Here is a 55,311-nt window from a genome sequence, read left to right on the forward strand (position 1 = left end):
AGGCGATGGTCAGGTCGGCATCGAAACCCGCGCTGGTCCTCAACGGTGAAGGACTTGGCGAGCATGTCGAATTTGCGGGTGCGCTGCTCGCCGCCGGTGTTGAGGTCGTTTTCCGTAGTATCGAGGAAATCGCCATCTACACCGGCCCCGCGGGAGTCCATATCCGCGAGACGGTGAGCGGGCGGGATCTGGCCGACTTCGGTCTGGTGCAAGTCCTTGCCTATCACCGTCCCACCGCGACTCTCTTGAACGCGCTCGCGGACTACCTCGCGACTAAAGGTGTCCATGCCGTCAACGTCGCAGGTATCGGCGCCCCCACCAAACTGTTCAAGTACGTGCGGTTGGCCAACCGTGGGCTGTCCATACCATCCACGGCCTATCTGCCACTGCGATTGCTCCCAGATGCTTATCATGATCTGGCCGCGCGGCTTGACCTGCCATTCGTGTTGAAAACAGTCACGGGCGGCAGACGTGGCCGGACCAGCCTCGTTGGTAGCCAAGCAGCGTTCACCGAAAAACTCCGAGATGCCGACCAGGCGCGCGGGCTCCTCGCCCAGGAACTCGTGCCACCTGATGGTGCATTTTTCTTACTCGTTTTGGGGGGTTACGTATCTTTTGCTCTGCAGCGTCGCAGCATCGGTGGCGGCCATCTGCTAGAGAAATCGGGCTGGGAGGATGCCACTCTCGTCGACCCGTATGGGTTGGATCCGGAGGCGCAGCAGGCCGCTGTTCAGGCTGCGACAGCGTTGGGCTACGACATCGCCGGTGTCCATCTCGTTCGGCATTGGACGACCGGGCAATGGTGTGTCCTGGATGTGAGCCCGAATCCGCCGATCGGGAGCGGCGGGTACACAGCCGGCAAGGTCAGGGCCTATTCGGCATACTTGAAAAGTCGACTCACCGATCCTCCCCCGGATACCAGTGGCTTGTCGGATCCGGACGTTACTGGGCTGCGCGCCCAGCCGTAGTGCGAGAGGTCATGCAGCCTGGCCGCGTAGGTGGCGGTCCCGGGCGGGCTGTCGCCGTGCGGTCGACTGAAATCGACGTCCAGGTGCGAGTCGTACGGCTCGGGCACAAGGTGGAGCTCGTGGCTGGAGTACTCGCCGAAGTGGCGCACGGCCTGGATGCCCGCTCGCTGTGCGACATGGAGATGGAGGAGGTGCGCGGGCAACGAGACGTAGCACTCGCAGCCAGCCGTCAAGCTGAGACCGCCGTGCAGGCACTGCGCAGAACAGCCGGCTGATCGCCACAGATGCTCCGGATCCAACCGTCGCAGCCGCTTCATGGACGTCCTCGTGCTGCCCTGGACGCTTGGCCGAGGAATGCTCGAACGGGGCCTGACAGTTCGTCTGGCCTGCTGAGGGTGACGACATTCAGCCCGGTTGGAGTGGCGTGCAAGGGGCGGTAGGTGATGTCAGGTAGCGCGATGTATTGGGTGGGCGTCGGAACGACGGCCACGCCCGCCCCGGCGGCGGCGAGGGCAAGTACGGCGAGTGAACCGCTTACCAGGTGGATGCCTGACTTGTGCTCGCGGGGGGTGATCTGAAGCCGGGCGAGCAAGGTCTCGTCGCCTTCGTCGGCGGCGACCACGATGAGTTTCTCGTCCGTCAGGTCGGCTGCTGTCACCGTCGCGGCGTCGGCCAGTGGGTGGTCGCGCCGCACGGCGATCGACAGGGACGATTTCGCGCGGCGGGTCACGACGAGGTCGTCGGCATCGTTGAGGTCGAAGTCGGCGCTGTATCCGATATCGATCGTGCCTTCCCGTACGCCGTGGATCTGCGCGGTGGGTGGCAGTTCGGTCAGGGTGAGCTCCACATGGGGATGTGCCTGGTGGAAGCGGCGCAGGTCTGCGGGCAGGACACCTTCCAGCACCGCGACGCCGGAGAAGGCGATCCGGACCTCCCCGATCTCGCCGTTGACCGATTGCCGGGCGACGCTGAGCGCTCGGTCGGCCTGGGCCAGAGTGCGACGCGCCTCGGCCAGCAGCAGCTCTCCCGCCTCGGTGAGTTCGACGCGACGGCTCGTCCGGGCGAACACAGGGCCCCCCACCTCGCGCTCAAGGCTTTGCACCTGTGCGCTCAACGTGGATTGGGTCACGTGGAGCCGGGCCGCCGCACGCCCGAAGTGGCGCTCCTCCGCGACCGCCACGAAATACCGCAGGTGACGCAGCTCCATAAGACCTCTTTAATCGCCCACAGCGATGAGTGCATCGTATCAATCAATTGGACCGATCAATGCTCGGAACGAAGACTTAGGTGTATGACCTCAACGCTGCAAGATCGCCAGGACATCGCCGACCTCATGACCGGGTGGATCCGCCGCGACCTCGGGGACTGGGACGGCCTGCGTAAGCTGTTCCATCCGGACGGGAGGATCGAGGTGACCTGGTTCGAGGGGCTGGCCGGTGATTTCATCCACGCGTCCGCGCGGATGGGCACATCCGACTTCCGCACCAAGCACCTCATCACCGCCCCCGCGGTGGCCTTCTCCTCCGACGGCACGCGTGCGGTCAGCGAGACCAACGCGGTCATCATCGGTGAGAACGTCCGGCTCGGGCTCGGCGTAAGCGGCCACAACCGCTTCATCGACCGGATCGAGCGACGCGACGGAGCGTGGCGCATTCTGGACCGCAAGAGCGTGTACGACTTCGCTTTCTTCACCTTCCCCGCAGGACTCGTGAAGGTCGACAAGGAGGCGCTCGCTGTATATCCGCGCGAGTATGGGGCGCTGGCCTATCTCCTCGACGCAAGCGGGTTCCCCGTCCGGCGTATGTTTGCGACCAAGGGCAGCGAACTGGAACGCACCATCAAGCAGTCGGCCTACGACTGGCTCCATGGCAAGGACAAGGCATGAGGACCACGGTTGCGGGCGTCACGGTCTTCGACGGCCAGAAAGCCCTCGACGGGCCGTTCGACGTTTCTTTCGACGAGTCCGGCATCACGGGCCTCAGCCCGGCAGGCACGGCGCCCTCGACCGAGGTGACCGTCGATGGCGCCGGCGCGACCCTGCTGCCCGGGCTGATCGATGCGCACGTGCACTTCCGCGACCCGTCCGAGTTGTCGGCGCTCGCCCGGTACGGTGTGACCACGGCACTGGACATGGGTTCCTGGCCCGCTCGGTTCACTGCTGCTCTGCGCACGGCCGGATGCGGCGCTGACATCCGCAGCGCGGGGACTCCGCTGATCGGCCCCGCAGGCCCGCACGCGCGCATCCCCGGCTTCCCCGCCGAGGACCGGATCGCGACTCCAGAGCAGGCCCGCCGACGGGTCGCCGCGCGCATCGCTGAGGGCGTGGACTACGTCAAACTGGTCCTCGAACGGCAAGGAGGCGGTGGTCCCGACCTCAAGACGGCCGAGGCCGCAGTGGACGCGGCGCACGCGGCCGGGCTCAAAGTGGTCGCGCACGCTAGCCACACCGGTGCCATTGCCCTGGCCGTGCAGGCCGGGGTCGACATCCTCACCCATGCTCCGCTCGACGCCGGTCTTGCCGAACAGCAGGTGCGGGCCATCGCCGAGCAGGGCTGTATCCTGGTACCGACCCTGACCATGATGCGGGGCACCGCGCGCCACCATGACGACCCGGAACAGGCGTACGCCCACGCGCGCACCATGGTGTGGGCCCTGCACCGTGCAGGCGGCACGATCGTCGCCGGAACCGACGCCAACACCCAGCCAGGGGTCCCCGCCGCGGTACCGCACGGCAGCAGCCTGCACACCGAACTCGCCCTCCTCGTCGAAGCTGGCCTCACCCCCCGCGAAGCGCTCCGGTCGGCGACCAGCGCAGCCGCCACCGCGTTCGGCCTCGCCGACCGCGGCTCGATCCGGCCAGGACTACGCGCCGACCTGCTCCTCGTCACCGGCGACCCGGTGGCCGCAACCGACGCAACACGCAGCATCCGGGCCGTCTGGACGGCCGGCCGAGCCGTCGACGCGGTCGCACACGACACCCCGGCACTTCCCTGAACGCTACAGCTTCCGCCCCGCGGGCACGGCTTGACCGGCCGGCCCAGGGGCTTCGACCGGTTCACAGCGGACCCTGGCACCTCAAGCGGATCGGAACAGAGGAACGTCGGGACGTGTGCTGGTGCTCCCTGCCGCCGAGCAGCGGAACACCCCCACGACACCGGCACCAATCCGTCGCCCCATCGGCTCACAGATCTTGTACGTGCCGACCTGCGCGTCTGGCCACATTCGGCGCGCAGAAGCGTTCGTCCGCATCCAGAAACGGCTCGTCTGGCTCAGTCCAGTACGAGGAGAAACCCTACTAGGGTCCGTCTTCAAAGATCATCTGGTGGTGGATCATGGTGGGGTGATACGTCGTCATGAATTCACCGATCAGGAGTGGGAGTTCCTCGCTCCGCTGATACCGCGGGCTGTGACGGGCCGGCCGAGGGTGTCGGACCGGCAGGTCATCAACGAATGGTCTACAAGATCCGGACCGGGATTTCCTGGCGTGACCTGCCGGAACGCTACGGCCCATGGCAGACCCTCTACACCCGCTTCCGTCGCTACGCCCTGGACGGTGTGTTCACGCGGGCTCTTCAGCAGATCCAAGCCGGTGCGGACGTGGTCGGCGACATCGACTGGCTCGTCCAGATCGACTCCACCATCGTCCGCGCCCACCAACACGCAGCCGCCACCGGCCGAAAAGGGGGCACCATCGGCCGGACGAACCGGACGATCACGCCCTCGGCCGGTCCCGAGGTGGACTGACCACCACAATCCATCTCGCCTGCGACGGCAAGGGACGCCCGCTCGCAGTCCTGGTGACACCGGGACAGCGCCACGACAGCATCTGCGAGCGCCCTCTTCTGGAGCGCATCCGCGTCCCTCGCACCGGCCCAGGCCGACCCCGATGCAGGCCTGACCAGGTCATCGCCGACAAGGCCTACAGCTCCCGGGGCTTCCGCGCCTACCTGCGCAGACGCGGCATCGGGCACACCATCCGGGAGAAGACCGACCAGCAGCGACACAGGCACAACCGCGGACGTCGTGGCGGGCGGCCACCGGCGTTCGACCGGCAGATCTACCGTCAACGCAACATCGTCGAGCGCTGCTTCAACCGGCTCAAGGGCTTCCGTGGAATCGCTACCCGATACGAGAAGACCGCCGCCTCCTATGAAGCGGCGGTCACACTCGCCTCATTCCTGCTCTGGGCAAGATCCGCTCGAAGACGGACCCTAGTACTCCAGTCGCGCTTCTCCATTTCCCTGGTCAGCACGCCTGTTTCGAGTCTAGTGAACTGACGCTGCATCAGGACGATGGTGGTTCGTGACTCACCCGATCGAGGTGCGTGCGGCGCTGGTAGTGGCAGTGGCGGGCGACGGCTTGATGGCGGCCCTTCAGGCACGCTTGTCTGCCGCTGTTCGTAGGGCGCGTAGCAAATGGTTGTGATCGGGATCGGCTTGGGCGGGATACAGGAAGCGGCGGCGCAGGAAGGCGTAGGACAGCTCGTTGCGTGGGTCGACGAGCGCCTGTTGGCCTCCTGCGCCGCTGTGTCCGAACGAGCTTGCAGCCAATGAGGGGTAGGTCTCGGAATAGGTGTGAAAGCCGACAGCCCAGGCTTTTTGGGATCGCAGCACTAGATCGAAGCCGTTGCTTTGGACTTGGGCGAATGCGGAGGCGGTGTCGGCGCTGAGGAGCGGTTGGTGACAGTCCACGGGGCTGGCCAGTGCGGAGTAGAGCTTGGCTAGGCCTCGGGCTGTGCCTACGCCTCCGAAAGAGGCTGTTCCTTTGGATCGGACGGCGGCGAGGTTGGGGAGTTCCCACACCTCGCGGTTACCAGGAGCGTGACGGTTGAACGCTACGCCGCTGAGGCTGTCCGGGGCGGCTGCTGTTGCGGCCAAACCGGCGAGTCGTTCGGGCGTATGGATCATCGGTTGCGCCGGAAGGTACCGGTGCTCCTGGTCTGCCGGCAGTCCCAGGTAGAGGTCGAGCCCGAGCGGGTCGCGGAGTTGCTCGTTGAAGAGCGTTTGCACGCTCGTTCCGGTGGCCCGTCGTACGACTTCGCCACTGAGGGCGGCTATCACCAGGGCGTGGTAACCGGAGGAGGTGCCGGGCCGCCAGAACGGGCGTTGCGCCGCGAGCCGCTCGGCGACGACCTGGTCGTCCGCGATGTCGTCCATGGTGAAGCCGTTGGTCGCGCCTACCAGCCCAGCCTGGTGCGAGACCAGCTCGCGCAGCGAGATGTCCTGCTTGTCCTTGACGGCAAACTCGGGCCAGTACCGACTGACCGGTGCGTCGAGGTCGAGGACGGCCTGCTGCACCAGCAGCGCCAGGACGATGTGGGTGATGCCCTTGCTCGCGGAGTAGATGCCCAGAAGGGAATCCGCCACGGTCTCGCTGCCTGTCCACAGGTCCACCACGGGCTGTCCGCGGTGGTACGCGGCCACCTGGGCGCACAGGTCGCCGCCCTCGCGGGTCACGATCGCGCGGAACTCTTCACGCACGGGCTCGAACCCGTCGGCGACGCTGCCGTGCACGGCAATCTCGGACATATCCCCTCCTTTGCATGCGGTAGACGCCTCATTGGGAGACGCAGGCTCCACGCTACCTTCTTTAGTGGCCACTGGCCACAAAAGTCGACGCGGTGCGCTGCACGGCGGGCGGCGCCCTCAGCCGACCCGAGGCCCGGTACCGTCAAGGCCATGAAGGAAGTCGCCGACACGCCCCGCCGGCCGGGCCGACCGGCACAGATCAGCCGCGAGCAGATCGTGGAAGCCGTGGCCACGTTCGATAACATCGACACGATCACGATGCGCCAGCTGGCGGAACGGCTGGAAGTTCGCCACGGCGCGCTCTACCGCTGGGTGAAAAGTCGCGACGAACTGTTCGATCTCATCAGCGAAGTGGTCGTCGACCGAGTGCTAAGCGCAGTCGAGCTTGACTCGTCAGGCTGGCGCGCACAGCTTCGGCAGCTGGCGCTGCTGATCCGTGAGCACTTCCTGGCCTTGCCCGGCTACGCCTCGCACCTTTCACGGCCGCACGTGCACAACACGCACTCGGTGGACCGGCTTCGCCGCGCATGCATCGATGTGTTCATCAAAGGCGGCATTTCGCATCAGCACGCAGAGCAAAGCTGGCTCATCTTCATCACGTCCATGATCAGCTGGCTCGCGGTCGAGGAGCAGCCGGTGACGATCGGCCATGTCACGCCACGTTTCGACCTCTTCCTGGGCGTCCTCCTGCGGGGGTTGCCGACACAGGACAGCGACGTGGCGGCCTAGCCGCAATGCCGTGACTCTGTTGGTGATCTTGGCAGGGTGGTGACGGTCGTTGCTGTTGAGCTGCACCCCGTTTCGTGGAGTCCCTGAAGCCAGGCTTATGAATCCTGGTCCGAAGGAGAACCACGAGCTGTGCCAGCACCACGTAAGTAGCCGGACGAGTTCCGCGATCGGGCCGTCCGCGAGGTCCGCACCACCGGCCGCCCGGTCGCGCATGTCGCCCGGGACCTCGGCATCCACAAAGAAGCCCTGCGGCAGTGGGTGTGCCAGGCCGAGGCCGACACCGGCGAACGCGACGACCGGCTGACCACCGGCGAACGCGACGAGCTGAGGCAACTCCGCAAAGAAAACGCAGAGCAAGTGATCGACCACCTGCGCGAGCGCGGTCTCGGGGTCGATCCCGTCTGCCGGGTGCTGGACCTGTCGCCGTCGACGTACTTCGCCCGCAAGAAGCGTCCGAAGCCCGCCCGCCGGCTCCGCGACGAGCAGCTCATGCCTCTGATCGAGGAGATCCACGCGGAGTCCGGGGCCACCTATGGGGCCCGGCCGATCACCCGCGCGCTGCGGCGCAAGGGCATCGACGTGGCCCGGTGCACCATCGAGCGGCCGATGCGCGAGCTGGGCATTGAGGGCGTCATCCGCGGTCAGCGGCGCCGCACCACGATGCCCGAGCCGTCGGCGCCCCGCCCGCCGGACCTGGTCGACCGCAATTTCACCGCCTCGCGCCCGGACCAGTTGTGGGTGGCGGACATGACGTATGTCCGCACATGGTCGGGCTGGGCGTACGTGGCGTTCGTCCTGGACGTGTACTCGCGGATGATCGTCGGCTGGCAGGTCGCGGATCACATGCGGACCGAACTCCCGCTGGACGTCTTGGAGATGGTCCTGTGGAGACGGAGGATCAAGAAGGACTCCGGGCTGATTCACCACAGCGACCGCGGATCGCGAGGTGGATTCAACTGGTCGTCGCAACACCCTGATCTCGGAGGTATGTGGCGTGGCCACGGCGGACTGGAGTTTGAGGACCAGCGATGTTCCGGAGGGGCGGCGTCGGCAGTGGCGCGCTGACCGTGCGTTGCGGCCGGCGATGCGTTCGCCGGGGCGGGCTGATCCGTCTCGGGTCGTGCAGTGCCAGTTCTGGCGACTGATCGCCACGGGGGTCACGACGGCCGAGGCGTCGCTGGCGGTCGGCGTGTCGTGGCCGGTGGGCGCGAGGTGGTTTCGTCACGCTGGCGGCATGCCTCCGATCTCGTTGGCCGAACCCTTGGGCCGGTACCTCACGTTCGAGGAGCGCGAGGAGATCGCGATTCTCAGGGCGATGAGCAAGGGTGTGCGCGAGATCGCCCACGCCCTGGAGCGCGACCCCGGGACAATCTCTCGAGAACTGCGCCGCAACACCGCCACGCGCGGCGGCAAGCCGGAGTACCGCGCGACGGTCGCCCAGTGGAAGGCTCAGCAGGCGGCCTAGCGCCCGAAGAGCGCGAAGCTTCTGGGCAACGACCGGTTGCGTGAGTACGTTCAGGAGAGGTTGGCGGGGAACGTTCACCGGCCTGACGGGACGGTCGCCGCAGGACCGCGGACGCCTCCGTGGAAAGGGCTGAACAAGCCGCACCGGCAAGACAGGCGGTGGGCGACAGCATGGAGCCCGGAACAGATCTCGCATCGGTTGAAGGCCGATTTCCCCGAGGATGAGTCCATGCGCATCAGCCACGAGGCGATCTACCAGTCGCTGTTCATCAAGGGCCGTGGTGCGCTCAAGCGTGAGCTGGTCGCCTGCCTGCGCACCGGGCGGGCGCTTCGAGAGACTCGGTCGAGGTCACGGAAGAAGCCGCAAGGGCATGTCACCGCGGATGTCGTCCTCAGTGAACGTCCTGCAGAGGCCGCAGACCGCGCGGTCCTGGGGCATTGGGAAGGCGGAGCTGTAGGCCTTGTCGGCGATGACCTGGTCAGGTCTGCAGCGGGGTCGGCCTGGGCCGGTGCGAGGGACGCGGATGCGCTCCAGAAGAGGGCGCGCGCAGATGCTGTCGTGGCGCTGTCCCGGTGTCACCAGGACTGCGAGCGGGCGCCCCTTGCCGTCGCAGGCGAGATGGATTGTGGTGGTCAGTCCACCTCGGGACCGGCCAAGGGCGTGATCGTCCGGTTCGTCCGGCCGATGGTGCCCCCTTTTCGGCCGGTGGCGGCTGCGTGTTGGTGGGCGCGGACGATGGTGGAGTCGATCTGGACGAGCCAGTCGATGTCGCCGACCGCGTCCGCACCGGCTTGGATCTGCTGAAGAGCCCGCGTGAACACGCCGTCCAGGGCGTAACGGCGGAAGCGGGTGTAGAGGGTCTGCCATGGGCCGTAGCGTTCCGGCAGGTCACGCCAGGAAATCCCGGTCCGGATCTTGTAGACCATTCGTTGATGACCTGCCGGTCCGACACCCTCGGCCGGCCCGTCACAGCCCGCGGTATCAGCGGAGCGAGGAACTCCCACTCCTGATCGGTGAATTCATGACGACGTATCACCCCACCATGATCCACCACCCAATGATCTTTGAAGACGGACCCTAGTACACCCTGACCGGCGGCAATCGCAACGACGTCACCCAGCTGATCCCTCCTCTCCAGGCCGTGCCGCCGGTGCGGGGCAAACGCGGCCGACCCCGGCGCCGCCCGGACGTGGTTCTGCGCGACCGCGGCTACGACCACGACAAGCACCGCCGCCTGGTCTGGGACCTCCGTGCGCGCAGGTGAACTGACCTTTCCAGGGCCCCTTTTGAGGCAGCGGAGGTACTGGTGGCGGATTGGTCGGAGCGCCGACGCCGTGCTGGTGGGCCCGGATGGAGGTGGAGTCGACGTTGATGTTCCAGTCGATATCACCGGCTGCGTCCGTGATCGCCTGGGCGTGCTGGAGCAGCCGCTCCCAGGTGCCGTCGGCAGACCACCGGCTGTGGCGTTTGTGAATGGTCTGCCACGGGCCGAAGCGAGCGGGCAGCTGACGCCACTGACAGCCGGTACTCAACCGGTGGATGATTCCGTTGATCACCTGTCGGTGGTCCCGCCAGCGGCCGCAGCTGTTGTTGCTCTTGGGCAGCAGAGGCTCCAGCACTGCCCACTCGTCATCGGTGAGATCCCCCTGCTGAGCACGCCACTGCCTCCTCTTTCAGGCGGCGTTCGTGTCCGCGAGTTGGTCGGCGATGCTGCGGGGCTCTCGGCCCAGGAGCTCGGCGAGCAGCGGATCGACGCCCGCGAAGCGGCCCTGTCGGGCGGCCTGGAAGGTGGTGAGCGTCATCCGCGCCATCGCCTCCGGAGTACCGGCGGCGACCTGGTCCGCGATCCATGCCGCGTCGTCCAGCGTCACGCGCGTGACCTCACGGCCACTGGCCTTCGATGCCATCGCGGCGACGTCGTCGAACGTGACGGCCTGGCGGGCGGTGAGCGTGACCGGGCCGTCGAAGGTGCGGTCGCCGACCAGGATGACTGCTGCCGCTTCGGCGGCATCGGCGCGGTCGGTCCAGGAGACCGGACCGTCGGCCGGGGCGGTGATGGTGCCGGTCTGCCGCCAGGGACCGAGGAGCCAGGCGAGGCTGTGGGCGTAGAAGCCGTTGCGCAACGCGGTCCAGGCGACGCCTGAGTCGGCCAGAAGCTGTTCGGTGGCGGCGTGGTCGCGGGCCGGGTGGAAGGGGCTGTCGGCGCCGGCGCCCTGATGGCTGGTGTAGAGGATGCGCCCGGCACCGGCGGCGACGGCGGCCTCGATGCCGACGCGGTGCAGCGCGACGGCGTCGGCGTGCGGGTCGTTGGAGGAGACGAGCAGGACCTGCTCGGCACCCTCGAAGGAGTGCCGCAGCGCGGCCGGGTCTTCGTAGGAGCCTTGCCGTACCCGCACGCCGCGGTCGGCGAAGTGCTGTGCCTTGGCGACATCGCGGACGCTGACGCCGATCTGCTCAGGGGGCAGGCGCTTGAGAAGGTGTTCGACGGTGGCGCCGTTGAGGGCGCCGGTGGCTCCGGTGACGATGATCATAAGGGTCTTCCTTTCCTTTCCGCGGTGCGCTGAGGCAGGCAGGGTGGTGTCAGGAGCTGCGCAGGAGCGGCAGGAGGATGTCGTCGACGAGGTGCTCGATGAACGCCTCGTCGCACGGCTCGCCCGCGACCACGATGCGGTGGACGATCACGGCCGGGGCGACCTCGGCAAAGAGTTCAGCCGCCCGAGGCGTCAGCTGGTCTCCGTCCCGGACCGCCTTCCGCAGGAGTGCGTCGGTCATCGCGGCCTCGTCGCGACGCAGAATGCGGCGCATCTCCTCCGCCAGGCGCGCGTCGCTGCGCATCCCGGCGAACAGTGCCCCCAGCAGGCCGATCTCCTGCTCGGCGATCTGCCGCCCCAGCCAGGTGACCAGCCTGAGGAGCTCTCCTCGCAGGTCACCCGCGGCAGGCTCGGGAGGTGTGGCGTGCGAGCGATGCTCGACCGCGGCCGCGACCAGTGCTGCCTTATCGCGGTAGCGACGGTAGATCGTCGTCTTTGCAGCCCCAGAACGGTTCGCAACCGCCTCCATGGACAGCTGCTCGTAGCCCACCTCGGTCAGCAGCGCCAGAGTGGCATCAAGAATGGCCATGTCACGACTGGTATCGCGCGGCCGTCCAGTGACGGGCGGCCGAACCGTGCCGCCACTGCCCGAGCCACTCGATGCGCTGACCACGTCTACACCTACTTTCGATACGCTACGGTTGCGTATCGAAAGTAACCCAGAATACAGAGCTCTGGCAACTCGGGCTCGGTAAAGGCTGTCCCGCAATGATCAACTAGCTCAACATGGCTGGCACCGAGGTTGCCCACCTTGGGCGGGTCTATCCGGCGAGCGCGAGGTTGTGCAGGCGGGCTATGCCAAGAATGGCCTGATGAACGCCGTCGCCCTTCAACCGGCAGTCTCGGAGGATCTTTCAGCTCTTCATGCGGGCGAAGGCGTGCTCGACGCGGGCACGACCCTTGCGGTGTGAGCGATTGTGCTCCTCTTTCCAGACTGAGAGTTCAACCTGGCCTGGTTCACAGCGGTGCGGGATCACCAGGCCAGTGCCGCGGTAGCCACCGTCAGCAATCACCAAGGTGTTGCCGACGAGAGCCTTCGCTCTGGACAACTCCCATGCTCTGCAGTCGTTGCGGTTGCCGGGCAGAGGCCGGCCAACCGCGACGATCATCGTACCGACTCCGGCGGTGGCACCCATGACTTCGTGGCCTGGCTCTCGGCCCGCGGCCGGTGGCTGTCGTACTCGGTCGGCATAACCATCACCGACGCCATCCACCAGGCCGTCCTGAAGGTCCCCGCGTCCGCGTGGACACCGGCCGTCGAGCCGGACGGCGAGGTCCGCGACGGTGCCTGGGTGGCCGAACTCGACGCCGGCAGCGACTGCCTGAAGGGCTGGCCCAAGGGGATACGGCTGATCGTCCGCAAGGAACGCCCGTACCCCGGAGCCCAGTTGCGCTTCACCGACGCCGACGAGCTGCGTTTGACCTGCTTCGCCACCAACACCACCGGCCAGAAGATCGCCCGGCTGGAGCTGCGACACCGCCAGCGGGCCCGCGCCGAGGACCGCATCCGCGCCGCCCGCTCAACCGGCCTGCGGGAAGTCATGCCGGACCCGAAGGCCGGAGGCCCCATTGCGGAGCCACGAAAAAGGTAACGGGGGGCTGTTGCTGGTCGCCCGGTTCACCCTGCGTTGCGGCAGCGGGCATGCCGGCGAGGGCGAGACGATTTGAGCGGAGATCGGCCTGATCGAGAAGGGCTGAGGGCTCAGGCCTGCTGCGCGAGCCAGGGGCGGACCTGGCGGCGGGCCTCGTGCAGGCGGGACTTGAAGGTGCCGAGGGGTATCCCGGCGCGCTCCGCGGCTTCCGCGTACTCCAGCTGGCAGATGTCCCGGTAGACCAACGGCTCGACCAGCTGCGGGTGTTCGCGCTCCAGCCGCTCCAGGGCCTCCAGCAAGTCGATCCGGGAACCGGCGATCACGCTCGTGGTGCGGGGGTCGACGGACCGGTCGGCGTCGAGAGGAGCCGGCTGCTCGGCGGCCCGTCGCTTGAGCTCCCGGTATTTCTGGCGGCAGCAGTTGGCAACGACCGTGTGCAGCCAGGTGCTGAAGCGGCTGCGTCCCTCGAAGGTGGCGATCTTCCGGGACAGCTGCAGCAGGACGTCCTGGGCGGCCTCCTCGGCGTCCTCGCGGCAGGGCAGGAAGCGGCCGCAGCGCCTGAGGATCTCGGGCCGGAGCGTCTGGAGCAGTTCCTCCAGTGCCGCCGGGTCTCCCGTGGCGGCCAGACGGGCGAGGCCCTCGGCGGGTATGACCAGGTGCTCGGCTCGGGATTGATCCACGTCCAGGCATGATAGTCGTATGCACTCTGTGGAGCGGATCGGGCGCTACCGCCTCGAACGACGTCTGGGCACGGGCGCGTTCGGCACGGTCTGGCTCGCCCACGACGACGTGCTGCGAGCGCCCGTGGCGGTCAAGGTCCTCGCCGACAACTGGGCCCACCGCCTCGATGTGCGCGAGCGCTTCCTGGAGGAGGCGCGCATGCTGCGCCGGGCCGGCTCCGAGCGGGTGGTGCAGGTCTACGACATCGGTGAACTGCCCGACGAGCGGCCGTACTTCGTCATGGAGTACGCCGACGGCGGTACCCTCGCCGACCTGGTCGCCGACGGTCGGCTGCCGGTCCCCGAGGCGCTGCGGCTGACGGCGCTGGCCGCCCGGGGCGCGGCGGCACTGCACGAGGCGGGGATCGTGCACCGGGACATCAAGCCGACAAACGTACTGCTGTCCGGTAGGGGTCCGCGGGTGCTGCTCGCCGACCTGGGGCTTGCCAAGAGCCTGGCGCAGGCGTCCGGACTGACCCTGGCCGCGGGCTCGGCCGGCTACCGTCCGCCGGAGCAGGCCGAAGCCGGTGCGGGGATCGACGAACGGGCCGACGTGTACAGCCTGGGAGCGGTCGGCTACCACCTGGTCACCGGCACGGTGCCCGGCGAGCCCGGCAAGGTCCTACCGGCCGACCGGCTGCGCCCGGACCTGGACCCGGCGGTCCGGCGCGCCCTGATGCGGGCGCTGGAGCCGGACCGGGAACGGCGCTGGCCCACCGCGCGGGCCTTCGCCCAGGAGCTGGAAGGGCTCACCCCGACGGGTCGACGGCCCCGGCGGCCCCGCCGGGCCCTCGCCGTCACCGGGGTGGCGGTGGCCACGGCCCTCGGGGTGATTGCGGCGCTCGTCCACCGCTCCGCGCCGGCGTCCGCCGTGCGGGTCGCCGACACCGGCGGGCGGGTCACGGCCGAGGTCCCCGCCTCCTGGGACCGCCAGCTGCGCGACTCGGGCTGGGATCCGCGGGCGCTCGGCCTGCCCGGCGGACACGAGCCGGGGTTCGCCGTCGCGGACGACCTGGCGCGGTGGCCGGACCTCGCGACAGTGGTGAACGGCGCCTTCGTCGGGCTGAGCGAGCACGGGGACCTTACGGCGGCGGTCAACGCCCTCAGCCACCCCGGCTGCCACTACGACGGCGGCCACCTCTACACCGGCACGGCGTGGCGCGGCAGGGTCCGCGTCTGGAGCGACTGCTCCGGCGGGCCGGGGACAGTCACGGAGGCCGCACTGGCACCGGCCGACGGTGCCGGGCAGCCCCGGGTGTACGTCCAGATCCGTACCCACGGCAAAGCCTCCGCCGCCGACCGCGTGCTGGCCTCCGTGCGTGTGGCGGGCCCGCAGGGCGCACCCTGAACACGCGAACTTTTTCGTCCGGGCGTGCATCGGACATGTATGACGGGGCACAGAGCGCCGTACGCACACGCTGTGGCGTGTGCGGGCAAACTTCGGGAGCGTTGAGGAACATGACGAACAAGTCCCTTTCCGTCCACCGGGCGGCCCTGGTGGCGGGCGCGGCCCTGCTGCTGGGCACGCTGACGGCCTGCGGCAGTGGCGGTGACAGCGGTGCGAGCTCTGCGCAGACGCTGAGCGGCACGGCCGCGCCGGCCACCGGCGGCGCCACCACCGGCTCGGCGATCGCGTCCGTCACCGCCTCGGCCTCCGCGCCGGGCACCACGGCCGGCAAAACTACTCTCACCGTGGGCGAGCCTTCGTCGGCCGCCTCCAAGAGCCGCTGTCACACCTCCGAGCTGCGGGCGAGCGTCGGCCGCAACGACCCCGGTGCCGGGCAGGAGAACTTCCCGATCGTGCTGACCAACACGTCCTCGCGCACCTGCACGGTGCACGGCTATCCCGGTGTCGCCTTCCTCGACGCGTCGGGCAAGCAGCTCGGACCGGACCCGGTGCGCGGGTGGGGGACACCCAAGACCGTGACCCTGGCGCCCGGCAGGAGCGCCTGGGCCGGGATGACTTTCTCCAACCCCGGCGTCAGCGGCGCGCACGCCGCCACCCCCGCGACGCTGCTGGTGACACCGCCGGATGAGCGGGACCCGTTGAAGGTGACGTGGACAGGCGGTCCGGTGCCGGTCTCCGGTAACGCGTCCACCGTACGGCTGATGGTGTTCGCCCCCGGAACGGGCTCCTGAACAGCGGGGGCCTGAGGCGCCCCTTACCGGGGCTTCGGCACCCGCTACTTGGCGGGGGGCGGATGGGACGTCACAACCGTGCAGAGGAGGGCTGGCGCTGTCCCCGAGACAGGTGGGCGGAAGCCGTGCCGCCCACCGCGCAGGCTTCGCTGGCCATCGGCAAGCACACTGTCCTTGAGGGATGCGCGACCTGGGAGGCTGCCGAAGCAGCCGCGGCCGAGTTCCTTTCCCCTCTGTTGGGGAGCGAGTCCATCGGCACCTGGGATCCTGGGCAGCGCCGATGGCGGACGGGCTGAACTTCCTCAGGTTCAGGATGTCCGCTCCCCGCTGCCCTGCAGCTGGCTGACGTGCCGCCGCTCCTCACAAGCACATCAGCCTCTTTACCGGTGTCGATCTGGTCCAGCATCAGTGCAGACAACAGCTCCTTCGGCGATAGCCGTGCCGCACCGGCTTCGTCCGCGGAGCGGCTGACTGCCGCTGCCTGTACCTGCCGTACGTGTGTGGACCGGGCACTGCTGCGCGGGTCGCCAGCCGCCTCATCGCATAAGCGGCCGCCGGTGAGGTGCCGAAGAAGGCGGGGCGGGGTTGTCAGTCGGCGGTTGGGGGCCGGTTGTCGAGAACGATGGTGACCTCGCCGTTCTGAGCATGCTTGGTGGTGCTGGCGGCGGTGACGGCCTGGTGGGTACGGGAGTGGATGGCGTGGGCGAGGGCCCAGGCGGCCAGGTCGTCGTCGGCGGGCTGGTTGAGGATGTGCTGGGTGGTCACCAGTACGGCGAGCAGGGAGCGGCCGGAGAGGTGGGTGTCGATCTGTCCGTCGGCGGTGTCGCTGATCTTGTCCGGCAGCCGGAAGTGGGCATGCGCGAGGGACTTTTCCACCAGGAAGGCCCAGGTGTCCTTGTGGCAGATCAGCCGGGCGGAGGAGACGGCTGCCGCTGCCAGCAGCCCGCGCCGGTATTCGGTCTGCTGCTCATTGATGACCGTGGGCTCGCTGCTCGCCGTGCCGGGTTCGGCAGGTACTGAGGGCGGCGCCGCGGCCGGGGCGGGGCCGGGCGCGGTGGGTTCGGTGCCGTCTTCTCGGGCAGGGGGCGCGGACGGCAAGGCACCCGCACTGTCCGCCACTTCGCCGTGAACGGCGGGAGCGTGCGAAGCACTGGCGAGTTCATCTGGTGCTCGCTCCGCGGCCTGCCCGTTCGCCGCGACCTGGTCCGCCGGCTCGGGCGGATCGCGATAGACGTGTCTGGCTCCGGTGGGCGGGGTGTCGTCGGCGACGTACGGGGCGTGCTGATCGGGCACGGGGATCTCGTCCTTCCGCTCGCCATCGAGGCCTGCCCCGGTCTCAAGGGCTGGGGCAGGCCTGGCTCCGATGGCTTCCTCGGCCGGTTGCACGGTGCCGGGGATGTGGGGCAGGCCCAGGGTGTGGGCCCAGGCCTGGGCGATCTCGCGGCGCAGGTCGTCGACAGCGGAGCGGACCTGGCCGAGGTCGCTGAGCATCCGTTCCTGGCGTCGGCGCAGTTCGCGGTTTTCCTCCCGTACGCCGGTGGTGCTGTAGGTGACGTGTTCCAGGACCTTGCTGTGGCGGCTCTCCTGGACCTGGTGCAGCGCCGTGATCCCGGTATGGCGATCGGCGAGCATCCGGCGGACCTCGCCGAGCTCACCGATGATCTTCTCGATGTCCCGTCGTGCCACGCGCCCTCCCTTCGCATTGACCGGGACATCCCTTTCCGCATGCTCGCGGACTGATGCTGCATTTTTCGGCCGTTTCGCGTATGCCGGACGGATCTGCCCGGGCGTGGGCCCGCCACTGACTGAGTTCCGTAAGTCGGCTTACGAAGCCCAGTGCTGTTTCGTCTGGCATGGCCGCGGCACGTGTTCTGGAATCGCTTCTTCAGAGGCCGCGGCCGGTTTGGCAGGCATGATGGCGCCCGCGCGGCGGCATGCGGGCACTACGCCGTGCGCTTCTACCGCAGAGGTGGGCCGGCGGTCAGTGCCGCCGAGCGCAAAGGGCCCCGGCAGGGCGGACACACACCCGTCATCCGGGTGCGGGGGCGCTCCCAGTGCCGCTTCTCCATCGCCGCCCTGGCCTGCTACAAGAAGGGCGAACGCTTGCGCCTGATCTACCGGCCCAAACGGCACGTCGACCACAGGCAGGGAGGCAGACGCAGCTTCATCTGGCCCGACTACCGCGACCTGCTCATCGTCGCCCACCAGCAACTCGGCGCACCGATCGTCCTCGTGTGGGACAATTGTGAGACTCATGGAGCGCCGTGCGGGGTCGGGTCTGACCCGGGGGACAACTGGCCCAGGCTGCCTTGTTGAGGATCTGTCGGCCCTGGTCCCGGGCGGTGCTTGCTGCCGTTCGGACCGGTGGATGTGTCCCGATAGGGCCGTCACAGGCCTGACCGCCCACCGGCCCGACGTTGGCTACAGCCCCATGCCGATCAAGGAGCCGCGTGACCATCACCAGCATGCCCCAGCCGACTCTGCCCCCACAGCCGGAAGATCCGCCGAGCGAGGACGTGATCCTGGGGGTGGACACCCACAAAGACGTGCATGCCGCCGCGGTGATCACGGTGCTCGGGGCGATGCTGGCCCACCAAGAATTCCCGGCGACCGCCGTCGGATACCGCCAACTCCTGGCCTGGGCCCGCTCTTTCGGCCGCTTGCGCCGGGCGGGTGTGGAATGCACCGGGATCCTACGGAGCGGCCCTGGCGCGTTACCTGAAGCGGGAGAACATCCAGGTAGTCGAGGTCAACCAGCCAGACCGCGCCATCCGCCGCAAGCGCGGCAAGACCGACGCCGTCGACGCGGAGGCCGCCGCTCGTGCGGTGCTGTCCGGGCGCGCTGACGTCATACCCAAACCCGGCGAGGGCCCAGCTGCCGATATGCGTGTGCCCCGGTTGGCGAAGGAGTCGGCCGTCAAAGGCCCGCACTCAGGCGAAGAACTAGCTCAAGGCCGTACTCCTCGGCGTCGATCCCGAGCTGCGCGAGGCCCTGTCCAACCTCAGCAACACAGTCCTGATCGCCACGTGCGCCGACCTTCCCGACGGCGACGATGCAGCCGTGTTCACGCTCCGCCTGCTGGCCCGGCGCATCCAGCAACTGACAGCCGAGGTCAAGGAGCTCGCCCGCCGGACCACCAAGGCCGTCCGTTGCTGGCATCCGCAGCTCCTCGACATCATCGGCCTCGGGTCAGACAGCGCCGCTGCCCTGCTGATCGCCGCCGGCGACAACCCGGAACGGCTGGCCAGCGAGGCATCATTCGCCGCTCTGTGCGGCGTCAGCCCCGTCGAGCAGTCCTCCGGAAAGACCCAGCGTCGCAGGCTGAACCGCGGAGGAAACCGGCAGGCCAACGCCGCCCTCTACCGCATCGTCATAACCCGCCTGCGCCGTGATGTCCGGACACGTCTCTACCTCGAACGTCGCACGAAACAGGGCATGTCGAAACGCGAGATCATCCGCTGTCTGAAACGCTTCGTCGCCCGCGAGATCTACGGTCAACTCCAGCCGCTGGCACCCCTAGACGAGTAGTTCCGATTGCGGGGTTCACGAACGGAGGGAGGGTGTCCAACATCGGGTTGTGACGACCGATTTACTGGCCCTAACAAAGCCTCTGGACATGGCGGTGGGTGATCAGGCAGACGGCGAGTCCGAGGAAGGCTTCGTGGATGTCGTCGCGTCGTTCCCAGCGGATGCGCAGGCGGCGGAAGCCGTGCAGCCAGGAGATGGTGCGCTCGACGACCCAGCGGAAGGTGCCCAGGCCGGTGCCATGCGGCTGGCCGCGTTCGGCGATCGCGGGCCGGATGCCGCGCTGCCGCAGGAGCCGGCGGTACTTGTCGTGGTCGTAGCCGCGGTCGGCGAAGAGCATGTCGGGCCGTCTGCGCGGCCGGCCGACGACGCCCGCCACTGCCGGGATCTTGTCCAGCAGCGGCAGCAGTTGGGTGACGTCGTTGCGGTTTCCGCCGGTCAGCGACACCGCGAGCGGGATGCCCTGGCCGTCGGTGATGATGTGGTGCTTGCTGCCCGGGCGTGCGCGGTCGACCGGACTGGGTCCGCTTTTGGGCCCCTGCGTGCGGCCCGGACGTGGGAGGAGTCGATCACCGCCCGGGACCAGTCCAGCTGGTTCTTCGAGCGCAGCTTGTTCAGCAGCAGCTGGTGCAGCTGGTCCCAGACGCCGGCCTCGTTCCACGCGGCCAGGCGTCGCCAGCAGGTCATTCCCGAGCCGAAGCCCAACTCCTGGGGCAGGTACTCCCACTGAATGCCGGTGTGCAGGACGAACAAGATGCCGCACAGAGCCTGCCGGTCGGGCACTCTCGGCCGCCCCTCGACCTGCTTCGGCGGCGGCTCGGGCAACAACGGCTCGATCAGCGACCACAGTTCGTCCGACACGATCCACGGCCGCGACTGACGCTTCCCCATGTCCTCATCAACGAGCGATCAAGCCGACAGTCACATGATCAACCGCTTTTGTTAGAGCCAGTTAGACACCCTCTTGACGGCACTGTACGTGCATGTCGATGACCGTTTGAAGACCCCGCGGTGGCGTGGACGTCCTCCGCGGCTGACCGATGCCGAACTGGTGACCCTGGCGGTGGCCCAGGCCGTGCTGGGCTTCCACTGCGAGGCCCGATGGGTGCGCTTCGCTCACGCGCACCTGCACCGCATGTTCCCGTACCTGCCCCAGCGCCCGGCCTACAACAAGCGGCTGCGAGCCGCATTGCCCCTGGTCAAACGGGCCATCCGGTCGCTGGTCGCAGACACCGACCTGTGGCTGGACGATGTGTGGATCGTGGACTCCACTCCCGTCGAGTGCGCCCGCTCCCGCGAGACCGTCAAACGCTCCGGCCTAGCCGGCTGGGCCGGCTACGGCTACTGCCGCTCCCACTCACGCTTCTACTGGGGTCTGAAGCTGCATCTGGTGTGCACCCCGGCCGGCCTGCCCGTCACGTGGGCCCTGGCCGACCCCAAGGTCGACGAACGGCAGGTCCTGGCCGCGCTGATCGACGACGAACCGCATCTGGCAGCTGCCCGGCCGGGGCTGCTGATCCTGGCGGACAAGGGCTACATCGCCGCCGAACTCGACCGCTTCCTCGCCGCCCGCGGCATCAGCCTGCTCCGGCCGTTCTACCGCAACCGCGGCACCCCACAGCCCGCAGAAGCCCTGCTCAAGACGGTCCGCCAGCTGATCGAGTCGGTCAACGACACCCTCAAGGGCCAACTCGACCTCGAACAGCACGGCGGACGCACCATCGAGGGCGTCGGCGTCCGGGTGGCCCAGCGGATCCTGGCGATGACCTGCGCAATCTGGCACAACCGCGCCATCGGCGCACCCGTCACCAGGTCACTCATCGCCTACGACCACGGAGCCACATCGGAACTACTCGTCTAGCTGTGTCGCCTCCTGCCACTTGACGCAACATAGGGGCATCCTGAACGTGCACAGAGACCGCCGGCTGCGGGAGTTCATCGCCACCCACGACTGGGTTACCTGCTACTTCCTGCCGTCTTACGCACCGGATCTCAACCCCGTCGAGGGCATCTGGTCACTGCTGCGACGCAACAGCCAGGCCAACACCGCAATCAGCGACCCCGACCACCTCATCAGCGCGCTTCGGCACGGTCTCCGTCAGATCCAGTACCGCAGCAATCTCGTCGATGGATGTCTCGCCGAAACCGGCCTCATCTTGACGACACCACGGCAACAACGTCAGTAGACAAGGCGGCCGTCGGCCACTCGAGTGGCGGCCTGCTTGAGCCTACTTAGCAGCGGCACAGCCTCGACGTGGATCACCCCAGGGAGACCACCTAGCTGCTCAGTGACATAGCTGAAGAGCTCAACGCTATCGCGGCAGGTTACTGCGGCCACGATGTTCGCAGAGCCCGTGATCGCAGCGACCCAACTGGTCTGCCGATGCGAGGAGAGCGCCTCACAGACCGTGACAATGAGGTTCGGTGAGACTTGGAGGAGCAGCGTGGCGGAAACTCGATAGCCGAATGCTTCCAACATCACGTCCACGTCCACGGTGACCGCACCACTATCCAGGAGCGCCTGGAGACGGCCTCTGACGCGGGACAGCGGCCAGTTGAGGGTACGGGACAGCGCAGACGCAGTGGATCTGCCGTCCCGGCGCAGTTCCTCCAAAAGTGCGCGGTCTTCGAGGAGCACCGGACTGCACGTCTCCTCCCGTCGGCGAGGATCGCGCCCCTCAAGGAGATGTCGCTTCGCGTCCTCGCTCAGCGGCTCCTCGAAACCAGACCACTCAGCAGGGCCGCCAGAGTACGAGTGCAGCACCAGGTGAGCGGTGAACGAGAGCACTTCTGCCGTGTGTGAGATCCGGGGCAGCACTCCCGTGCCGCAGGCTGCATCGTGGGGCAGGGTCGTGGTGCACATCAGCTCCGCACCGCCGGAGTGCAGTGCAACCCAGGAAACGTCGTCCCGCGCAGCAAGCACATCGCCCAGGTGGGCAGCGGCAGCAGGGCGGCACTGCAGTCGCAGCAGCCAGAGCCCCCGTCTGGAAGAAGCAGCTGCTTCAGTAACCAGGACGCGGAGCACACCTGCCCCGCGCATGGCGCGGTAGCGGCGTGTCGCAGTCTGCTCCGATACCCCCACTACCTCCGCGATGCGTCGCATCGGGGCCCGCCCGTCGAGCATCAGGCATTGGAGGATTTGTTGATCCACGGCGTCCATGAGTGCAGTTTAGTTCTCTCGGCCCGATCTCATGGAAGTAACTATCCAATATTGGCTGATCCTTAGAGCTTTTGGGGTCGCGTGGCGAGCATTCAAGTCATGAGCGTTTTGAACCACCAGATCGTCTGGGCACGCGACGCTGAGACCTCGGCCCGCTTTCTGGCCGACATGCTGGGTTTCGAGCCCCCGGTGAAACTGGGCCATTTTGTGATGGTGCAGGTTAGTCCTGACATCACTTTCGACTTCATGACCACCGACCGTGACATCACGGCTCAGCACTACGCCTTCCTGGTCAGCGAGGAAGAGTTTGACGTGATCATCGGCCGGGTGCGGGAGTGCGCCCTAGAGTACTGGGCGGACCCCAAGCATCAGGACGCGAGCAACATCAACCGCCTCGATGACGGACGCGGCGTCTACTTCAACGACCCCAGCGGTCATGAGCTGGAGATCATCACACGCCCCTATGGCAGTGGCGGGCTCGACGCCGAGCACGTCAACCCGCTGCTCATGGAGGAGCTCGCGGCGAGCGGGAAGCTTCCGGACCTTTCATGACCGCATTGACCGACCGTTCCCTCGTTCAGGTTTTGATAGCGAGCACTCGGCCGAACCGCGCAGGCGAACCCACCGCACGTTGGGTCGCCGAACAGGCTGCCACGGGCGGTGTCTTCGACATCGAAGTTGTCGACCTGGCCAAGGTCAACCTACCGATGCTCGCCGAACCAGGGCACCCAAGCGAGCGAAATTATCAGCTGCCGTCCACGCGCGCGTTCAGCGAGGTCATAGACCGCGCGCGGCGGCATAGGTTTTCGTGATGCCGGAGTACAACCACAGCTACAACGCCGCCTTGAAGAACGCCCTGGACCACCTGTTCTGGGAAGGGCGCGGCAAGCCGGTCATATTGGTCAGCTATGGCGGCGTGGCCGCCGGCGCTCGAGCCGCGGCGGCACTGGAACCGGTGCTGATCTCGCTCCAACTGCATGTGGTCGGCTTCGTCCCGATCCCGCTCACCGACCAACTCCCCCCTTCACGACGACAGGCGGTCGCTCCGTCCTACCGAACCGATCGAGCACAGCCTCACCAATGCCCTGGACGCTCTGCGCCGAGCCATACAGCAGAGAACGGTCTGACCGAGCGCCAGATCACCCCAGCAGTCTTCGAAAGAGAACTACCATGCCGAAATTCACCGAGCTGGACCTTCATGTCGCACTCGCTGACCAGCTTGAGGAGGGGGGCGGACCAGTCATCCTCGTCAACCTCTTGTGCGTCGCCCCCGAAGACGTCGACCAACTGCTGCTGGCTTGGTCCACCGACGCGGCTGCCCTGAAGAATCAACCGGGCTTCATCTCCACCCAGCTGTACCGCGGTATCGCTGGCAGCAGCGCCTTCCTCAATTACGCTGTCTGGGAGTCAACAGACCACTATCGGGCAGCCCGACTTGACGACAGCGCTCGCGCAGCCGCTCGCGAGCTCTACCCGGCCAGCCTCGTCGCCACCCCGCATCTGTTTCGAAAGCAGGCTGTGCCGGGAATCTGCGTGGCCTGACAATTTGATGCGTGGTAGCGGTGTAATACGCGCCTGGCTTGCTGGCGGCAACCTGGGAAGGGAGGCGAATCCCGAGATAGCGTCCCGAACCGGGCTGCCGTGCCAGATCGAGATCGCTCGGGCAAGCCGGCGTTGGCGGCTATCGGGCCTTCCCCCGGTGTTTGCCCTCCTGCTGACGCACCAACTCCCGTAAGAGGCCGTTGAGCTGGGCGAAGATGCCGTCGGATTGCCACTTGGCGAAGTAGCCGTAGACCGTGTTCCAGTTCGGGAAGTCGTGCGGCAATAGCGCCACTGCACCCCGGTGCGGTCCACGTACAGGATCGCGTTCATGATTTCGCGCAGGTCATGCTCGGGCGGCCGACCGAAGTCCAGGGCCCGACGCCGGCGTTCGAAGCGCCACGCGGACAGCACCGGCCCGATCGGGCATCGGACAGATCACTCGGATACGCACGTCGGTCGGCCATGTCCTGGACGTACCGCCGGCCGGGGGCGTGCGCCCAGGCGGGCATCCTGCCTGGTGGAAGCACGGAACAGATCCGGGCATCCTGGAATGAGACAGGCGTAAGCCGACCTGGGCCCCAGACTTCACACCATCGGCCTCAGGAAGCAAGACCACCATCGCCGTGCCGGCCGGTGGTTGGCACGAGCGTGAACGTCTTGTGCCTCTTCGACCGGCAGGTTCAGCTCGCAGACGGTGGTCGAGCCACTGGCGCCGCTGCCGTCCGCGGTGGTCGTCCGGCGGCCGGGGCTCGGGGCCGGGCGGCACGGCGGAGCGCCGTGTCCGTCAGCCGCGGTCGGCGCCGATCATTTCGGCGGCGCGCTCGCCCACGACCATGGACGGGGCCATTGTGTTGGCGATCGTGACGTGGGGGAGGACCGAGGCGTCGGCGACCCGCAGACCGTCGATGCCGTGGACCTTGAGCCGGCTGTCCACGACGGCGAGGCTGTCGCGTCCCATCCTGGCCGTGCCGCACTGGTGCCAGAAGGTCTCGACGGAGTCCCGCACGAACTCCTCGCAGACGGACCTTGAGGACGTTGCGGGAGACACCTCCCGCTCGGCGAACGGACGCAGCGCCGCGGAGTTGCCGATCTCCCGGGCCATGGCGACGGCGGCCAGGGCGGACCGCAGGTCTTCGGGGTCGGCGAGGAAGTTCGTCTCGATGCGTGGCCGGTCCAGCGGATCGGTGCTTGCAAGCTGGACGCGACCGCGGCTGCCACCGCGCGTGCGCATGGCCGGCATCAGAGTGAAACTCCTCGCCGGTGGCGGGAACTGGGCGGCGCTCTCGGCGGATACGGAGGCGGTGGGGGAGAGGTACATGACGAATTCCGGTGCTCCCGGCCGTGTGTCGTCGGTCCACATGCAGACCGCTTGACTGCGTGTGGGTGCGGGCATCGGCACGTCTTTGGCCTCCCAGACGCAGCCGAGGCGCATGTGGTCGTCGAGGTTGCGGCCGACGCCCGGAAGATGCTGGACGGTCGGGATGCCAAAGGGGCGCAGTTCGGACTCGTCGCCGATTCCGGAACGCATGAGGACGGCCGGTGTGCCGATCGCGCCGAGGGAGAGGATCACCTCCTGCGAGGCGCCGGCCCGCAGGGTCCTCCCGTCGTGGATGATTTCGACGCCGATGGCCCGGCGGCCGGTGAGCAGGACGCGGGAGACGGTCGTGTGCGGCAGGACTGTCAGGTTCGGTCGGCCCACGAGGTCGGCGACGTAGGCGCGGAAGGGGGTCTGGCGCTGCCCCGCGTGGATGTTCTCCTCGCGTACGGCGCAGCCAATGTCCTTCTCCATCATGGCGCCGTTGGAACTGTCGAAGCGGGGCAGACCCACGCTCTGGGCGCCGTCCAGGTAGGAGGTGAACAGCGGGTGCACGTCCTGCGCCGGTCGGATGCGCAGGGGCCCTCCGCTGCCCCGGCGATCGGGATCGGCCGGGCCCTGCCAGTCCTCGATCCTGCGATAGATCTCCAGCGCATGGGCGTAACCCCAGTCGGGGTCATCCGTCGCCTCGGCAAAGGAGTCCCAGTCGCTCTGGTGACCGCGGGCCCACACGCCCGCGTTGATGGCGCCTCCGCCACCCAGTCCGCGGCCCGTCGCGTAGTCCAGCCGACGGCCGTTCAGGTGCCAGTTCGGCGCCGTGACATGGTCCCATGTCCGCTCGCTGCCGAGGTTGAGCGGCCACAGGTCCGGATCCCGCACGCTGTCGGCGTAGTCGTCGCCACCGCTCTCCACGAGCAGCACGGTGACATCGGGGTCGGCCGCGAGTCGGCCGGCGACGACGGAGCCCGCGGTACCGGCGCCGCACACGATGTAGTCGAAAGTCTTGCCCTCGTCGATATGGTCTGCGAGGTCAAGCCGCCGCAAATGTGGTGCCGCTGCGGTGCCGTCGTGCCCGGGCCCGTTGCTCACGTCCATCTTCCCCTCAGGTCGTCGGGGCCTGCTCCGTCGAAACGGGCGCTCCGCCGTCGGCGCCGTCCCCGCCGCCCAAGGGCGGGCCGCCGACAGGTCGCTGCCCATCATGCCCCGGCCCCGGCCCCAGGCCGCCCGCCGCGAGCGCGGCTTTCCCCGGCGTACGGGCACTCGGGAACAAACAGGCAAGACCGAGGGCAGTCACTGGTTCTCTGGGTTCCGGTTACAGCACCAGCTGGAGCCGCATGCCGCCCGATATCTCGAGGCGCTCGACGTTGATCCAGCGCACGACGTCCCGGATGGCACCGCCGTTGAGGTCCCGTGCCCGGTTCGGTGAGTTCGGCGGCGCAGACTGTCGGCGCCTCTCAACGAACCATCGTGAACCGGACACGATCCAACGACGCCGAAGCCCTGAGGCAGGATGAGGCTGTCGTCAGGGTCTGTAGCTTCGGTGTCCGACAGATGCAGGTCCTGCGCGGCGAAGAGCGCCAGCGACTGCTCGACGGTCCGCTGTCTCCGGACGAGCGCCGACGTCCTCTTCCAATCCATGGAAGACGATGCAGTACGAGGCCGTCGCCGTCATCGCGGGCACCCGCAAGGAACACCGCCCGTCGACGCCGCCTTCGAACAGTGCTGTGAGGCCACCAGCGCAATCGGCGTGCAGCGATCGTTCGTAAGCATCTCGTCGCGGCCAATGCCGACTGCGCGAACGCGATTTGACCAAGCACGCTGAGCTCTCCGCATCGAGGGCCGATGCGTTGCGTGAACGCGGCGCTGCCGAGCAGGCGGCAATCCTGGCCGCCGAGGTGGCGATGTGCGTGTTCCGCGGTGCGCTCGCCCGGTGGCACGGCGAGCCGGAGCACCGGGATCTGCGGACGCTTTCCGTGACAGTTGCGACAAGTTGTCGTCCGTACGCGCCGACCGCTCGAGCGACCAGGGACTGCCGACCACCTCACGGCTCAGCGCGCTGCACCGCCGTCACGTCGGGCAGCGGACTGCCGAGTAGGCGGCCCTCGTCAGTCAGGCGACCTCGCGCGAACAGTGCAGATGTGCTCAGTGCTCTTCGTGTTCTTGCGTGGTCGGGTCGGTGCGGGTGAGGCCGGTGAGCAGTAGGTCGATCATCTGGCGTGCGTGGTAGTCGGGGAACGTTTCGACTCCGATGCACAGGTTGCCGACGGCGAGCATGAGGTCGTACGCGCGGACGTCGGGGCGTGTGGAGCCCGCGGCGGCGGATGCCGTCAGCAGTCGATCGAGGACGGGCAGAAGGCGTTCGACGAACTCGTTGTGCAGGTTCTCGAACCCGGCCTGGTCGGAGTGCATGGCTTCGGCGAGGCCGTGCTTGGTGACCAGGAAGTCGGCGAATCGGTGCACCCACGTGCGCAGGGCCTGGTAGGGCGGGTCGGTGGCGGAGTCCGTGGGGTCCGTGGGTGTGGTGGTGGCGAGGGCGTCGACCTGGTGTTTGAAGACGGCGACTACCAGATCCGCCCGGGTGGGGAAGTGGCGGTAGATGGTGCCCATGCCGAGTCCTGACTCGGCGGCGATCTCCCGCACGGGGGCGTGGACGCCGGCGCGTACGAACACAGCCGCCGCGGCGTCCAGCAGAGCCCGTTCGTTGCGGCGGACGTCGGCTCGATTGCGGCCTGCGGGAGACGGATCGGTCGAGGGTGTGGGCATCGGGAGGGCCTCCGCTTGTAAAACGGAGCAACGCTCCGTACGCTCGAAACCGGAGCGGCGCTCCGTATTTGTCATTTTGGCAGATGCCGCGCGCTCCGAGCCACTCGACGTTCTTTGAAAGGCGCCATGCCATGAGCACCGCACCCCTCGGCCGCAGCGATTCCGCCGTCCCGGTCGTCTCCGTCCGGCCGATCACGCTGTCCGCCCCCGACCGTGGTGACGATCTGCGGGTACGGGTCACCGCGCCGGCAACCGGTCACCACCTGCCCGTCGTGGTCTTCTCGCACGGCATGACCCTGGGCATGGACGACTACGCACCGCTGGCCGACTTCTGGGCCGCCCATGGGTTCGTCGTCATCCAGCCCACCCACCTCGACTCACTGGGCCTGCCCCCCGACGACCCCCGCAACCCGCTGATCTGGCGCATTCGCACCGACGATCTGACCGGCATCCTGGACCAGCTCGACGCCGTAGCAGCCGCTGTGCCCGGGCTGGCCGGCCGCATCGATCACGACCGCATCGCGGTCGCTGGACACTCCTGGGGCGCACAGACCGCCAGCACCCTTGCGGGCGCACGGGTGATCGACGCGGACGGCACGGCCGGTGAGAGCATGGCCGATTCCCGGGTGAGGGCGGCGGTGCTGCTGTGCCTGCCCGGAACCGGCGGCGCCGACCTGAGCCCGCTGGCCGTCCAGTACTTCCCGTTCATGAGCCCTGATTTCGCCGAGCTGAAGACTCCGAGCCTCGTGGTCGCAGGCGACGCGGACCAGTCCCCGCTGACGGTGCGCGGCCCGGACTGGTTCACCGACGGCTACCGTCTGGGCCCGGGTGTCACCGATCTGCTGACCCTGTTCGGCGCGGAACACGGACTCGGCGGCATCCAGGGATCCCACGACACGCGGACCACCGACGAAAGCCCCGAGCGTGTCGCGCTCGTCCAGCAGACGACCCTCGCGTACCTGCGCACCGCGCTCGGCCTCGACGACGATGCCTGGCCCACCGCCCGGCTGTCGCTGGCCGAGGTCGGCGAACCGCTGGGGAAGATCGACTCGAAGTGACCAGCCCCCTCGCCCCTGCCCGCGGACCCAGTTTCGGAATCATGACCGCCCCCGCACAGGTGGCATACGACGACGTCCTCCGGGTCTGGCGCGAGGCAGACGGCATCCCGCAGATCGAACACGCCTGGCTGTTCGACCACCTCATGCCGCTCGGCGGAGACCCGAACGGTCCCACCTTCGAGGGCTGGACACTGCTGTCCGCTCTCGCTGCCCGCACCGAGCGGCTGCGGCTCGGCGTGATGGTCACCAGCAACAGGTTCCGCCCACCGGCCCTGCTGGCCAAGATCGCCGCCACCGTCGATGTCGTCTCCGGCGGCCGGCTCGAGTTCGGCATCGGCGTCGGCTCGCGGCCCGATGCACCGCACGCCCGCCGTGAGTACGCAGCTCACGGCCTTACCTTCCACGACAGCACCCACGCGGTGGAAAGCCTCGCAGAAGCGTGCACGATCATCCGCCGGCTGTGGACCGAAACCGCACCGTTCGACTTCCATGGTGACCACCACCACCTGACGGGGGCGTTCTGCAGTCCCAAACCCCTCCAGCGCCCCCGTCCGCCGATCCTCATCGGCGGACAGGCCACCCCGACGCTGCGCGTGGCGGCCGAGCACGCCGACCGCTGGAACATGCCCGGCGGCAGCATCGAAAAGGCGATCGGGCGTAGCACCGCACTGGACCGGCTGTGCATCGAGATCGGCCGCAACCCGGCCGAGATCACCCGATCCATCGTCCTGCCCGTCTCCTACGACCGTCCCCAGGACACCCGCAACACCATCCGCGCGGCGCTCGACGGCGGGTTCAGCCACATCGTCCTCGGACTCCACGCGCCCTATCCGCCCGCGGTCGCCCGCTGGGCCGCCGACACCATCATCGCCCCCCTCTCCGACAAGATCACCGCTCCCTGAATCCGAGGAACCGCCGATGCCCAGGACGCACCCGCCACTCGACCCGCAGCTCGCCGCAGTACTGGCGGTCGTCCACGACCACCTGTCACCGACTATCACCGCCGACGACATCGAGGAACTGCGCGCCAACCCCATGTTCGCGGTCCCGGACGAGGTCCTCACGCGCCACGGGACCGTCCACTTGCAGAACCTGTCCGTACCCGGCCCACCGGGTGCTCCCGATATCTCGCTGCTCGTCCTCAAGCCGGTGGGCTCGACGGCAGGCGCGCCCGTCTTCTATTACATGCACGGTGGCGGCATGATCATCGGCGATCACCGTACCGGGGTGGCGGGCGTGCTGGACTGGGCCGTCGACACCGGGGCGGTGGTGGTGTCGGTGAACTACCGCCTGGCACCGGAACACCCCGACCCGGCCCCGGTCGAAGACTGCTACGCGGGGCTCTTGTGGATTCACGAACATGCCGCCGAGATCGGCGGCGACCCCGAACGCATCGTCGTCGCCGGGGCGAGCGCCGGCGGCGGGCTCGCGGCCGGCGTGACCCTCCTGGCGCGCGACCGCGGCGGCCCCCCGCTGCTGGGACAGGTACTCATGTGCCCGATGCTCGACGACCGCTTCCTCACCCCCAGCAGCCGGGAACTCGAAGGCGAGGGGGTCTGGGACGCCACCAGCAACGCGACCGGATGGAACGCACTGCTCGGCGAACGCAGGGGCGGCGACCAGGTGAGCATCTACGCCGCCCCGGCCCGGGCGACCGACCTGGCGGGCCTGCCCAGCGCGTTCGTCGATGTGGGCTCCGTCGAGACCTTCCGCGACGAGGACATCGACTACGCCGCCAGGCTGCTCCAGGCCGGCGTCCAGTGCGAACTGCACGTCTGGCCGGGCGGTTTCCACGGATTCGACGGCATGGCACCACTGGCCGCGCTGTCCCAGACTGCGTCGGCGACCCGAACCGCCTGGGTCCGGCGGCTCCTGACCACGAGCTGACATCCAGCAGACGGAGCCGGCGTGAACGCGCACGGATCCGACACCTTTGTCAAACCGACCGCAGAGCACCTTGCGAGGAACGATGGACGCGGACGACGTCGCCAGGCCGCACGGAGAAGCATCGCTGACCAATCGGGGCCGCTGGGGCGCTGACGACGATCGGGGCACCCTGAACTTCATCACCGCCGCGGCACGCGCCCGCGGCGTGGCCCAGGCCACGACGGGCCGTGTCGTCTCCCTGGCTCACCCGATCACACCGGTGCCCATGGCCGCCCCCGTCGCATTCGCCGAGCACGGCATGCCGTCCGCCGTCCTTCAGGCGTTAACGTTCACCGGTTCGCCCACGCCCGCCTTGACCGATGTCCTACTGATCAACGTCCACCACGCGCGGTCGACACACATCGATGCCTTGGCGCACATACCGGTTGGCAACACCGTATACCCCGGCATCTCCGTCGCAGACGCAACCGCCGGGGCGACGGTCGGCCGGAGTTCGTCCTCGGCGTTCGTCGACGGGATCGTCACCCGGGGGGTCTTCCTCGACCTGGCACCGCGGGGACGGCTCCCCGAGAACCATGTCGTGACCGCGGACGACCTGGCGGCAGCCGAGAGGCGCCAGGGAGTGCGCGTCGAGTCCGGCGACGCGCTCGTCGTACGCGGGGGATGGGTCGCCGCAGACGATCCCTTCGGCCCCCTGCCGACCTCCTCGCTGAGCGCCGTCGAGTGGATGGCGGAGCGGGAAGTGTGTCTGTATGCCGGTGACATCGGCGACAAGCTCCCCGAACCGTCAGCCGCGGCACCCGTGTTGCACAACATTGGCCTTGCCCAGCTGGGGATGCCATTGATCGACTGCGTCAACGTGGCCGGACTCGCACAGGTGTGCGCCGAGATCGAGCGCTACAGCTTCCTGTTCACGCTCGGCACGATTCCCGTGCGTAGCGCCACCGGGCTTCCGGTCAATCCGCTGGCGATCTTTTAACTTGACTCTGAAGCTTCTATAGGTCGTCATAGCCGCAGATGTCGATCGTGCGCTGGTGAGGTGGTGATAGACCTCCCGCGCGACGAAGGGTGTGTCAGTTTAACGGCCCTGTCTCACATTCGGTGGTAACGGGGAGTCGTGAGGGCCGTTGGCATCCTCGTGAAGGATGCCAACGAGCTTGTGCAGACGGTGTTTTCGGGCCTGGCCCCGTTGGTCATCGAGGGTGTGGCCGACGAGGGTGAGCGGATCGTGGTGCGGGCACGGACTCCGCAGGACACTGCCGACCTGTCCGGTGTGCGGGGCGTCGTCGGGACGCGTGCATGGCTATCACTGGCGGACGGCCGCCGACGTACCGGTCGACGACTGTCGGCTGGTGGTCCGTGTGCGGGTGCGGCGTCTGGTGTGCCCCACCGATCGCCGCCTGGGGCCAGGTCGAACGAGCCCCGCACCGCCTCGGTGACCGCGAGTCGCCGCAGTCCCATCGAGTGCCGTTCCCCGGGTAGCCTCAGGGCCTCATCGGCCGGGTGAACATTGGCCGCGCCAGGTCCGCGGTGAGCGATCCGCTCCACGCGCACCAGGCCGAACATGCAGGCTAAGCAGCGTGCGTGGCCCGCCTCCCGCCACGGGCCGAGGCCGGCCGTCGGGGCCGATGACCGGCGGATGTGCACCGGCTCGTACCGCCACCACCTCCCGCCGGGCCCGCAGGTCCAGATGGTCCTGCAGCAGTTGCCGCAGCAGCGTGCGTCCCGCCGCTTCCAGGTGCTCTTCCAGCTCATCATGGGTCCACAGCGTGGCCGTCTGCTCTGACAACGCGGCTGTCAGCGACTCGAAGTCACTGATCGAGCGGGCAAAAGGGTCAGCACTCGTGTGCACGTCATACGGGGCAGGGTCCGCACGTGTGAGACCGGTGGAAGGCTGTCGCACCATGAGCAACCTGAGGCGAGCCGCTCTCGTCTTCTCCACGATCGCCGTGACCAGCACGGCTACACTCACCGTCGCCGGAACAGCGACGGCCGGAACAATGTCCGACCGGGTGTCGCTCACCGACACCAGCATATGGTCCGGGCCCGTCGACAACGGTCCGGTACCCGACAGCACGCCGGTGTCGGAGACCATCTACCTGGCAGTCAAGGACCCGACCGCGCTGGCTGGCAAAGCAAAATCCGTGTCGGATCCGAATAGTCCAGGCTACGGACGGTTCATGCGTCCGGATCGGATTCGCGAAACCAACCAACTCGATCGAGCACAGGTTGATCGAGTCCGTGACTGGTTGACTGCCTCAGGCCTGAGCGTGACCGAGCCGGATTGGCGGCACCTGAAGGTGACCGGCACGATCGGCCAGCTCAACGCCGCCTTCGCGGTGACCTTTCACGACTATAGCGTTCCGCCCGAAAACCTGTTCAAAAGTCACTTCCTGGCGTCGCCCACCGATCTCAGCGTGCCGGCCGAGCTGGGTGCCCTGGTGCTGGGCGTCGGGAGGAGCGAGATTCCCGTGCAGGACGTGCAGGACGCCGGCCTAGCCGTGCCGGAGCAACCGGTGGAGCGTCGCCCGCATGTCGACGAGGCTGTGGCCGCGAACTGTTCACAGTACTGGGGCCAGCTGCCCGCGACCGGGACGCCGCAAGTGAACGGCGCGACTGCGCCGTTGGCGCCGTGCGGGTACACGCCGAATCGGCTGCGGCACGTGTACGGGCTCGACAGCCTTGGTCTCACCGGTGCTGGACAGACCGTCGCCGTGGTGTCGTCGTCGATGGACACCCTCGAGAAGGACATCAACACCTGGTCGGACCACGTCGGGACGCAACAGCTCCGCCCTGGGCAGCTCACCAGGGTGCCGTCACCGGACGGCTCTCCCGCGAGAGAACCCGGCAACGGCGGGTTCAGCGCGATGATCGAGGCCAACCTCGACGCCGAGGCGGTGCACGGCATCGCACCGGACGCGAACATCGTCGCCATCGGGGAATCCACCGCGCAAGGCGGGAATCTGCTGGCCAGCCTCAGTTACGCGCTGGATCACACTCACGCGAGCATCGTGTCCGCGTCGTTGGAGAACACTCCCCCGCCGGGGTTGCAGAAAGCCTTCGACCAGATCTTCCAGGAGGGCGCGCTGCAGGGCGTGGGGTTCTACTTCTGCGCCGGTGACGGTGGTGTTCAGCTCAACGACAGCGGCGGCGACTGGCTGAACGGCTATGCGGGCAGCAGCTGGGTGACCGCGGTCGGCGGCACTTCGGTGGCGATCGGCCCGGACGGCGGGCGTGCGTGGGAAACCGGCTGGGGCGACTCGGTCAGCCCGTTGTCCGAGGACGGCACTTCCTGGGGACAGGCGCAGGCCGACGGGGGCACCGGCGGTGGCCGGACCACCGGACGGCCACAACCGTGGTACCAGCAGGGTGTGGTCCCGGATCGTTACGCCCTCACCCCGGACGGGAGCCGCAGCCGGGTCGGCCCCGACGTCGCCATGGACGCGGATCTCCTGACCGGCTTGGTGATCGGCGGCACCCCTCTGGCCGGCCTGGGCTCACCTACCACCGATCCGGGCACCTGGCACTACGTCGAGCACACTTTCGGCGGGACCAGCCTGTCCACTCCCCTGTTCGCCGGAGTGCAGGCGCTCGCCCAACAGGCGCGGGGCGGCAAACCACTCGGCTTCGCCAACCCGATCATGTATCAGCGCGCCCACAGGTCCACATTCCGCGATGTCACGGCGTACAAGCTGCCGGGCGGAGGTGTCCCGACAGCCGTACGCTATGTGTCGGACGGCAAGGGAGGCAGCACCCCGGTGCTCTACACGTTCCTTGCCAGCCAGCTGCCAGAACCTGAGGACGGATTCACCCCTCCTGAGGTCGGGCCCGGGTTCGACACCGAGACCGGGCTCGGCACCCCGACCGGGGCCTATCTGTTCTCCTTCGTCAGCAGCTGAGCTTGGCGTTTCCTGACTTCGGCTCGTCAGGGTGAACGTTCGTGAATTCCCTGATGGGTTTGGTGTGTGTGAGATATGCGGATGAGGGAGGGCTGACTCCTGCAGGACGTCAGCGCCGGGAGACCGTGCGGTTTGCAGGCGGCCGAGTTGTTCGAATAGAAGATGAAGCCGACGGAGGTGGCACGGCGGCTGTGGGTGAGCCTGCAGTCGGCATACCGGTGGCGCCCGTTGTGGTGGGAACACGGGGCGCAGGCGCTGGCGTCCCGTGGCTCGAGCGGATCGCGATGCCGTCTGTCCCCACGCTGTCTGGAGAAGTTGGCCGCGTACCTCGACGAGGGACCGGCCGCGCACGGCTGGGTGGAGGACCAGTTGTGGACCGTGGCGAGGGTGGCTGCCCTGACAGGCAGGAAGTTCCACGTCGCCTACTGCGTCTCGGGTGTCACGAGGCTGATGCACCGGCTCGCCTTCAGCCCGCAGGTCCCCGCACGGCGGGTCGCCGAGCGCGACGATCAGGCCGTGACCTCTTGGAAGGAGGCGACCTGGGCGGAGGTGAAATAGCCCGGGTGTCCTGCGGAGGCTACATCTGCTTCGAGGGTGCAGCCGGTTTCACCCGTAGACCGACCAAAGGACGCACCTGAGGCCGACGCGGAGTGACCCCGCAGCGACGGTGAGCGGCCGTCGTTCGGGACGGCTGTCCGCGGCTGGGCTCCGCCCCTTCGGCGAGCGCGACACGCTCCAGGTCAGTGGTGCGGAGAAATTCGGCGGTCTTGCCCGGCATGTCGAGGGTGACCGGCACCTTCGGGCGGGGGCGTCGGCCTCGTTGGCGGTGCGGTCGGGCAGGAGGCTGGTGACGGCGGTGCGGATCGCCCCGCGGCTGACGCCGTGGTCGCGGGCAAGGGCGGCGATCGAGCGGCCTTCGAGGTACGTGGTTCGCACGGTGTCGGTCTCGTCGGCCGCCACGGCGGGGCGGCGCCCGCCCTTGCTGCCCCTGGCCTCAGCGGCCCGCAGCCCGTCGTAGCTCAACTCGCGTTGGCGGTCGCCCTGGAGCTCGCCGACAGCGGCGAGGGTCTGCAGCATGAACTGCACGGTGGACAGCAGCTCATGGATGCGCAGCGCCACCTGGTCGCACTGGAGGACGTCGAGCACAGTGAAGGTGCGGCCGGTGCCGCGGACGAGCCGGAACATCTCGGAGATGGGCACGATGCCCCGGGCCGCGCGTAAGTGAGCAGTTCGCGGAACTTCGGGCGCTGGGGCGGGTGGAGGCGGCTGGAGGTGCCGAGGTCCTCCTCGAAGACGACCGGGTCCTCGATCCCGGCCGCGTCCAGCACGAGGTTCTGCCGGGCGGTCGACTGCTGGTCGGTCGAGACTCGCTTGTAGGGCAGGTTCGCCACCCGCGGGCCGGCCCCTCCAACTGCCTCCAAAGACCGTGGGAGGGCGGTTTCCGTGCCGGAGAACCCCTCCGTATGCGGGAGAGCGTCTGCGCCCGTTGTGGGAGGTGTGAGGAGAGCAGAGTGCGACCGAATTCCGAGGGGTGCGACGTGGAGCGGGTTTTCGTCTTCCGTACCGAGCGGCGTTGGGATGGTGCGACGGCGTGGGAGCCCGGCCCGTGGCTGCGGGTGGGTATCGAGCGCAGCGAGCGTTCGCCGCTGGATGGGCTCGGCTGGCGTACGCACGACGGGGCGGAGGCAGCAGTCGGGTTCCAGGCAGCGATGGAGGGCTTCTACGGGCACTACCGGGCCGCCGGCGGCGCGTCGGCGGAGTACCGCGGCGAGCTGGAACGGTGCGAGGCCGTCAAGGAAGCCGCAGCTCACCGGTTCCGTACGCAAGAGAGCCAGGGCTCGGACTGGCACGCGGCGGGGGACTGGTGGCTGCTGCTTGAGGACGGCGACGCCCACGTGGAACGCCTGGACTGGCACGACCAGGCGGGTGCATCCGGTTCGATCACCCTGAGGGCGGCTTTCGCCGAACCCGACCGTACGAGCGAGATCACCGCCCTGGTCGGCACCATACGGGCGCACCACGAGTACGAGGCGGTTGGCGAGATCGCCCACAACCTGCTGAACGGCTCTCACACCAAGTGGCTGGGCAACTGGAGGACGGGCGGCGCGTGGCTGGAGTTCCGCCTCGTGCGGCCAGCTGCCGTCCGGTACTACGTGCTGGCCTCGGCGAACGACTGCCCGGACCGCGACCCGATGCACTGGACGCTGCATGGTTCGCACGACGGCCGGCAGTGGACTGCGCTCGACTCCCGTACCGGTCAGGTCTTCACCCGTCGACACCAGCCGAGGGGCTTCGCCGTGACCGGTTCGACCGGCATGGCGTATCGGCACTTCCGCCTTGAGATCACCGCGAACGCCGGCGCCGAGCACGTTCAGCTCTCCCAGGTCCGGCTGTTCGACACCGCTCCCGTCCCCGCGTACAGGGGCTTCTTCGGCTACCGTCAACGGGCGGGCGAAAGCCCGTCCGGTTTCCGTGGCGCGCCGCTGGCACCCGCACCGGAAGGTGCTGGTTTGCGCACCGTCGAAGAGTGGCGCGCCTATCTGTTCGACTACAGTGCCGACGTCATCCGGGTAGCCCAGGGCCGCGAGCTGTGGAACATCAGCGACGAGCAGCGGGCCGCCGGCTGGCTGGGATACGAGGGCGCCAGCGCAGAGCGGCTCACGGCGCTGGAGGAGCGACTCGGCACCCGGCTTCCGCCCAGCTACCGCACGTTCCTCGGCGCCTCCGACGGCTGGCTGCACCTGAGCTCGTTCATGTACGAGATGGGCACGACCGACACCGTCACCTGGCTCACCGAGACGGACGCGGACCTGACCAGCTTTTACGACGACATCGATGAAGAGGGCGCCATCCTCACACGCTCGTTACTGATCTCCCAGGACGGCGAGGAGTACTGGCTGCTCGATCCCGGCGACGTGTCCGGGGATGGGGAGTGGGCGGCGTACATCTGGGCGAGCTCGTACCCGGGCCTGGGCAAGCGGCATGCGTCGTTCGCCGAGCTGGTCCAGGCGGAGCGCGCCAGCTTCGAGGAGCTCAAGGGCCACGAGGGCCAGGGTGTACACCCGGAGGGCGCCGAGGACCTGGTCGCCCAGGGCCGCGAGCAGGCGCTGCGGGGTGAGGCCGAACAGGCGCTGGCGAGCTTCGAGCGCGCCGCGGTCAAGGGCTCAGGCGTCGGCATGTACCTCAAGACCGTCCTCGGCGCGTTCCTCGACCTGCGGTTCGCCCACCACGAGATACGCAACAACATTCTCGGCCGGGACCACGTCATCGCAGCCGTCGGCGAGGACCAGGTCCGGGCCGAGGCCCTTCCCCTCTATCTGCGCCGTACGGTGGAAGAGCACCGGCCGCACGGCAGGTTGCCGCGGCTGGAGATCCTCGGCAGGCTGGTCCCCGAACTGGGCTTCTCGGCGGGCGAGTCCAACGACGACTGGATCGAACGCGCTGCCGCCCACGTGCCGCCCCAGCTGCCCGAACCGCCGGCCTTCCAGCAGGCCCTTGACCTGGCCCGTGCACTTGCCGAGCAGGGCCAGGACGAAGAAGCGTGGAACGTCATCGAGGCCGCCCTGCCGCACTGGCGCTCCGACAACCCGCACCGCATCGCCCCGGTCATTCTGCTGACGGACCCGGTTTTGCGCGACGTGGTCACCCCGCGCCGGGCACAACTGGTGGTAAGAATCCCCCGCGGAAAGGTCCTTGGAGGAAACACGCGCTGGTGATCACCGATGCGCTGTCGTCTCCGTGCGCGCTTCCTCACCGGTGGCAGGTACGGGGGCAATACCGGCCAGGTGCGCGCATGCGCTCCGAGGGCGCCCCGGGTGGAGTCGAAGGCAGGTCCACTTCGCCATGACCCATCTCATGGCTCTGCGTCTCAGCGACGAGAGGCGCGGAAGGTGCGCCGGTACGCCGACGGGGCGACCCCTGCCTCCCTCGCCAGGTGCCGCCGCAGCGAGGTGGCGGTGGCGAAGCCGACCTCGTGGGCGACTTGTTCCACCGGCAGGTCGCTGGACTCCAGCAGGTGCCGCGCCCGCCGCAGCCGTTGCTGGATCAGCCAGCGGCCGGGGCTGAGACCGGTCTCCTCATGGAAGCGTCGGGCGAAGGTACGGGTGCTCATCGCCGCGTGCGCGGCCAGTTCGTCCAGCGACAGAGGAAGTTCCAGCCGCTGCAGAGCCCAGTCGCGGGTGGGCCCTGTGCCGGCTTCGCTCGCATCCGGCAGTGGCCGCTCGATGTACTGCGCCTGCCCGCCGTCCCGGTACGGCGGCACGACGCAAAGGCGGGCGACCTGGTTGGCCACCTCGCTGCCGTGGTCCCGGCGCACCAGGTGCAGACAGATGTCGATACCGCTCGCCGCGCCCGAGGAGGTCAGCACGTCACCGTGGTCGACGAAGAGCACGCCGGCGTCGAGTTCGACCCGGGGGAACAGCTCCCGGAAACAATCGGTGAGCGCCCAGTGGGTGGTTGCCTTGCGCCCGTCCAGGAGGCCGGCGGCGGCCAGCAGGAAGGCACCGGTGCAGATGGACACAAGACGGGTGCCGGGGCGGACGCGGGACAGGGCGGCTAGGGCCTGCGGATCCGGGGCGGCAGCCGAGGCTCGGGAGATCGTGTACGGAGGGATGACCACGGTGTCCGCCTCGGCCAGCACCTCGGGGCCGTGCCCGGGGGTGACAGTCAGGTCTGAACTGGTACGCACAGGCTGCCCGTCCACGCTCGCGGACAACACTTCGTAACGGCCGTCGGCGGAACCCAGGACCCGGTGCGGAATGCCGAGTTCGAAGGGATAGACGCCGTCGAGGGCAAGGACCACAACCTTGTGGGCGCCAGGCCGCGCGTCAGGGTCGGCCGCGCGGTCGGTGCCCTCCCGGGCCCGGGAGGGCACGGCGGACGTGCCGCGAGCGTCGGGAAGGCGTCGGGCGACATGGGCAGGGGCAGGCATGGCAGGATCGTATCGGAAGATGACTTCCTCGCCATCGTCCCGGGCCGGACCGTACGGCAGGGTCGAGGTATGACTTCGACGGACACCTCAGAGAACCTCAATCCTCCGGAATCGGTGGCTGGCACGAACTCCCGGAGTTCTGCTGCCCGGGACGGCGCCCCCGCGATGCATGCCCTGCATCAGACGGCCCTCGGCGGACCTGAGGTTCTGCAGCTGACCGAGCTTCCGCGGCCCGAGCCCGGCCTTGGGGAGATCTTGGTCGCTGTGCACGCGGCCGGATTCAACCCCACGGACTTCATGCACCGCGCCCAGAGCGGCTTCCTGCCGCCCCCGCCGCGAACGCTCGGATGGGACGTCTCCGGCACCGTGGTGGAGGCCGGCCATGGCGTCACCCTCTTCAAGCCCGGTGATGAGGTGTTCGGCATGCTGCCCTACCCATACGGAGCTGGCTCCCATGCCGAATACGTGACGGGCCCTACCCGAGCCTTTGTCGCCAAGCCTGCCAGGATTGACCACGTCCAGGCGGCCGCTCTGCCGCTGGCCGCGCTCACCGCATGGCAGGCCCTCGTCGATACTGCGGGTCTCCGGACCGGGCAACGGGTGCTGATCCACGCCGCGGCCGGTGGTGTCGGCCATCTCGCTGTACAGATTGCCAAGCAGCGCGGCGCACACGTCACCGGGACAGCGAGCGCCCCCAAGCACGACTTCCTGCGCGAGCTCGGCGCTGATGCCTGCATCGACCACCGCTCCGAGGATTTCACCGACACCGACAAGCGCTACGACGTCGTCCTCGACGCTCTCGGCGGGGAGAACGCCCCCCGTTCCGTAAGCGTGCTCCGCCCCGGCGGCGTCCTCGTCACCCTGCTGCCGGGCGCTGAAGAAACCCAGGCTGTGGCCGAGAAGGCGCAGGTCCGCGCCGTCCACCTGGCCGTCGAGCACGACCAGGCCGGTATGCGCGCCATCGCCGATCTCGTCGACCGGGGAAAGCTCCGAGCTCACGTCTCCGGCACCTTCCCCCTCGCCGAAGGCGCACGGGCCCACGTCCTGGGGGAGACGGGCCGCACTACGGGCAAGCTGGTCATCACCGTGCGCGAAATGGCTTGAAGGCGTCCCGAGCTGCGGAAGGCGCACGTCGGTCGTCACTGACGACACCGTGTTCGTCAGGCCACTGGTCAGTCCGCCGAGCGGTCCCAGCCCGACCCTGAGCGCCAGCGCCCCCTTGCCCATCTCCGCGACAACGACGTCTGGGAGTTGGGAGGCACTGCTCTCGGACGGGTCCGTCCTATCAGCGGCGGACCGCCCGGCCGACATCTCCGAACTGCAGGAAGCCTGGACCGAAGGCACGGCCCGGATCGAGTTACGGTCCTGACCGGCAGGGCCGCGCCGCACACGGCACTGCACGGGTCACGCAACGCCCAGGCTTTGTACGGCATCCGGCCCCCATCAGGCCCGCAGCAGTGTGCTCTTCCAGCTCGCCACCGAGATCCCCGCCGCCGTCCTCGCCCGTACCTGTCGGTGGGCGGCGGCTTCGCGCCGACAGAGCATCGCGCCGGCCGCCCGTTCCGCACGAGCCCGAACATGGCGTAGCGGGAGTGCAAACCTGACGGCGGATCCGACGATCATGGACGACCTGGGTCCGCTGCCCGACGACGTCACCAGGTACCTGGACGTCGGCTACGACTCGGACGAGACCGCCCGGACATGCCCGGCCTGCGGGGTGTTCGCCACCCGGGTCAAAGGCTCAGCAACGACCCGGCTCCGCGACCTTCCGTACGGCGAGAGGGATCCGGAGTTCCGCTGGCACAAGCACCGCTGGTTCTGCGGGAAGCCCGATTGCCCGCGCCGCTCGTTCACCGAGCAGATCCCGCAGATACCGGCCCGCGCCCCGATCATCACGCGGCTGCGGACCTGGGCCGCACGCCGGGTGAGGGACGCCGGCTCCACCGTCGTTCAGCCGCCCGCGACCTGCACCTGTCCTGGCCGACCGTGTAGCCCACCTGAGGCGGTGGATTGAGCATGTCGCTGTCTGACACGGCTCGCGCCCCGCCGTTGCCCGACGACGGTCACAAGATCGGTGGCCATCGGATGAACATTGCTGGAGGCGCCCCGGCGAACGAAAAGACCCAGGGCGCCCCTGGCGTGATACGTATCGGTTCGTGGTCAGTTGGTTGTTGTCGGTCTTGGGGGCTATTCGACTGCCTGATCGACGATCAGATCCTCGACGCGGCCGTAGAGCATGTGTTCCCGGCGTACTCCGTCGTCGTCGACGCCGTCGGCGAACTCCCCCCAATCCATGTTGGCGATCGAGAGGTTGTTTTCGATCTCTTGAATGGTATGCGGGAGGGCTCGGAACGACCGGCCTGCGCGCTTGCCTGGCCAGTCGTTGGCTGGGTCAGGCTCCGAGCCGAGGTCCACGACCAGGATCGGGTGCTCGGGGGAGTGAGTCGTGGTCTCGTCGATGACCAGCAGCAGTGAGTGCGTGGCGCGGTCCGGCCCGGACTCAAGCAGCTCGGTGACTGTCAAGTCGGCGAACGCCGGGTCGTCGACATATGTCACGTTGGCCTCAAACCCGTCCGGTGTCACCCAATTGATCCCGGCCTTCACTCATTCCCAGGCCGCCTGGTCGGAGAAATCGGTGCGTATCACCGGCGCGTCCGGCCTAGTCGGCAGCTGTGGTGTGCTCATCGGCTCCAATGCTCCTCGCTGGTCAACGGCGTCGCCCGTGATGAACTCAGCGACTCGTGATGGAACTTGACCGTAGGGTGCGCCACCATGCGGTCAACAGTTTTCCAGCGGCGATGGTTTTGACGGCCGCAAGATCTGCACGAAAGGCTCAAGGATGTAGCTCTACGTGCTGTTGCTGCTACGTTCCAATCGTGGGTTATAACCCTCCTTACGGCCGCACCGCGCGCAAAGGCGCCTATCCAGGCCAGTCAGCGCTGGCACGTCGAACGCGCTCACGCCTGGCAGAACGCCTTCCACCGGCTGCCCGCTGCTACGAGCCGCGCGCCACCGTCATCAACGCATTATTCGACCTCGCTGATACGAACATCACCGTGCACAGCCTGATCCGCCGGGCCTGGAGCACCCACCGCTGGGACACACGCCCCCACCACCGGTCAGTGACCGCCCCGCCGAGTCACAAACGCGCAAGGGCGGCTACCCGGGAGTGCGACCATTGAGGATCTTCTGGAACAGCACATGATCACGCCATTCACCGTCGATATGCAGGTACTTGGGCGCTGTACCGATCACACCGAAACCGCACTTCGCAAGCACCCGTTGCGAGGCCAGATTGGTGATCATTGCACATGCCTCAATTCTGTGCAGATCAAGCTGACCGTCAGCCGCCTGGCAGGCCGCCCGGACAGCCTCGGTCGCCAGGCCACGTCCTACCCACTCTGCATCAATCCAATATCCGAGATTCGCATTGCGAAAAGACCCAAGGGAAACGTTAGACAGCGTCACCGCTCCGACCACCTCGTTCCCGAGGGCCAGTACCCACGGGACCAGGCGCCCTGCCTCTCGCTCCTTCAGCTGACCACGCACACGGTCGGCCTGACCTTGCTCGGTGAAGAAGTCCTCACTCCTGCGAAGATCCCATGGGCGCAGATGATCGCGATTTCGCAGGTAGGCCCTGCAAAGCCTGCTGAAGTCCCCTTCCTCCAGAGGACGCATCAGCACATCGTGGGCAACGGCCAAAGGGAAAGTGATCACCGTGTCATCGTATGACGGCATCGCGGCCAAGCAGCCGTCGAACACCGTGCGCCAGGGGCATCCTGAATGTTCATCGCTGCAGTCGATCACGTGAGTACGCGGCGGTGCACGACTGGCTCACCATCGTGCATCTGCCCAGTTATGCGCGTGATCGCGACCACCTCGTCTAAAAGGGCATCTGATCTAGGTAGTTGGTGTTCTGGGCTGGTTTTGTGACTGGTGCTGTTGGCGGTCGTTGGATGGGGCGTGAGTGCTCGTCGTTCGTACCGCAGTGACGTGTCCGACGCCCGCTGGGCCTTGATCGAACCGGTCTTCACCGCTTGGCGGGCGAGACGGACCGGACCCGGAACGGTGGCCCGGGTGCACGATTTGCGAGAGATCGTCAACGCGATCCTCTACGTCAACCGCACCGGCATCCCCTGGGAGTACCTGCCGCACGACTTCCCGCCGTACAAGACCGTTTACGACTACTACGCGAAGTGGGAAGCCGACGGCACGACCCAGCAGGTCCACGACCTGTTACGCGACAAGACCCGCCGATTCCATGGCCGTCGTGCGGAGCCGACCGCGGCCGTGGTGAACGCACAGAGCGTGAAGACCTCGGCAAACGTCGCCGAGACCAGCCAGGGCATCGACGCCGGAAAGAAGATCAAAGGCCGAAAGAGGCACCTGATCACGGACACGCTCGGTCTGGTGCTGGCCGTCCTGGTCACCGCCGCGAACGTGCACGACACCACCGGCGGCAAGCTCCTCCTCGACGACCTGGCCACGGCACATCCCAGCGTGTCCAAGGTCTGGGCCGACGGCGGTTACCAGAACAGCATCTTCAACCACGGCGCCGGCCTGGGCATCGACGTTGAGGTGGTGCAGCGGCCCCGGGCCAAGGGGACGATGATCCACTGGGCCATGGCTAACAAAATGTCCCGCGAATTGACCGGAGAATCCACACCAACCTGGCGAATCGAAACGGACATCCCGCGCACATCCATGTGAACACTGATCAGATGCTCTCTAAGTCGCGATGCGCACACTCGCGGCGAACGCCACTTGGCCCTCCTTGAGGTCCGCGAGGTGCTCGACGTCGCTGGCCGGTGGCGTGGGACGTAGAGGTGCGTCAGATCGAGGTCACGTGGCCTCGTTCATCCGGCTGAGGAAGTCCTTCATCGATTCTCCGTGGTCGATCGTGCGGCGGTGTCTGCTGGGGCGCGAGGGCGACGGTTGGGCTCCGAGCCTTCAGCTGTGGGCGCGGGCGGTCCTGCGTCGGCCGTCCTGTCGACGCCATGCGAGCGGTTGGTCAACAGCAGTCCGACCAGGGCTACGACGCAAAGCAGGAGGACGGACCACATGTAGAGACGGGCGGTGTGGACGAGCCCCCCGTCGTGGACGACCAGTACTCCGGCGATGACCGAGGGCACTCCCATGCCGAGGTAACTCACGATGTAGAGGACGGACAGTACGCCGGCCCGTTCGGTCGGCGCCGCGCGGGAGGCAACGGTGCGCAGGCCGCCCTGGAATCCGGCGCCGAAGCCCAGGCCGGCAATGATCGTGCTGCTGAAGAATCCCGGTGCCGAATTCCTTTCGACCGCCGCCGGCACGGCCAGTGTGGCCGTCACCAGCAAGGCGACGCCCAGCATCATCACCTTGTGCGGTGGGGTGCGGCCGAGGACGGCGGCCGACAGCGCTCCGGCCACTGTCAGCAGGAAGAGCCCGAGCCCGGCCACCACCGTCGAGTCGGAGTGGGACACTTGCCGGGCGAGTGCGGGGCCGAGCGAGCCGTAGAAACCGGCGAGCGCCCATGTGGCGAACAGGATCGGCACCGCCGCCAGTACGGTGCCCCTCAGGCCGGACGGTACGGCCATCCTGGGCACCAGGGCGGCGCGTGCACCCGGCATACGGCGGACGGTTTCCGGCATCCGGAGCACGGCCGTGCCCTGGAGGACGAAGACACCGGTGAGCACGAGGTACACCAGGTGCGTGGGCATCGGCGCGTACTGGACCAGCCACCCGGACAGCAGGGCGCCGGCGCCGGTGCCGATGCCCGGTGCGGCGGCGTTGGTGACGGCGCCGCGGTGCCGGTCGATGTCCATCATCGCCGCGCCCAGCGTGCCGACGGCCGCCCCGGTGGACACGCCCTGGATCACCCGCCCGAGCAGCAGGGCGTCCACGCCGTGCGCGGTGGCGAGGACGGCCATCGCAGCGATCTGCAGGGCGAGCGTGGCCAGCAGCACTGGCCGTCGGCCCACGTGATCGGAGACTCGCCCGAACACGAGCAGGGACACGAGCACGGCGATCGCGTAGACACCGAAGACGACGGTTGTGGTGAGGGGCGAGAAGTGCCAGGCGGTCGCGTACGTCGCGTACAAGGGTGTGGGCGCGCTGGAGGCGGCCAGCAGTGAAACGACGACGGAGCTCAGCAGGACCAGCCCGCCGAGGCCGGGACGCCGGTGGAGAACAGCGCTCTCACCGGGTCGTGACGAGCTGTCGGCGGAGGAATGCGCAGTGGTCACAAACACCTCGATGGGGAAGAAGCGGGTTCACCGGCGGCTCGTGGTGACGGTGTGCCCGCGAGGCCGGCGGCGTGCCTCGGCGCTCCCGTCGGCAGCCGGTTCCCGAAACGGCTGCCGACGGGTCACGGAAGGGGTGAGTGGTGCGGTCCGCCCGATACGTGCGGTTACTGTGCGGCACTGTCCGGGTAGGCGGCGACTGCTCGCACCTCCAGGAGGAACTCGGGCCGGGCCAGGCCGCTGACTCCGATCATCGACCAGGCGGGATACGGCTCCTTGATGAAGCGCTTCTTCGTCTCCAGGAAGCCCGCCAGGTGCTCCTGCATATCCGGGTGGTAGCTGACGACCTCGACGAGGTCGGAGAAGGTCAGCCCCTCGATCCGCAGAACCTCCTCGGTGCGGCGCAGCACCCACTCGGTCTGTTCCTCGATGGTCTCCGGCAGGCTCCCGTCGGGCCGGTATCCGACCTGGCCCGCGATGAAGAGCAGGCCGCGGGCGCGGACCGCGGCCGAGTACTCGAAACGCGCGAATCCTCCGGTCGTCGCTCCGAAGACCTCGGAGTCCTCCGGGATGGTGACGGTGTACGTGCTCACTGCATGGTCCTTACGTTGTGGGTGGGCCGCGGGGGTTCCGTCCGCGGCGGTCGGGTTCGGGTCAGCTGCCCCATCGGGAGGAGAGCGCGGCCTCTTCCATGCGGGTCCGTCGAGGCGGGTCGCCCCGCTCGCGGAGCAGTTCTCCGGCGACGGAGTAGCGCGGCCCGTTCGCGGGGTGCCTGGCCGCCTGGGTCGCCATCGCCTCCACGATCGAGCTGACCATCGACAGCCGGGGGTACACCTCGTGGATGGCGCGGGCTTCCTCGTCGGTCACGGCGTCTGGGACGATTCCGGGGCCGATCACGCCGCCGAAGTCCACGCAGATCCCCTCCCGCAGGAGCAGGCTCAGCGCGCCGCGGCGTTCTGCGATCTGTGACGTGGTGTGCAGGGCGATGGCCTCCCACACGGCATCCACCTCGGCGGCGGGCAGCCCCTGTGCGGTGAGGAACTCCGCCGCCCGGTCCGCGCCCACCACCTCGAACCGCTGGGTGTGTTCACCCTCCGGCGCCAGCCCGAGGTCATGGAGCACGCAGGCGAGGAAGAGCAGCCGTTCGTCGTGATCACGGCCGGCGACCATCCCGAGGCCGCGGGCCACCAGCCGGGCGAACAGGTAGCTGCGGATGCTGTGGTTGGCGATGGGCACCGATTCGGCACCTATCGCGAGGCTCAGAGCGGCGCGGGCAAGCGGAGTGTCGGGCAGGGACGTGATGTCCTCGGTGTTCGGGTCACCCCTCTCGTCGGGGGTCGGCGCGGGCGCCGGCGATGGAGAAGTTCCGGTCATGGCCCCAAGCGTCGTCGCACCGCCACCACTGTCGCGAGTGGCAGAAGTGCCTATCTTCGTTAGAATGCTGCCATGTCCGTTCACCGAGTGGCCGTGCTGGCGCTGGCGGGGATGGCTCCCCTCGACCTGGCCATCCCCCTGCAGATCTTCGCCCCGCGCGCGGAGACCCCTTACGAGATCTCCGTCTGTGGACCCGACAGTCCCGTCCTCACCGACAGCGGCTTCGCGATGGCCGTCACGAGCGGACTGGAAACCCTGGACACCGCCAACACCCTGATCGTGCCGGGATTCGCCCCAGGGGCACTGCCTCGGCCGTTCCCGCAGGCGGTGCTCGACGCGCTGGTCACGGCCCACGACCGGGGCCGGCGTGTGGTGTCCATCTGTACCGGCGCCTTCGTGCTGGCCGAGGCCGGCCTGCTCGACGGGCTGCACGCCACCACGCACTGGCAGTACATCGACGAACTTGAACGCGAACACCCCGCCGTGCACGTCGACCGTGACGTCCTCTACGTCGACGAGGGCGACATCCTGACCTCGGCCGGGGTGTGCTGCGGCATCGACCTGTGCCTGCACCTCGTCCGGCGTGACCTGGGGGCCACGGTGGCCAACCAGATCGCCCGGGGCATCGTCGCCGCTCCCCACCGAGAGGGAGGCCAGACCCAGTACGTACCCGCGCCGGTCGCGAACGCCGGCGACACGGCACTGGCCGACACCCGGGCCTGGGCGCTGGAACGCCTGGGGGAGCCGCTCACCGTCGCCCAGTTGTCCCGGCGTGCTGGTATGTCCGAACGCTCCTTCATGCGCCGGTTCGCCGAGGAGACGGGCACCACGCCCCTGCAGTGGCTGATGAGCGCCCGGATGGGGCTGGCACGCGAACTGCTGGAGGCCACGGACCACTCCGTCGACGTGGTCGCCCGCGACTCGGGCCTGGGCTCGGCCGCCAACCTGCGGCTGCACTTCCGGCGCACACTCAACACCACGCCGACCGCGTACCGGCGGGCCTTCAGCCGCCGTGTTCCGTCCGGCCGCACATGACGGCCGCTCAGGGCACAGGGGCACGTTGGCGTAACGGCGGCTTGCGGCGTGCGGTGACGCATGCCTGCGAACGCACCAGCCCGGCGTGCTTATGGCGAAGCAGACGCTGAGCGGTGATGCCACGCGCGTGCGGCGATTCTGGGATCGGCGTCCCGGTCTGCTTCACGATCCGTACCGCCCCCCTCGCGGAACTCCGCATGTGTAGATGCGCTTCCTGGATCCCACGACCTCAGCCATCCCGCCGGTCACGTTTCACTACGAGGGGAAACCGGCCAAGGAGCTCGGTGTGCATCCGGCGACGCTGCGCAGCTGGGTGTCGCGGCCAAGCGCGACGGTTCGCCGTCGTCGGACAGGTCCGTCCGGGCATCCGTGGGAGCAGGCTCGGGTGGCCGGTTACGGGAGGACGCGCGGGCCGAGCAGGAGCACCGATCCTGGCTGTTCCGTTGGCCCAAGGCTGTCAACCTGTCCTTGACGGCTGCCGTACCAGGTGTCGGTGGCGCCTGGCACCTGTCCGGCGGATCATCGCGGCAGCGAGGCGCGGGCTGTGTCCTGCAGAGTGTCGCGGAGCCAGCGGTGTTCCGGGTCATTGTCGAGTCGTGGGTGCCAGGCGGCGCGCACATGCAGCTCGGGCAGTTGGGCCGGGACGTCGAACCAGCGCAGACCCAGCGGCGGCCCGTACTGCTCGGCGAGCTGCCTCGGCACGAGTCCGACGTACGGGCTCGACGACACGAGCAGCAGCGCGGCCGCGTAGGTGGGCACCACTGCGGCTACGTGCCGGTGCAGCCCCGCGGCGGACAGTACGTCGTCCAGCGGGCCGTGAGCCTGCCCGCGACGGGAGGCGGAGACGTGGTGCGGCGCGCAGAGCCGGGCTAGGGTCAGCGGGCCCGGTCCGTCCAGCGGGCTGCCGGCGCACGCGGCCGCCACCATCCGATCCTGGTACAGCGCCGCCGTGCAGATGTCCGGCGTGGTGAAAGAGCCGACCCCGACGTCCAGGTCGACCGAGCCGTCCCGCAGCGCCTCAACGCTCTCGGTGAGCTCGGCGACGAACCGCAGCACCACCCCGGGCGCCTCGACGGCCACTGCGGCGACGAGGGCCGGAGCCAGAGTGGCGGCCACCCCGTCGTTGATCCGGATGGTGAACGTGCGCCGCAGCTCGGCCGGCCGGATCTCCCGGTCGGCTCGCAGCAGCTCGGACGCCTCATCCAGCAGGGAGCGCACCCTCGGCGCCGCGCGCATCGCGTAGGGGGTCGGCAGCATCCCCCGCCCTGCTCGCACCAGCACCGGGTCCCCGCAGGCCCGCCGCAGCCGGCCGAGCGCGCGGCTGGTCGCGGGGATGGACAGGTGCAGGCGTTCCGCGGCCGCTGTGACGCTGCCCTCCTCGACGAGCGCGTCGAAGATCCGCAGCAGGTTCAGATCGAGCTGCTCCATATTTGCATCATACGCAACGAACGTTTGTCAAAGTTGCGTGGCGCGATAGCTTCCAGGGCCCCTAGCGTCGATGTCGTCCCGCCCACTCCAACGGGGCGACATCGACGTAAGGAAACAGCAGCTATGCCGCCGCACACGTTCGAGGCTTCCCTGACCGCTTTCATCCTGGTGCGGACCACCCGCAGCTGGCTGGACCTCACACCCCGGCAGCGGTTCGAGGTCCTGCGGACCGAGATCCGGCCGGCCATCGAGGCCAAGGGCGTGGCTGTCCGTTCGCGGTTCTACGACACGGAGTTCTACTCCGCCCGGGTGAGCGACATCTGGGTCTGGGAAGCACCCGACCACAACTCGTTCCAGCAGGTCATCGAGGCGTTGCGAGAAACCCGCTTCTGGGATGACTACTTCGAGGTGGTGGACGTGCTGGTGGGCGTGGAGAACGCATACGCCATCAACTACGGCCAGGACGCCATCGCCACGCTCGGCGCGTGACTGAGCGTCCGCGCAGACAAGGAGACTCTCGATGACCCGCATCGCACTGATCACCGGCGGAAACCGGGGCCTGGGCCGCGCGGCCGCACTCGCGCTGGCCGAGGACGACGTGCACGTGATCCTCACCTATCGCTCACACCCCGACGAGGCTCAGGCCGTAGTCGCGCAGCTGACCGAGCGGGGCTGCTCCGCCGCCGCCCTGCACCTCGACGTCCAGAAACCCGACAGCTTCGCCGCGTTCGCCGACGAGCTGTGTGACATGCTCGGTCGGCAGTGGCACCGAGACCGGTTCGACGTGCTGGTCAACAACGCCGGCTTCGACGGGCACACCCCGTTCGGGCAGACCGATCCGACCACCATGGACGAGCTCTATATGGTGCACGTGAAAGGTCCGATCCTGCTGACCGAGCTGCTCGCACCGTTGATCGCGGACGGAGGTCGAGTGCTGTTCACCTCCACGGGACTGACCCGGTACGTGGCCAACCCCGTCTACTCGGTGTACGCCTCGATGAAGGGCGCCATCGAGGTCTACACGAAGTACGCCGCCACGGCGCTCGGCCCCCGTGCCATTACGGTCAACGCGATTGCGCCCGGCGCCACCGCGACGGACTTCGCCCACGGGATGATCCGCGACGACCCCGACTACCGCGCGATGATCACCGCGAACCACGCTTTCGGCCGGGTGGGAGAGCCCGCCGACGTGGCGGGCGCGGTCCGCACCCTCACCTCGCCGAGCGCGGGCTGGATCACCGCCCAGCGGGTCGAAGCCTCCGGCGGGCAGAGTCTCTGAGCCGTCGGACGCCATCGCTCGCCTCTGGATCACTTATCCCCAGACGGTTGCCCGGCAACCGATCAGACGTCGTCATCGCTCAAGGAGGGCTCGCGCCGCGCACCTCGGCCGGGATCTCCGTGGAAGAACGCAAGGGAATCCGGCAGAGGGTACGGCTCCGTAAGCCCCAACGGGTCGCGCTGCACTCCTGGTCCTTCGCTCAGCTCGCAGACTTCATCGTCCACAAGGCCGACCGGGCAGGCGTGCCCTTGGTCTTCGTCGATCCCGGGTACGCGTCCCAGACATGCGCCAAATGCGACCACGTCGACAAACACAACCGTGTCGACCAGGGACTTTTCATCTGCCGGGGGTGCGGGGTCCTTGCCCACGCCGACCGGAATGCTTTCTACAACATCGCCACCCGTGGCGAGAGCGTGCGGAACGCGGGGCGTGAGTCACGCGTCCCTGCCACCCGATAGAGGTATCTGGACGGAGGAGCCAACCCAGCAGCCAGTTGGGCGCTACCTCCAAGCCCGGTCCTTCAGGGTTGGGTCACGTTGAAATGAGCTGGTGTTCGGCCAGGCTGCGCCCGGTCTGCTCGATCGCGTCTGGGATCGATCGCAACGGGTGTCCGAGGAGGGTCTCCGCGGTGGTGCGCTCGAAGCGCTGCTTCTGGCCGATCAGCCATCGGTTGTCGCGCAGTTGGGGTTCGAAGACGCTGGCGAGCCAGGTGAACCAGGTCGGCATCGCCCGTGCGGGCACCTTCTGGCTTGCTTCGGGAAGGCGTTCGCGGATGACGCGGGCGACCTCGATAAGCGACATCGGGTCGGTGGCGACGATCGTGCGCCGACCGGCGGCACTCGCGGAGGTCATCGCGGCGATGTGGGCGTCGGCGATGTCCCGCACATCGACCCAGGGAAGCCTAAGGTCGGGGACCATCGGGAGTGCGCCCGACATGATCTGCTGGATCGCGGCGACTGAAGTCCCGGGATCGTTCGTCAGGAGTGGCCCGATCACCGCACCGGGGTTGATGAGTGCCAGCCGGTCCGGGACCCCACGTTGCTGCACGAGTTCGCGCGCGGCCCGCTCGGCCTTGATCTTCGAGACGGTGTACGCGTTCAGGCGCGGGCCGTCGGGGTCCGTCCAGTCAGCGTCGGTGTAGAGGTGCTCTTTGGGCGCGCGGGCAAACTGGATCGTTGCCAATGATGAGGTCATGACGATGCGTTCCACGCCTGCATCCAGCGCCGCCCCGACCGCGCGGGTTGCACCCTCGACGGCAGGACGGATCAGCTCGTCAGGGTCTTTCGGCTTCGCTAGCCCGAACGGGGAAGCCACGTGCAGTACGTATCGGCATCCGTCGAGTGCTTCCGCCCACCCTTGATCGGACAGCAGGTCGAGCTGGCAGATCTCGAGCCTTGCCGTGTCGACGCCTGATGCCGCCATCGCTGCATGTACGTCGTCGGTTCGAGCGCGCGACCGCACGGAGCCGCGTACGGCGTATCCGCGCCGCAGCAGCTCGGCTGAGATGTGACCACCGATGAACCCCGAGATGCCTGTGACCAGGACCGTGTCTGTCATGTCTACTCCACTCCATCATCTTGACAGTGAGCAGTTTACGAATCATCTGCTCACTGTCAAGATGATGGGATGGGCAAGGACTCACTCACCGGGGATCAGTACCATCACGGCAACCTGCGCGCCGCGCTGCTCGACAGCGCTCTCGTCGTGCTGACCGAGAAAGGCGTCGCAGGCTTCAGCATGCGCGAAGCCGCGCGACGAGCGGGAGTGTCGCAGTCTGCTCCCAAGCATCACTTCGGTGACGCGCGCGGGCTCCTCGCTGCGCTCGCGACCCGCGCGTACCGGCAACTCTGCGATCGGCTCGAATCACTGGAACTTGCTGGACTCGATGCGCGAGAGCGCGTCACGTGCATTGCTGCGGAGTACGTCGCCTTCGCGGGCGAGAACCGCGCCCTGTTCGACCTGATGTGGCGGATGACGCAGTTCGACTTCACCGCATCCGAACTGGCCGAGGAGAAGCACCGCGCTCTCCTAATTCTGGATCGCAGCCTGCGCGGCGAGGACGCCGAACCACCGGCTCACGACACCGACCCCGCGCTGGTGCCGAGCTATGCGGTCTGGTCTCTCGTTCACGGGTACACGACCCTCGCATTGGAGGGCGCAATCGACAGCAGCAACCCGGATCCGCTGAACAGCGACCTGTTGAACACGATGCTCGCGCTTCTTGACGTGTCTGGCCCCCCGCGGAAGAGCTTTCCGTAGGGCGAAGCACAGTCCGGGGGATGGAGGAAAATCGGAACGAGAACCGGCGCCGAGCCTCCGGCGGCCCTGGTGTGCGGATGACGGTTCATCGGTTGCCGGACCTGGCTGAAGCCGCCCCACGGATGACGCCCAGTTATCTGCGGGCGTTTGGTTCGTGACCTGCGGTGATGCTCTGGAGGCTGTACGTGAGGCGGCCCTGCTGTCTGCGGAGGGGCAGGCGGTGCCCGCCATCGTGCAACTGTCAGCGGGGACGCGTTGACCATCCGTGCGGCGGCTGACGCCGTCCTCGACTCGTTCCGCAACCCGAACGCAGTTCGCAGCTACGCGACGGTGTCGGCGAGACGGCCGAGAGGATCTGAGGGCCGCCCGCGTCGGCAGCGGACGACGAGATCGGCGAAGCCCTGGACCTGCTGCGGGTCACCGCGGCAGTCAACACCTGGAACGCCCGCCGGGCGGCGGTGCCTGACTCCGAGACCCGGGCGCGCTCGGAGATGGCCCTGGACAGGCCCATCGCCCGGCGCGAGGTCCACCTGCGGGAGAAGACCTTGTCGCGGATGCTCTACCAGACCGCCGCCCGATCTGAGGAGATCCTCGGTGTGAACATCGAAGGCCTGGACCTCGCCGCGCGCCGCTGTCCCATGCAGGCCAAGGGCGCCCGGAGCCAGGCCCACGAGGACTTCGTGCTGGAGATCGTCACCGGGGATGCCGACACCGCCCAGCTCCTGGCCCGGCTACTGAGCGGCCGTTCTCGGGGGCCGGTTTTCGGCACCCACTGTCGTCCAGGCCCGAAGCTTGTAAGCCCCCGCACTGTCTGCCCGGACACCGGCCTCGCGCGCCTGCCGTAGGTCAAGCCCGCGCGCTGCTGGACGAGCACGCACACCCTCTGCGCGGCTTTGGAACAGGCTGGGACCTCACGGGTACCGCCATTCCGCGCTGACTGGCCTCGGCGAGCAGGCGCCTCGCTGCTGATGCTGATGGCGAAGTTCCGGCACAGAAGCCGGAGAACGTCCGCCGCTGCTCTCAAACCCACCCCAGAGGCGATCGCCGAACTCACAGGCTGCTCGCCCCTGGAGACGCCCACCGCTGAGCCGTCGCCGCCCGGCAGGATGGCCCGCCCGGGCGGAGCAGCCCTTCGGGTGGCTCGGTTAGGGCGATAAGCGATGAAGCCGTCGCTTGGGAATGGAAGGGTGTCAGCCTTGGCGGCCCGGGAGCATGGTCAGGGCCTGGGATCGCTGTGTGACGAGGTCGTCGTACGTGCCGTCGCGCTCGGCCCAGCGGTGCATCAGGACGCCCTTCACGAGGATCTCGCGGGGGGTGGTGTCCTCCGAGAGCAGGTCCATGACCTCGGTGGCGAAGTCGCCGAGGGGCAACGCGTGGGGGTTCACGTTTTCCTGCCCTGCCGTGGCGACGGCCGGGGGGACAAGCTCAACGACGCCGACACCGGTGCCGTCGAGCTGCGCGCGCAGTGCCTCGGAGTAGGCGTGCACTGCGGCCTTCGAGGCGGCGTAGGTGGGCATGAGCGGGAACGGCAGGAAGGCGATTCCGGAGGTGACGGTGATGAAGGTGCCGGTACCCCGCCGGACGAGGTGGGGGGTGAAGGCGTCGATGACCCGGATGGTGCCGAGTAGATTGGTGTCGATCGTCGTCTCTGCCGCCTCGAAGTGCGCGGGGTCGCGCAGGTCCTCTGGGAGCATGACGCCAGACATCGTCACCACGGTGTCCAGCTCGGGGTACCGGGCGAGCACGGCGTCACGGGCAGATGCTACGGAAGCACTGTCGGTGACGTCGATGCTGAGCGTACCGAAACCTTCCTCGGCGAGTTCCGAGAGTGCCCCCGAGCTGCGCCCGCCTACGGCCACGGTGCTGCCCGCTGCGGCGAACCGGCGGGCCAGCTCTCGCCCGAT

48 protein-coding genes and 18 pseudogenes (2 of these 66 running past the window's edge) are annotated in these 55,311 nt (G+C 68.1%); 41 read left to right on the forward strand and 25 right to left on the reverse strand.

Annotated elements, in window-relative coordinates; genetic code table 11:
- The 3 genes in view from AQJ54_RS45875 to AQJ54_RS45885 are tightly spaced (at most 56 nt apart) and all read left to right on the forward strand, a layout consistent with a single transcriptional unit that may run on beyond the window.
- Positions 1-2 carry a 2-nt sliver of a hypothetical protein gene (locus AQJ54_RS45875; protein WP_159055610.1) on the forward strand. 277 nt of this gene lie to the left of the window's left edge, so just 2 of its 279 coding nucleotides fall inside the window; the start codon falls outside the window, past its left edge; only part of the stop codon is in view: it crosses the left edge, with 2 bases visible at positions 1-2.
- Positions 3-5: 3 nt separating this feature from the next.
- Positions 6-968 (forward strand): ATP-grasp domain-containing protein, encoded by a 963-nt coding sequence (locus AQJ54_RS45880; RefSeq protein WP_159055611.1) that lies wholly within the window; start codon positions 6-8, stop codon positions 966-968.
- A gap of 56 nt (positions 969-1,024) precedes the next feature.
- The gene (locus AQJ54_RS45885) at positions 1,025-1,243 is read left to right on the forward strand and encodes a hypothetical protein (RefSeq protein ID WP_159055612.1); all 219 of its coding nucleotides are present in this window, start codon (positions 1,025-1,027) and stop codon (positions 1,241-1,243) included.
- Between the two features lie 38 nt (positions 1,244-1,281).
- Here AQJ54_RS45885 and AQJ54_RS39380 read toward each other — a convergent pair whose 3' ends face one another.
- Positions 1,282-2,175 (reverse strand): LysR substrate-binding domain-containing protein, encoded by an 894-nt coding sequence (locus AQJ54_RS39380; RefSeq protein WP_062245981.1) that lies wholly within the window; start codon positions 2,173-2,175, stop codon positions 1,282-1,284.
- A gap of 84 nt (positions 2,176-2,259) precedes the next feature.
- Between AQJ54_RS39380 and AQJ54_RS39385 the strand changes: the two genes are divergently transcribed.
- The 3 genes and pseudogenes from AQJ54_RS39385 (at position 2,260) to AQJ54_RS44345 (ending at position 5,245) form a co-directional block, all read left to right on the forward strand.
- Positions 2,260-2,853, forward strand: a complete 594-nt coding sequence (locus tag AQJ54_RS39385) for a nuclear transport factor 2 family protein (protein ID WP_062245983.1) — start codon at positions 2,260-2,262, stop codon at positions 2,851-2,853.
- On the forward strand, positions 2,850-3,962 hold the full coding sequence (locus tag AQJ54_RS39390) for an amidohydrolase family protein (RefSeq protein ID WP_062245985.1): 1,113 nt from the start codon (positions 2,850-2,852) through the stop codon (positions 3,960-3,962). Before AQJ54_RS39385 ends, AQJ54_RS39390 begins: the two co-directional genes overlap by 4 nt.
- Positions 3,963-4,311: 349 nt before the next feature.
- A pseudogene (locus AQJ54_RS44345) lies at positions 4,312-5,245 on the forward strand (IS5 family transposase).
- Between the two features lie 96 nt (positions 5,246-5,341).
- Here AQJ54_RS44345 and AQJ54_RS39400 read toward each other — a convergent pair.
- On the reverse strand, positions 5,342-6,496 hold the full coding sequence (locus AQJ54_RS39400; RefSeq protein ID WP_062245987.1) for a serine hydrolase domain-containing protein: 1,155 nt from the start codon (positions 6,494-6,496) through the stop codon (positions 5,342-5,344).
- Between the two features lie 150 nt (positions 6,497-6,646).
- Between AQJ54_RS39400 and AQJ54_RS39405 the strand changes: the two genes are divergently transcribed.
- The 4 genes and pseudogenes from AQJ54_RS39405 to AQJ54_RS39415 form a co-directional block, all read left to right on the forward strand.
- Entirely contained in the window at positions 6,647-7,225 is a 579-nt protein-coding gene (locus AQJ54_RS39405) for a TetR/AcrR family transcriptional regulator (protein WP_062245989.1), read from the forward strand.
- A 162-nt stretch (positions 7,226-7,387) separates the two neighbouring features.
- Positions 7,388-7,564: pseudogene (locus AQJ54_RS47510) on the forward strand (transposase); the annotation flags it as partial.
- An 18-nt stretch (positions 7,565-7,582) separates the two neighbouring features.
- Positions 7,583-8,290 (forward strand): IS3 family transposase, encoded by a 708-nt coding sequence (locus tag AQJ54_RS39410; RefSeq protein ID WP_282959649.1) that lies wholly within the window; start codon positions 7,583-7,585, stop codon positions 8,288-8,290.
- A pseudogene (locus AQJ54_RS39415) lies at positions 8,241-9,186 on the forward strand (transposase); the annotation flags it as partial. The gene AQJ54_RS39410 and the pseudogene AQJ54_RS39415, both read left to right, overlap by 50 nt.
- A gap of 11 nt (positions 9,187-9,197) precedes the next feature.
- Here AQJ54_RS39415 and AQJ54_RS47875 read toward each other — a convergent pair.
- Together AQJ54_RS47875 and AQJ54_RS47080 are read right to left on the reverse strand one after the other, a co-directional pair.
- A pseudogene (locus AQJ54_RS47875) lies at positions 9,198-9,326 on the reverse strand (transposase); the annotation flags it as partial.
- Entirely contained in the window at positions 9,323-9,616 is a 294-nt protein-coding gene (locus AQJ54_RS47080) for a transposase (RefSeq protein WP_248845554.1), read from the reverse strand. The gene AQJ54_RS47080 and the pseudogene AQJ54_RS47875, both read right to left, overlap by 4 nt.
- A gap of 161 nt (positions 9,617-9,777) precedes the next feature.
- On the opposite strand from AQJ54_RS47080, the pseudogene AQJ54_RS44355 reads away from it, so the two are divergent.
- Positions 9,778-9,924, forward strand: a pseudogene (locus tag AQJ54_RS44355) (IS5/IS1182 family transposase); the annotation flags it as partial.
- A 91-nt stretch (positions 9,925-10,015) separates the two neighbouring features.
- On the opposite strand, the pseudogene AQJ54_RS47085 reads toward AQJ54_RS44355, so the two are convergent.
- The 4 genes and pseudogenes from AQJ54_RS47085 to AQJ54_RS44365 all read right to left on the reverse strand — a co-directional run.
- Positions 10,016-10,327: pseudogene (locus tag AQJ54_RS47085) on the reverse strand (IS5 family transposase); the annotation flags it as partial.
- A 36-nt stretch (positions 10,328-10,363) separates the two neighbouring features.
- Positions 10,364-11,221: an SDR family oxidoreductase gene (locus tag AQJ54_RS39425; protein WP_062245991.1), complete on the reverse strand. Its 858-nt coding sequence runs from the start codon at positions 11,219-11,221 to the stop codon at positions 10,364-10,366.
- Positions 11,222-11,270: 49 nt separating this feature from the next.
- Positions 11,271-11,894, reverse strand: coding sequence for a TetR/AcrR family transcriptional regulator (locus tag AQJ54_RS39430; protein ID WP_062245993.1), 624 nt, complete (start codon positions 11,892-11,894; stop codon positions 11,271-11,273).
- 148 nt (positions 11,895-12,042) lie between these two features.
- A pseudogene (locus AQJ54_RS44365) lies at positions 12,043-12,390 on the reverse strand (transposase); the annotation flags it as partial.
- Between AQJ54_RS44365 and AQJ54_RS39435 the strand changes: the two are divergent.
- A pseudogene (locus tag AQJ54_RS39435) lies at positions 12,391-12,822 on the forward strand (transposase); the annotation flags it as partial.
- Positions 12,823-12,983: 161 nt separating this feature from the next.
- Here AQJ54_RS39435 and AQJ54_RS39440 read toward each other — a convergent pair.
- On the reverse strand, positions 12,984-13,553 hold the full coding sequence (locus tag AQJ54_RS39440) for an RNA polymerase sigma factor (protein WP_079070229.1): 570 nt from the start codon (positions 13,551-13,553) through the stop codon (positions 12,984-12,986).
- A gap of 19 nt (positions 13,554-13,572) precedes the next feature.
- Between AQJ54_RS39440 and AQJ54_RS39445 the strand changes: the two genes are divergently transcribed.
- Positions 13,573-14,940 carry a serine/threonine-protein kinase gene (locus tag AQJ54_RS39445; protein WP_062245995.1) on the forward strand — a complete coding sequence of 456 codons (1,368 nt, stop codon included), beginning with the start codon at positions 13,573-13,575 and terminating at the stop codon, positions 14,938-14,940.
- 110 nt (positions 14,941-15,050) lie between these two features.
- Complete coding sequence (locus AQJ54_RS39450) at positions 15,051-15,731, forward strand: DUF4232 domain-containing protein (RefSeq protein WP_062245997.1); 681 nt, start codon at positions 15,051-15,053, stop codon at positions 15,729-15,731.
- 588 nt (positions 15,732-16,319) lie between these two features.
- Here the strand turns inward: AQJ54_RS39450 and AQJ54_RS39455 are convergent.
- Positions 16,320-17,417, reverse strand: coding sequence for a hypothetical protein (locus tag AQJ54_RS39455; RefSeq protein ID WP_062245998.1), 1,098 nt, complete (start codon positions 17,415-17,417; stop codon positions 16,320-16,322).
- 330 nt (positions 17,418-17,747) lie between these two features.
- Here AQJ54_RS39455 and AQJ54_RS47090 point away from each other — a divergent pair.
- Together AQJ54_RS47090 and AQJ54_RS47880 are read left to right on the forward strand one after the other, a co-directional pair.
- Positions 17,748-17,987: pseudogene (locus AQJ54_RS47090) on the forward strand (IS630 family transposase); the annotation flags it as partial.
- 209 nt (positions 17,988-18,196) lie between these two features.
- Positions 18,197-19,260: pseudogene (locus AQJ54_RS47880) on the forward strand (IS110 family RNA-guided transposase).
- Positions 19,261-19,330: 70 nt separating this feature from the next.
- On the opposite strand, the pseudogene AQJ54_RS44370 reads toward AQJ54_RS47880, so the two are convergent.
- Positions 19,331-20,148 (reverse strand): annotated as a pseudogene (locus AQJ54_RS44370) (IS5 family transposase).
- Positions 20,149-20,221: 73 nt separating this feature from the next.
- Between AQJ54_RS44370 and AQJ54_RS39480 the strand changes: the two are divergent.
- Both AQJ54_RS39480 and AQJ54_RS39485 read left to right on the forward strand, forming a co-directional pair.
- Positions 20,222-21,118 carry an IS982 family transposase gene (locus AQJ54_RS39480; protein WP_062246000.1) on the forward strand — a complete coding sequence of 299 codons (897 nt, stop codon included), beginning with the start codon at positions 20,222-20,224 and terminating at the stop codon, positions 21,116-21,118.
- A 40-nt stretch (positions 21,119-21,158) separates the two neighbouring features.
- Positions 21,159-21,443, forward strand: a pseudogene (locus AQJ54_RS39485) (transposase); the annotation flags it as partial.
- Here the strand turns inward: AQJ54_RS39485 and AQJ54_RS39490 are convergent.
- Positions 21,437-22,417, reverse strand: coding sequence for an Lrp/AsnC family transcriptional regulator (locus tag AQJ54_RS39490; RefSeq protein WP_062246003.1), 981 nt, complete (start codon positions 22,415-22,417; stop codon positions 21,437-21,439). The pseudogene AQJ54_RS39485 and the gene AQJ54_RS39490 sit on opposite strands and share 7 nt — an antisense overlap.
- A 99-nt stretch (positions 22,418-22,516) precedes the next feature.
- Between AQJ54_RS39490 and AQJ54_RS39495 the strand changes: the two genes are divergently transcribed.
- The 4 genes and pseudogenes from AQJ54_RS39495 (at position 22,517) to AQJ54_RS39500 (ending at position 23,959) form a co-directional block, all read left to right on the forward strand.
- Positions 22,517-22,969 carry a VOC family protein gene (locus tag AQJ54_RS39495; protein ID WP_062246133.1) on the forward strand — a complete coding sequence of 151 codons (453 nt, stop codon included), beginning with the start codon at positions 22,517-22,519 and terminating at the stop codon, positions 22,967-22,969.
- Complete coding sequence (locus AQJ54_RS46475) at positions 22,966-23,229, forward strand: NADPH-dependent FMN reductase (RefSeq protein ID WP_211278633.1); 264 nt, start codon at positions 22,966-22,968, stop codon at positions 23,227-23,229. The genes AQJ54_RS39495 and AQJ54_RS46475 overlap by 4 nt, the downstream gene beginning before the upstream one ends.
- Positions 23,229-23,345 (forward strand): annotated as a pseudogene (locus tag AQJ54_RS47515) (NADPH-dependent FMN reductase); the annotation flags it as partial. The gene AQJ54_RS46475 and the pseudogene AQJ54_RS47515, both read left to right, overlap by 1 nt.
- 242 nt (positions 23,346-23,587) lie before the next feature.
- Positions 23,588-23,959 (forward strand): antibiotic biosynthesis monooxygenase family protein, encoded by a 372-nt coding sequence (locus tag AQJ54_RS39500; RefSeq protein ID WP_062246005.1) that lies wholly within the window; start codon positions 23,588-23,590, stop codon positions 23,957-23,959.
- Positions 23,960-24,119: 160 nt separating this feature from the next.
- Here AQJ54_RS39500 and AQJ54_RS39505 read toward each other — a convergent pair.
- The 3 genes and pseudogenes from AQJ54_RS39505 to AQJ54_RS39515 form a co-directional block, all read right to left on the reverse strand.
- Positions 24,120-24,423: pseudogene (locus AQJ54_RS39505) on the reverse strand (transposase); the annotation flags it as partial.
- Between the two features lie 320 nt (positions 24,424-24,743).
- Positions 24,744-26,363: a GMC family oxidoreductase gene (locus AQJ54_RS39510; RefSeq protein ID WP_159055613.1), complete on the reverse strand. Its 1,620-nt coding sequence runs from the start codon at positions 26,361-26,363 to the stop codon at positions 24,744-24,746.
- A 1,053-nt stretch (positions 26,364-27,416) separates the two neighbouring features.
- Positions 27,417-28,037, reverse strand: a complete 621-nt coding sequence (locus AQJ54_RS39515; protein ID WP_062246009.1) for a TetR/AcrR family transcriptional regulator — start codon at positions 28,035-28,037, stop codon at positions 27,417-27,419.
- 131 nt (positions 28,038-28,168) lie between these two features.
- Between AQJ54_RS39515 and AQJ54_RS39520 the strand changes: the two genes are divergently transcribed.
- From AQJ54_RS39520 to AQJ54_RS44380, 5 genes and pseudogenes are all read left to right on the forward strand, one after another.
- Positions 28,169-29,095, forward strand: coding sequence for an alpha/beta hydrolase family protein (locus tag AQJ54_RS39520; protein ID WP_062246011.1), 927 nt, complete (start codon positions 28,169-28,171; stop codon positions 29,093-29,095).
- 41 nt (positions 29,096-29,136) lie between these two features.
- Positions 29,137-29,997, forward strand: a complete 861-nt coding sequence (locus AQJ54_RS39525; protein WP_062246012.1) for an LLM class flavin-dependent oxidoreductase — start codon at positions 29,137-29,139, stop codon at positions 29,995-29,997.
- Between the two features lie 16 nt (positions 29,998-30,013).
- Positions 30,014-30,982 carry an alpha/beta hydrolase gene (locus AQJ54_RS39530; protein WP_079070232.1) on the forward strand — a complete coding sequence of 323 codons (969 nt, stop codon included), beginning with the start codon at positions 30,014-30,016 and terminating at the stop codon, positions 30,980-30,982.
- 82 nt (positions 30,983-31,064) lie between these two features.
- Positions 31,065-31,961, forward strand: coding sequence for a cyclase family protein (locus tag AQJ54_RS39535; RefSeq protein WP_062246016.1), 897 nt, complete (start codon positions 31,065-31,067; stop codon positions 31,959-31,961).
- Between the two features lie 153 nt (positions 31,962-32,114).
- Positions 32,115-32,373, forward strand: a pseudogene (locus AQJ54_RS44380) (transposase family protein); the annotation flags it as partial.
- Positions 32,374-32,386: 13 nt separating this feature from the next.
- Here the strand turns inward: AQJ54_RS44380 and AQJ54_RS47100 are convergent.
- Positions 32,387-32,888: pseudogene (locus tag AQJ54_RS47100) on the reverse strand (ISKra4 family transposase); the annotation flags it as partial.
- Between AQJ54_RS47100 and AQJ54_RS39540 the strand changes: the two are divergent.
- The 4 genes and pseudogenes from AQJ54_RS39540 (at position 32,887) to AQJ54_RS39555 (ending at position 38,597) form a co-directional block, all read left to right on the forward strand.
- Complete coding sequence (locus AQJ54_RS39540; RefSeq protein WP_079070233.1) at positions 32,887-34,881, forward strand: S53 family peptidase; 1,995 nt, start codon at positions 32,887-32,889, stop codon at positions 34,879-34,881. The pseudogene AQJ54_RS47100 and the gene AQJ54_RS39540 overlap by 2 nt on opposite strands.
- A gap of 68 nt (positions 34,882-34,949) precedes the next feature.
- Positions 34,950-35,597, forward strand: a pseudogene (locus AQJ54_RS47885) (helix-turn-helix domain-containing protein); the annotation flags it as partial.
- 313 nt (positions 35,598-35,910) lie between these two features.
- Positions 35,911-36,102, forward strand: a complete 192-nt coding sequence (locus tag AQJ54_RS47890) for a hypothetical protein (RefSeq protein ID WP_428843819.1) — start codon at positions 35,911-35,913, stop codon at positions 36,100-36,102.
- A gap of 290 nt (positions 36,103-36,392) precedes the next feature.
- Positions 36,393-38,597 (forward strand): SMI1/KNR4 family protein, encoded by a 2,205-nt coding sequence (locus tag AQJ54_RS39555; RefSeq protein WP_062246019.1) that lies wholly within the window; start codon positions 36,393-36,395, stop codon positions 38,595-38,597.
- A 152-nt stretch (positions 38,598-38,749) separates the two neighbouring features.
- On the opposite strand, the gene AQJ54_RS39560 is transcribed toward AQJ54_RS39555, so the two are convergent.
- Positions 38,750-39,811: a GlxA family transcriptional regulator gene (locus AQJ54_RS39560; RefSeq protein ID WP_248845537.1), complete on the reverse strand. Its 1,062-nt coding sequence runs from the start codon at positions 39,809-39,811 to the stop codon at positions 38,750-38,752.
- Positions 39,812-39,880: 69 nt separating this feature from the next.
- Between AQJ54_RS39560 and AQJ54_RS39565 the strand changes: the two genes are divergently transcribed.
- Both AQJ54_RS39565 and AQJ54_RS39570 read left to right on the forward strand, forming a co-directional pair.
- Positions 39,881-40,915 carry an NADP-dependent oxidoreductase gene (locus AQJ54_RS39565; protein WP_062246134.1) on the forward strand — a complete coding sequence of 345 codons (1,035 nt, stop codon included), beginning with the start codon at positions 39,881-39,883 and terminating at the stop codon, positions 40,913-40,915.
- A gap of 517 nt (positions 40,916-41,432) precedes the next feature.
- Complete coding sequence (locus AQJ54_RS39570; protein WP_062246023.1) at positions 41,433-41,825, forward strand: transposase family protein; 393 nt, start codon at positions 41,433-41,435, stop codon at positions 41,823-41,825.
- 173 nt (positions 41,826-41,998) lie between these two features.
- Here AQJ54_RS39570 and AQJ54_RS39575 read toward each other — a convergent pair whose 3' ends face one another.
- Entirely contained in the window at positions 41,999-42,394 is a 396-nt protein-coding gene (locus AQJ54_RS39575; RefSeq protein WP_062246025.1) for a DUF6924 domain-containing protein, read from the reverse strand.
- 330 nt (positions 42,395-42,724) lie between these two features.
- Here AQJ54_RS39575 and AQJ54_RS44385 point away from each other — a divergent pair.
- Positions 42,725-42,930: pseudogene (locus tag AQJ54_RS44385) on the forward strand (IS5/IS1182 family transposase); the annotation flags it as partial.
- Positions 42,931-42,970: 40 nt separating this feature from the next.
- On the opposite strand, the gene AQJ54_RS44390 reads toward AQJ54_RS44385, so the two are convergent.
- Entirely contained in the window at positions 42,971-43,549 is a 579-nt protein-coding gene (locus AQJ54_RS44390; protein WP_211278639.1) for a GNAT family N-acetyltransferase, read from the reverse strand.
- Positions 43,550-43,774: 225 nt separating this feature from the next.
- Here AQJ54_RS44390 and AQJ54_RS39580 point away from each other — a divergent pair, with 225 nt between their 5' ends.
- On the forward strand, positions 43,775-44,521 hold the full coding sequence (locus tag AQJ54_RS39580; RefSeq protein WP_062246027.1) for an IS5 family transposase: 747 nt from the start codon (positions 43,775-43,777) through the stop codon (positions 44,519-44,521).
- 167 nt (positions 44,522-44,688) lie between these two features.
- Here the strand turns inward: AQJ54_RS39580 and AQJ54_RS39585 are convergent, their stop codons facing one another.
- The 3 genes from AQJ54_RS39585 to AQJ54_RS39595 form a co-directional block, all read right to left on the reverse strand.
- Positions 44,689-46,035, reverse strand: a complete 1,347-nt coding sequence (locus AQJ54_RS39585) for an MFS transporter (RefSeq protein ID WP_248845539.1) — start codon at positions 46,033-46,035, stop codon at positions 44,689-44,691.
- A gap of 164 nt (positions 46,036-46,199) precedes the next feature.
- On the reverse strand, positions 46,200-46,625 hold the full coding sequence (locus AQJ54_RS39590) for a RidA family protein (protein WP_062246029.1): 426 nt from the start codon (positions 46,623-46,625) through the stop codon (positions 46,200-46,202).
- 61 nt (positions 46,626-46,686) lie between these two features.
- On the reverse strand, positions 46,687-47,406 hold the full coding sequence (locus AQJ54_RS39595; protein WP_079070236.1) for an HD domain-containing protein: 720 nt from the start codon (positions 47,404-47,406) through the stop codon (positions 46,687-46,689).
- Between the two features lie 72 nt (positions 47,407-47,478).
- Between AQJ54_RS39595 and AQJ54_RS39600 the strand changes: the two genes are divergently transcribed.
- Complete coding sequence (locus tag AQJ54_RS39600; protein ID WP_062246031.1) at positions 47,479-48,441, forward strand: GlxA family transcriptional regulator; 963 nt, start codon at positions 47,479-47,481, stop codon at positions 48,439-48,441.
- A gap of 519 nt (positions 48,442-48,960) precedes the next feature.
- Here the strand turns inward: AQJ54_RS39600 and AQJ54_RS39605 are convergent.
- Positions 48,961-49,869, reverse strand: coding sequence for a LysR family transcriptional regulator (locus tag AQJ54_RS39605; protein WP_062246033.1), 909 nt, complete (start codon positions 49,867-49,869; stop codon positions 48,961-48,963).
- Between AQJ54_RS39605 and AQJ54_RS47520 the strand changes: the two genes are divergently transcribed.
- Genes AQJ54_RS47520 through AQJ54_RS39620 form a run of 3 tightly spaced genes read left to right on the forward strand, consistent with a single transcriptional unit; the run spans position 49,783 to position 51,606 of the window.
- Positions 49,783-50,358 carry a darcynin family protein gene (locus AQJ54_RS47520; protein ID WP_282959647.1) on the forward strand — a complete coding sequence of 192 codons (576 nt, stop codon included), beginning with the start codon at positions 49,783-49,785 and terminating at the stop codon, positions 50,356-50,358. The genes AQJ54_RS39605 and AQJ54_RS47520 overlap by 87 nt on opposite strands.
- Before the next feature lie 31 nt (positions 50,359-50,389).
- On the forward strand, positions 50,390-51,148 hold the full coding sequence (locus tag AQJ54_RS39615; protein WP_062246037.1) for an SDR family NAD(P)-dependent oxidoreductase: 759 nt from the start codon (positions 50,390-50,392) through the stop codon (positions 51,146-51,148).
- Positions 51,149-51,195: 47 nt separating this feature from the next.
- Positions 51,196-51,606, forward strand: coding sequence for a zinc ribbon domain-containing protein (locus tag AQJ54_RS39620; RefSeq protein WP_428843820.1), 411 nt, complete (start codon positions 51,196-51,198; stop codon positions 51,604-51,606).
- Between the two features lie 73 nt (positions 51,607-51,679).
- Here the strand turns inward: AQJ54_RS39620 and AQJ54_RS39625 are convergent, their stop codons facing one another.
- On the reverse strand, positions 51,680-52,705 hold the full coding sequence (locus tag AQJ54_RS39625) for an NAD-dependent epimerase/dehydratase family protein (RefSeq protein WP_062246041.1): 1,026 nt from the start codon (positions 52,703-52,705) through the stop codon (positions 51,680-51,682).
- 69 nt (positions 52,706-52,774) lie between these two features.
- Between AQJ54_RS39625 and AQJ54_RS39630 the strand changes: the two genes are divergently transcribed.
- Entirely contained in the window at positions 52,775-53,407 is a 633-nt protein-coding gene (locus AQJ54_RS39630; protein WP_062246044.1) for a TetR/AcrR family transcriptional regulator, read from the forward strand.
- A gap of 458 nt (positions 53,408-53,865) precedes the next feature.
- Positions 53,866-54,252, forward strand: coding sequence for a site-specific integrase (locus tag AQJ54_RS47110; RefSeq protein ID WP_248845540.1), 387 nt, complete (start codon positions 53,866-53,868; stop codon positions 54,250-54,252).
- Positions 54,253-54,597: 345 nt separating this feature from the next.
- Here the strand turns inward: AQJ54_RS47110 and AQJ54_RS39640 are convergent, their stop codons facing one another.
- On the reverse strand, positions 54,598-55,311 hold the 3' portion of the coding sequence (locus AQJ54_RS39640) for an SDR family oxidoreductase (protein ID WP_062246046.1). The gene runs 48 nt beyond the window's last position; 714 of the gene's 762 nt are visible here — the last part of the coding sequence; its start codon lies beyond the right edge, outside the window — the gene reads right to left on this strand; it ends in the stop codon at positions 54,598-54,600.

Source organism: Streptomyces griseorubiginosus (assembly GCF_001514195.1).
Classification (GTDB): Bacteria; Actinomycetota; Actinomycetes; order Streptomycetales; family Streptomycetaceae; genus Streptomyces; species Streptomyces griseorubiginosus.

Excerpts from the sequence above, each read along its gene's own strand:
- AQJ54_RS39535 (WP_062246016.1), top strand. The coding sequence starts at position 31,065 with ATGGACGCGGACGACGTCGCCAGGCCGCACGGAGAAGCATCGCTGACC.
- AQJ54_RS39605 (WP_062246033.1), bottom strand. The coding sequence starts at position 49,869 with ATGGAGCAGCTCGATCTGAACCTGCTGCGGATCTTCGACGCGCTCGTC.
- AQJ54_RS39390 (WP_062245985.1), top strand. The coding sequence starts at position 2,850 with ATGAGGACCACGGTTGCGGGCGTCACGGTCTTCGACGGCCAGAAAGCC.
- AQJ54_RS39385 (WP_062245983.1), top strand. The coding sequence starts at position 2,260 with ATGACCTCAACGCTGCAAGATCGCCAGGACATCGCCGACCTCATGACC.
- AQJ54_RS39490 (WP_062246003.1), bottom strand. The coding sequence starts at position 22,417 with ATGGACGCCGTGGATCAACAAATCCTCCAATGCCTGATGCTCGACGGG.
- AQJ54_RS39560 (WP_248845537.1), bottom strand. The coding sequence starts at position 39,811 with ATGCCTGCCCCTGCCCATGTCGCCCGACGCCTTCCCGACGCTCGCGGC.
- AQJ54_RS44390 (WP_211278639.1), bottom strand. The coding sequence starts at position 43,549 with ATGCCGTCATACGATGACACGGTGATCACTTTCCCTTTGGCCGTTGCC.
- AQJ54_RS39630 (WP_062246044.1), top strand. The coding sequence starts at position 52,775 with ATGGGCAAGGACTCACTCACCGGGGATCAGTACCATCACGGCAACCTG.
- AQJ54_RS39515 (WP_062246009.1), bottom strand. The coding sequence starts at position 28,037 with ATGCCCACACCCTCGACCGATCCGTCTCCCGCAGGCCGCAATCGAGCC.
- AQJ54_RS39405 (WP_062245989.1), top strand. The coding sequence starts at position 6,647 with ATGAAGGAAGTCGCCGACACGCCCCGCCGGCCGGGCCGACCGGCACAG.
- AQJ54_RS39520 (WP_062246011.1), top strand. The coding sequence starts at position 28,169 with ATGAGCACCGCACCCCTCGGCCGCAGCGATTCCGCCGTCCCGGTCGTC.
- AQJ54_RS39615 (WP_062246037.1), top strand. The coding sequence starts at position 50,390 with ATGACCCGCATCGCACTGATCACCGGCGGAAACCGGGGCCTGGGCCGC.
- AQJ54_RS39625 (WP_062246041.1), bottom strand. The coding sequence starts at position 52,705 with ATGACAGACACGGTCCTGGTCACAGGCATCTCGGGGTTCATCGGTGGT.
- AQJ54_RS46475 (WP_211278633.1), top strand. The coding sequence starts at position 22,966 with ATGACCGCATTGACCGACCGTTCCCTCGTTCAGGTTTTGATAGCGAGC.
- AQJ54_RS39400 (WP_062245987.1), bottom strand. The coding sequence starts at position 6,496 with ATGTCCGAGATTGCCGTGCACGGCAGCGTCGCCGACGGGTTCGAGCCC.
- AQJ54_RS39525 (WP_062246012.1), top strand. The coding sequence starts at position 29,137 with ATGACCGCCCCCGCACAGGTGGCATACGACGACGTCCTCCGGGTCTGG.
- AQJ54_RS39380 (WP_062245981.1), bottom strand. The coding sequence starts at position 2,175 with ATGGAGCTGCGTCACCTGCGGTATTTCGTGGCGGTCGCGGAGGAGCGC.
- AQJ54_RS39425 (WP_062245991.1), bottom strand. The coding sequence starts at position 11,221 with ATGATCATCGTCACCGGAGCCACCGGCGCCCTCAACGGCGCCACCGTC.
- AQJ54_RS39595 (WP_079070236.1), bottom strand. The coding sequence starts at position 47,406 with ATGACCGGAACTTCTCCATCGCCGGCGCCCGCGCCGACCCCCGACGAG.
- AQJ54_RS39540 (WP_079070233.1), top strand. The coding sequence starts at position 32,887 with ATGAGCAACCTGAGGCGAGCCGCTCTCGTCTTCTCCACGATCGCCGTG.
- AQJ54_RS39445 (WP_062245995.1), top strand. The coding sequence starts at position 13,573 with ATGCACTCTGTGGAGCGGATCGGGCGCTACCGCCTCGAACGACGTCTG.
- AQJ54_RS39530 (WP_079070232.1), top strand. The coding sequence starts at position 30,014 with ATGCCCAGGACGCACCCGCCACTCGACCCGCAGCTCGCCGCAGTACTG.
- AQJ54_RS39600 (WP_062246031.1), top strand. The coding sequence starts at position 47,479 with ATGTCCGTTCACCGAGTGGCCGTGCTGGCGCTGGCGGGGATGGCTCCC.
- AQJ54_RS39495 (WP_062246133.1), top strand. The coding sequence starts at position 22,517 with ATGAGCGTTTTGAACCACCAGATCGTCTGGGCACGCGACGCTGAGACC.
- AQJ54_RS39565 (WP_062246134.1), top strand. The coding sequence starts at position 39,881 with ATGACTTCGACGGACACCTCAGAGAACCTCAATCCTCCGGAATCGGTG.
- AQJ54_RS47080 (WP_248845554.1), bottom strand. The coding sequence starts at position 9,616 with ATGGTCTACAAGATCCGGACCGGGATTTCCTGGCGTGACCTGCCGGAA.
- AQJ54_RS45880 (WP_159055611.1), top strand. The coding sequence starts at position 6 with ATGGTCAGGTCGGCATCGAAACCCGCGCTGGTCCTCAACGGTGAAGGA.
- AQJ54_RS39570 (WP_062246023.1), top strand. The coding sequence starts at position 41,433 with ATGGACGACCTGGGTCCGCTGCCCGACGACGTCACCAGGTACCTGGAC.
- AQJ54_RS39500 (WP_062246005.1), top strand. The coding sequence starts at position 23,588 with ATGCCGAAATTCACCGAGCTGGACCTTCATGTCGCACTCGCTGACCAG.
- AQJ54_RS39450 (WP_062245997.1), top strand. The coding sequence starts at position 15,051 with ATGACGAACAAGTCCCTTTCCGTCCACCGGGCGGCCCTGGTGGCGGGC.